Source organism: Thermostichus sp. MS-CIW-15 (genome assembly GCF_054060575.1).
In genome coordinates this window covers 1-54,746 of the sequence record NZ_JBSSDI010000017.1, presented here as the reverse complement: position 1 = coordinate 54,746, position 54,746 = coordinate 1, and the positions used below count along the sequence as shown (strand labels likewise).

54 protein-coding genes and 6 pseudogenes (1 of these 60 running past the window's edge) are annotated in these 54,746 nt (G+C 59.5%); 35 read left to right on the top strand and 25 right to left on the bottom strand.

What is annotated here, in order from left to right; all coding sequences use genetic code 11:
- A protein-coding gene (locus tag ACVW0R_RS08070; RefSeq protein ID WP_240527797.1) for an RpoD/SigA family RNA polymerase sigma factor crosses the window boundary here: on the bottom strand, positions 1–972 show its 5' portion. Its footprint begins 138 nt before the window's first position; only the first 972 of its 1,110 coding nucleotides appear in the window; the start codon lies at positions 970–972; its stop codon lies off the left edge, out of view.
- Between the two features lie 347 nt (positions 973–1,319).
- Between ACVW0R_RS08070 and ACVW0R_RS08065 the strand changes: the two genes are divergently transcribed.
- Both ACVW0R_RS08065 and ACVW0R_RS08060 read left to right on the top strand, forming a co-directional pair.
- Positions 1,320–1,580, top strand: coding sequence for a helix-turn-helix domain-containing protein (locus ACVW0R_RS08065; RefSeq protein ID WP_041438621.1), 261 nt, complete (start codon positions 1,320–1,322; stop codon positions 1,578–1,580).
- Positions 1,581–1,912: 332 nt separating this feature from the next.
- Entirely contained in the window at positions 1,913–2,272 is a 360-nt protein-coding gene (locus ACVW0R_RS08060; RefSeq protein WP_011431418.1) for a hypothetical protein, read from the top strand.
- 43 nt (positions 2,273–2,315) lie between these two features.
- On the opposite strand, the gene ACVW0R_RS08055 is transcribed toward ACVW0R_RS08060, so the two are convergent.
- From ACVW0R_RS08055 to ACVW0R_RS08040, 4 genes are all read right to left on the bottom strand, one after another.
- Positions 2,316–2,993, bottom strand: a complete 678-nt coding sequence (locus ACVW0R_RS08055; protein ID WP_011431417.1) for a diacylglycerol/polyprenol kinase family protein — start codon at positions 2,991–2,993, stop codon at positions 2,316–2,318.
- Between the two features lie 9 nt (positions 2,994–3,002).
- Positions 3,003–3,320, bottom strand: coding sequence for a c-type cytochrome (locus tag ACVW0R_RS08050; RefSeq protein ID WP_011431416.1), 318 nt, complete (start codon positions 3,318–3,320; stop codon positions 3,003–3,005).
- A 264-nt stretch (positions 3,321–3,584) separates the two neighbouring features.
- A complete protein-coding gene (locus ACVW0R_RS08045; protein ID WP_457501906.1) occupies positions 3,585–5,360 on the bottom strand; it encodes a glycoside hydrolase family 3 N-terminal domain-containing protein in 1,776 nt (591 codons plus the stop codon).
- 108 nt (positions 5,361–5,468) lie between these two features.
- The gene (locus ACVW0R_RS08040) at positions 5,469–7,028 is read right to left on the bottom strand and encodes a RecQ family ATP-dependent DNA helicase (protein WP_457501905.1); all 1,560 of its coding nucleotides are present in this window, start codon (positions 7,026–7,028) and stop codon (positions 5,469–5,471) included.
- Positions 7,029–7,114: 86 nt separating this feature from the next.
- Here ACVW0R_RS08040 and hisB point away from each other — a divergent pair, with 86 nt between their 5' ends.
- Positions 7,115–7,735 (top strand): imidazoleglycerol-phosphate dehydratase HisB, encoded by a 621-nt coding sequence (gene hisB / locus ACVW0R_RS08035; RefSeq protein ID WP_457501904.1) that lies wholly within the window; start codon positions 7,115–7,117, stop codon positions 7,733–7,735.
- On the opposite strand, the gene ACVW0R_RS08030 is transcribed toward hisB, so the two are convergent.
- A complete protein-coding gene (locus ACVW0R_RS08030; RefSeq protein ID WP_099812744.1) occupies positions 7,718–8,344 on the bottom strand; it encodes a pseudouridine synthase in 627 nt (208 codons plus the stop codon). The two genes, hisB and ACVW0R_RS08030, sit on opposite strands and share 18 nt — an antisense overlap.
- Before the next feature lie 111 nt (positions 8,345–8,455).
- Here ACVW0R_RS08030 and ACVW0R_RS08025 point away from each other — a divergent pair, with 111 nt between their 5' ends.
- Positions 8,456–8,770 carry a hypothetical protein gene (locus tag ACVW0R_RS08025; protein ID WP_011431411.1) on the top strand — a complete coding sequence of 105 codons (315 nt, stop codon included), beginning with the start codon at positions 8,456–8,458 and terminating at the stop codon, positions 8,768–8,770.
- Positions 8,771–8,842: 72 nt separating this feature from the next.
- The gene (gene recN, locus ACVW0R_RS08020; RefSeq protein WP_099812745.1) at positions 8,843–10,549 is read left to right on the top strand and encodes a DNA repair protein RecN; all 1,707 of its coding nucleotides are present in this window, start codon (positions 8,843–8,845) and stop codon (positions 10,547–10,549) included.
- A 26-nt stretch (positions 10,550–10,575) separates the two neighbouring features.
- Here the strand turns inward: recN and ACVW0R_RS08015 are convergent, their stop codons facing one another.
- Both ACVW0R_RS08015 and ACVW0R_RS08010 read right to left on the bottom strand, forming a co-directional pair.
- Positions 10,576–11,283 (bottom strand): ABC transporter ATP-binding protein, encoded by a 708-nt coding sequence (locus tag ACVW0R_RS08015; RefSeq protein WP_099887316.1) that lies wholly within the window; start codon positions 11,281–11,283, stop codon positions 10,576–10,578.
- Positions 11,280–12,098 carry an ABC transporter ATP-binding protein gene (locus ACVW0R_RS08010; protein ID WP_457501903.1) on the bottom strand — a complete coding sequence of 273 codons (819 nt, stop codon included), beginning with the start codon at positions 12,096–12,098 and terminating at the stop codon, positions 11,280–11,282. The genes ACVW0R_RS08015 and ACVW0R_RS08010 overlap by 4 nt, the downstream gene beginning before the upstream one ends.
- A 241-nt stretch (positions 12,099–12,339) precedes the next feature.
- Between ACVW0R_RS08010 and ACVW0R_RS08005 the strand changes: the two genes are divergently transcribed.
- The 4 genes from ACVW0R_RS08005 to ACVW0R_RS07990 all read left to right on the top strand — a co-directional run bounded on the left by ACVW0R_RS08005 (position 12,340) and on the right by ACVW0R_RS07990 (position 16,932).
- The gene (locus tag ACVW0R_RS08005; protein ID WP_457501902.1) at positions 12,340–13,593 is read left to right on the top strand and encodes an ABC transporter substrate-binding protein; all 1,254 of its coding nucleotides are present in this window, start codon (positions 12,340–12,342) and stop codon (positions 13,591–13,593) included.
- A gap of 147 nt (positions 13,594–13,740) precedes the next feature.
- Positions 13,741–14,871, top strand: a complete 1,131-nt coding sequence (locus ACVW0R_RS08000) for a quinone-dependent dihydroorotate dehydrogenase (RefSeq protein WP_011431406.1) — start codon at positions 13,741–13,743, stop codon at positions 14,869–14,871.
- A 12-nt stretch (positions 14,872–14,883) separates the two neighbouring features.
- Positions 14,884–15,771: a photosystem I biogenesis protein BtpA gene (gene btpA, locus ACVW0R_RS07995; RefSeq protein ID WP_011431405.1), complete on the top strand. Its 888-nt coding sequence runs from the start codon at positions 14,884–14,886 to the stop codon at positions 15,769–15,771.
- Between the two features lie 138 nt (positions 15,772–15,909).
- Positions 15,910–16,932: a diguanylate cyclase gene (locus ACVW0R_RS07990; protein ID WP_457501901.1), complete on the top strand. Its 1,023-nt coding sequence runs from the start codon at positions 15,910–15,912 to the stop codon at positions 16,930–16,932.
- Positions 16,933–17,219: 287 nt separating this feature from the next.
- On the opposite strand, the gene ACVW0R_RS07985 is transcribed toward ACVW0R_RS07990, so the two are convergent.
- Both ACVW0R_RS07985 and mutL read right to left on the bottom strand, forming a co-directional pair.
- The gene (locus ACVW0R_RS07985; protein ID WP_011431403.1) at positions 17,220–18,077 is read right to left on the bottom strand and encodes a vitamin K epoxide reductase family protein; all 858 of its coding nucleotides are present in this window, start codon (positions 18,075–18,077) and stop codon (positions 17,220–17,222) included.
- 28 nt (positions 18,078–18,105) lie between these two features.
- Positions 18,106–19,857 carry a DNA mismatch repair endonuclease MutL gene (gene mutL / locus ACVW0R_RS07980; protein WP_099812750.1) on the bottom strand — a complete coding sequence of 584 codons (1,752 nt, stop codon included), beginning with the start codon at positions 19,855–19,857 and terminating at the stop codon, positions 18,106–18,108.
- A 326-nt stretch (positions 19,858–20,183) separates the two neighbouring features.
- Here mutL and ACVW0R_RS07975 point away from each other — a divergent pair, with 326 nt between their 5' ends.
- A complete protein-coding gene (locus ACVW0R_RS07975) occupies positions 20,184–20,849 on the top strand; it encodes a DUF3386 domain-containing protein (RefSeq protein WP_457501900.1) in 666 nt (221 codons plus the stop codon).
- Between the two features lie 114 nt (positions 20,850–20,963).
- On the opposite strand, the pseudogene ACVW0R_RS07970 reads toward ACVW0R_RS07975, so the two are convergent.
- Positions 20,964–21,080: pseudogene (locus ACVW0R_RS07970) on the bottom strand (IS630 family transposase); the annotation flags it as partial.
- 11 nt (positions 21,081–21,091) lie between these two features.
- On the opposite strand from ACVW0R_RS07970, the gene ACVW0R_RS07965 reads away from it, so the two are divergent.
- Together ACVW0R_RS07965 and ACVW0R_RS07960 are read left to right on the top strand one after the other, a co-directional pair.
- Positions 21,092–21,868 (top strand): SAM-dependent methyltransferase, encoded by a 777-nt coding sequence (locus tag ACVW0R_RS07965; RefSeq protein ID WP_414358094.1) that lies wholly within the window; start codon positions 21,092–21,094, stop codon positions 21,866–21,868.
- Positions 21,868–22,200, top strand: a complete 333-nt coding sequence (locus ACVW0R_RS07960; protein ID WP_011433845.1) for a cupin domain-containing protein — start codon at positions 21,868–21,870, stop codon at positions 22,198–22,200. The genes ACVW0R_RS07965 and ACVW0R_RS07960 overlap by 1 nt, the downstream gene beginning before the upstream one ends.
- On the opposite strand, the gene ACVW0R_RS07955 is transcribed toward ACVW0R_RS07960, so the two are convergent.
- On the bottom strand, positions 22,197–23,084 hold the full coding sequence (locus ACVW0R_RS07955) for a TVP38/TMEM64 family protein (protein WP_228375352.1): 888 nt from the start codon (positions 23,082–23,084) through the stop codon (positions 22,197–22,199). The two genes, ACVW0R_RS07960 and ACVW0R_RS07955, sit on opposite strands and share 4 nt — an antisense overlap.
- 133 nt (positions 23,085–23,217) lie before the next feature.
- Here ACVW0R_RS07955 and ACVW0R_RS07950 point away from each other — a divergent pair, with 133 nt between their 5' ends.
- Positions 23,218–23,892 (top strand): Fe2+-dependent dioxygenase, encoded by a 675-nt coding sequence (locus tag ACVW0R_RS07950; protein WP_011431398.1) that lies wholly within the window; start codon positions 23,218–23,220, stop codon positions 23,890–23,892.
- Here the strand turns inward: ACVW0R_RS07950 and ACVW0R_RS07945 are convergent.
- On the bottom strand, positions 23,889–25,262 hold the full coding sequence (locus ACVW0R_RS07945; RefSeq protein WP_011433844.1) for a di-heme oxidoreductase family protein: 1,374 nt from the start codon (positions 25,260–25,262) through the stop codon (positions 23,889–23,891). The two genes, ACVW0R_RS07950 and ACVW0R_RS07945, sit on opposite strands and share 4 nt — an antisense overlap.
- A 45-nt stretch (positions 25,263–25,307) precedes the next feature.
- Complete coding sequence (locus ACVW0R_RS07940; RefSeq protein ID WP_011433843.1) at positions 25,308–26,540, bottom strand: imelysin family protein; 1,233 nt, start codon at positions 26,538–26,540, stop codon at positions 25,308–25,310.
- A 390-nt stretch (positions 26,541–26,930) separates the two neighbouring features.
- Here ACVW0R_RS07940 and ACVW0R_RS07935 point away from each other — a divergent pair, with 390 nt between their 5' ends.
- From ACVW0R_RS07935 to ACVW0R_RS07905, 7 genes and pseudogenes are all read left to right on the top strand, one after another.
- The gene (locus ACVW0R_RS07935; protein ID WP_011431394.1) at positions 26,931–27,965 is read left to right on the top strand and encodes a chlorophyll a/b binding light-harvesting protein; all 1,035 of its coding nucleotides are present in this window, start codon (positions 26,931–26,933) and stop codon (positions 27,963–27,965) included.
- Positions 27,966–28,021: 56 nt separating this feature from the next.
- On the top strand, positions 28,022–28,531 hold the full coding sequence (gene fldA, locus ACVW0R_RS07930; protein WP_414358087.1) for a flavodoxin FldA: 510 nt from the start codon (positions 28,022–28,024) through the stop codon (positions 28,529–28,531).
- Positions 28,532–28,579: 48 nt separating this feature from the next.
- Positions 28,580–30,160, top strand: coding sequence for a chlorophyll a/b binding light-harvesting protein (locus tag ACVW0R_RS07925; RefSeq protein WP_011431392.1), 1,581 nt, complete (start codon positions 28,580–28,582; stop codon positions 30,158–30,160).
- A 342-nt stretch (positions 30,161–30,502) separates the two neighbouring features.
- Positions 30,503–31,075 (top strand): alpha/beta fold hydrolase, encoded by a 573-nt coding sequence (locus ACVW0R_RS07920; protein ID WP_228375351.1) that lies wholly within the window; start codon positions 30,503–30,505, stop codon positions 31,073–31,075.
- A 181-nt stretch (positions 31,076–31,256) separates the two neighbouring features.
- Positions 31,257–31,703, top strand: a pseudogene (locus tag ACVW0R_RS07915) (universal stress protein).
- A 289-nt stretch (positions 31,704–31,992) separates the two neighbouring features.
- Entirely contained in the window at positions 31,993–32,346 is a 354-nt protein-coding gene (locus ACVW0R_RS07910) for a ferredoxin-thioredoxin reductase catalytic domain-containing protein (RefSeq protein WP_011431390.1), read from the top strand.
- A 96-nt stretch (positions 32,347–32,442) separates the two neighbouring features.
- Positions 32,443–32,559, top strand: coding sequence for a photosystem II reaction center X protein (locus ACVW0R_RS07905; RefSeq protein ID WP_011431389.1), 117 nt, complete (start codon positions 32,443–32,445; stop codon positions 32,557–32,559).
- Between the two features lie 282 nt (positions 32,560–32,841).
- On the opposite strand, the pseudogene ACVW0R_RS07900 reads toward ACVW0R_RS07905, so the two are convergent.
- Positions 32,842–32,973: pseudogene (locus tag ACVW0R_RS07900) on the bottom strand (IS200/IS605 family transposase); the annotation flags it as partial.
- A 286-nt stretch (positions 32,974–33,259) separates the two neighbouring features.
- On the opposite strand from ACVW0R_RS07900, the gene ACVW0R_RS07895 reads away from it, so the two are divergent.
- On the top strand, positions 33,260–33,538 hold the full coding sequence (locus ACVW0R_RS07895) for a transposase (protein ID WP_228375531.1): 279 nt from the start codon (positions 33,260–33,262) through the stop codon (positions 33,536–33,538).
- A gap of 388 nt (positions 33,539–33,926) precedes the next feature.
- Here the strand turns inward: ACVW0R_RS07895 and ACVW0R_RS07890 are convergent, their stop codons facing one another.
- Positions 33,927–34,139, bottom strand: a complete 213-nt coding sequence (locus ACVW0R_RS07890; protein ID WP_011431387.1) for a phenylpyruvate tautomerase MIF-related protein — start codon at positions 34,137–34,139, stop codon at positions 33,927–33,929.
- Between the two features lie 168 nt (positions 34,140–34,307).
- Between ACVW0R_RS07890 and ACVW0R_RS07885 the strand changes: the two genes are divergently transcribed.
- Positions 34,308–34,682, top strand: a complete 375-nt coding sequence (locus ACVW0R_RS07885) for a RidA family protein (RefSeq protein ID WP_011431385.1) — start codon at positions 34,308–34,310, stop codon at positions 34,680–34,682.
- Between the two features lie 23 nt (positions 34,683–34,705).
- Here the strand turns inward: ACVW0R_RS07885 and yidD are convergent, their stop codons facing one another.
- On the bottom strand, positions 34,706–35,008 hold the full coding sequence (gene yidD / locus ACVW0R_RS07880; protein WP_099812756.1) for a membrane protein insertion efficiency factor YidD: 303 nt from the start codon (positions 35,006–35,008) through the stop codon (positions 34,706–34,708).
- A 182-nt stretch (positions 35,009–35,190) separates the two neighbouring features.
- On the opposite strand from yidD, the gene ACVW0R_RS07875 reads away from it, so the two are divergent.
- Both ACVW0R_RS07875 and ACVW0R_RS07870 read left to right on the top strand, forming a co-directional pair.
- Complete coding sequence (locus ACVW0R_RS07875) at positions 35,191–36,480, top strand: MFS transporter (RefSeq protein WP_011431383.1); 1,290 nt, start codon at positions 35,191–35,193, stop codon at positions 36,478–36,480.
- Positions 36,481–36,558: 78 nt separating this feature from the next.
- Positions 36,559–37,395: a SpoIID/LytB domain-containing protein gene (locus ACVW0R_RS07870; protein ID WP_011431382.1), complete on the top strand. Its 837-nt coding sequence runs from the start codon at positions 36,559–36,561 to the stop codon at positions 37,393–37,395.
- A gap of 173 nt (positions 37,396–37,568) precedes the next feature.
- On the opposite strand, the gene tilS is transcribed toward ACVW0R_RS07870, so the two are convergent.
- The gene (tilS, locus tag ACVW0R_RS07865; RefSeq protein ID WP_011431381.1) at positions 37,569–38,579 is read right to left on the bottom strand and encodes a tRNA lysidine(34) synthetase TilS; all 1,011 of its coding nucleotides are present in this window, start codon (positions 38,577–38,579) and stop codon (positions 37,569–37,571) included.
- Between the two features lie 40 nt (positions 38,580–38,619).
- Positions 38,620–39,798 (bottom strand): HrcA family transcriptional regulator, encoded by a 1,179-nt coding sequence (locus tag ACVW0R_RS07860; protein WP_011431380.1) that lies wholly within the window; start codon positions 39,796–39,798, stop codon positions 38,620–38,622.
- A gap of 358 nt (positions 39,799–40,156) precedes the next feature.
- On the opposite strand from ACVW0R_RS07860, the pseudogene ureA reads away from it, so the two are divergent.
- From ureA to ACVW0R_RS07845, 3 genes and pseudogenes are all read left to right on the top strand, one after another.
- Positions 40,157–40,401: pseudogene (gene ureA / locus ACVW0R_RS07855) on the top strand (urease subunit gamma).
- Between the two features lie 51 nt (positions 40,402–40,452).
- Positions 40,453–40,860, top strand: a complete 408-nt coding sequence (gene ureB / locus ACVW0R_RS07850; RefSeq protein ID WP_457501899.1) for an urease subunit beta — start codon at positions 40,453–40,455, stop codon at positions 40,858–40,860.
- A 136-nt stretch (positions 40,861–40,996) separates the two neighbouring features.
- Positions 40,997–41,248: a hypothetical protein gene (locus tag ACVW0R_RS07845; protein ID WP_457501898.1), complete on the top strand. Its 252-nt coding sequence runs from the start codon at positions 40,997–40,999 to the stop codon at positions 41,246–41,248.
- A gap of 135 nt (positions 41,249–41,383) precedes the next feature.
- On the opposite strand, the gene ACVW0R_RS07840 is transcribed toward ACVW0R_RS07845, so the two are convergent.
- Both ACVW0R_RS07840 and ACVW0R_RS07835 read right to left on the bottom strand, forming a co-directional pair.
- Positions 41,384–43,783, bottom strand: coding sequence for an endonuclease MutS2 (locus tag ACVW0R_RS07840; RefSeq protein WP_011431374.1), 2,400 nt, complete (start codon positions 43,781–43,783; stop codon positions 41,384–41,386).
- 11 nt (positions 43,784–43,794) lie between these two features.
- Entirely contained in the window at positions 43,795–43,959 is a 165-nt protein-coding gene (locus ACVW0R_RS07835) for a hypothetical protein (RefSeq protein WP_168173329.1), read from the bottom strand.
- A 198-nt stretch (positions 43,960–44,157) separates the two neighbouring features.
- On the opposite strand from ACVW0R_RS07835, the gene ACVW0R_RS07830 reads away from it, so the two are divergent.
- From ACVW0R_RS07830 to ACVW0R_RS07815, 4 genes are all read left to right on the top strand, one after another.
- Complete coding sequence (locus tag ACVW0R_RS07830; protein WP_011431371.1) at positions 44,158–44,562, top strand: NIL domain-containing protein; 405 nt, start codon at positions 44,158–44,160, stop codon at positions 44,560–44,562.
- Positions 44,563–44,670: 108 nt separating this feature from the next.
- Complete coding sequence (gene ndhL / locus ACVW0R_RS07825; protein ID WP_011431370.1) at positions 44,671–44,892, top strand: NAD(P)H-quinone oxidoreductase subunit L; 222 nt, start codon at positions 44,671–44,673, stop codon at positions 44,890–44,892.
- A 27-nt stretch (positions 44,893–44,919) separates the two neighbouring features.
- Positions 44,920–45,261, top strand: coding sequence for a DUF3007 family protein (locus tag ACVW0R_RS07820; RefSeq protein ID WP_011431369.1), 342 nt, complete (start codon positions 44,920–44,922; stop codon positions 45,259–45,261).
- Between the two features lie 289 nt (positions 45,262–45,550).
- A complete protein-coding gene (locus ACVW0R_RS07815; RefSeq protein ID WP_457501897.1) occupies positions 45,551–46,105 on the top strand; it encodes a response regulator in 555 nt (184 codons plus the stop codon).
- A gap of 77 nt (positions 46,106–46,182) precedes the next feature.
- Here the strand turns inward: ACVW0R_RS07815 and ACVW0R_RS07810 are convergent, their stop codons facing one another.
- Positions 46,183–47,235, bottom strand: coding sequence for a sensor histidine kinase (locus ACVW0R_RS07810; protein WP_228375346.1), 1,053 nt, complete (start codon positions 47,233–47,235; stop codon positions 46,183–46,185).
- Between the two features lie 79 nt (positions 47,236–47,314).
- Complete coding sequence (locus ACVW0R_RS07805; RefSeq protein WP_011431366.1) at positions 47,315–47,821, bottom strand: SAM-dependent methyltransferase; 507 nt, start codon at positions 47,819–47,821, stop codon at positions 47,315–47,317.
- A gap of 285 nt (positions 47,822–48,106) precedes the next feature.
- On the opposite strand from ACVW0R_RS07805, the gene ACVW0R_RS07800 reads away from it, so the two are divergent.
- Both ACVW0R_RS07800 and ACVW0R_RS07795 read left to right on the top strand, forming a co-directional pair.
- Positions 48,107–48,748 carry an ABC transporter permease gene (locus ACVW0R_RS07800; RefSeq protein WP_011431363.1) on the top strand — a complete coding sequence of 214 codons (642 nt, stop codon included), beginning with the start codon at positions 48,107–48,109 and terminating at the stop codon, positions 48,746–48,748.
- 34 nt (positions 48,749–48,782) lie between these two features.
- Positions 48,783–51,674: an ATP-binding protein gene (locus ACVW0R_RS07795; protein ID WP_457501896.1), complete on the top strand. Its 2,892-nt coding sequence runs from the start codon at positions 48,783–48,785 to the stop codon at positions 51,672–51,674.
- Here the strand turns inward: ACVW0R_RS07795 and rlmN are convergent.
- A complete protein-coding gene (gene rlmN / locus ACVW0R_RS07790) occupies positions 51,671–52,753 on the bottom strand; it encodes a 23S rRNA (adenine(2503)-C(2))-methyltransferase RlmN (protein WP_457501895.1) in 1,083 nt (360 codons plus the stop codon). The genes ACVW0R_RS07795 and rlmN overlap by 4 nt on opposite strands.
- A 467-nt stretch (positions 52,754–53,220) precedes the next feature.
- Here rlmN and ACVW0R_RS07785 point away from each other — a divergent pair, with 467 nt between their 5' ends.
- On the top strand, positions 53,221–53,817 hold the full coding sequence (locus ACVW0R_RS07785) for a chromophore lyase CpcT/CpeT (RefSeq protein WP_011431360.1): 597 nt from the start codon (positions 53,221–53,223) through the stop codon (positions 53,815–53,817).
- Between the two features lie 215 nt (positions 53,818–54,032).
- Here the strand turns inward: ACVW0R_RS07785 and ACVW0R_RS07780 are convergent.
- Positions 54,033–54,164: pseudogene (locus ACVW0R_RS07780) on the bottom strand (IS200/IS605 family transposase); the annotation flags it as partial.
- Positions 54,165–54,642: 478 nt separating this feature from the next.
- Between ACVW0R_RS07780 and ACVW0R_RS07775 the strand changes: the two are divergent.
- Positions 54,643–54,746 (top strand): annotated as a pseudogene (locus ACVW0R_RS07775) (IS607 family transposase); the annotation flags it as partial.

The window sequence follows — 54,746 nt, the reverse complement described above, 5'->3', positions numbered from 1 at the left end:
CCCATCCAGCCCATAGCGCAGCTCCAGCACCTGCCTCTCGATGGGCTTCAGGGCCTGCATGGCAGAACGCACATCTTGCCGCAGAGATTGCACGAGGATCTCTTCAAAGGGTTGCTCCTGCCGCTCATCCGGCAGCAAATCCCCCAGGCGGCTTTCCCCTTCCTGGCCAACCGGCACATCCAACGACAGGGGCAAAGCGGCAGCCTGCTGGATCATGCGCAACTTCTTAACCTTGATGCCCAGCGCCTCCGCCAGTTCGGCTTCTGTGGGCCGTCGCCCTCGGGCTTTCATCAGCTCGCGGTTGGTGCGCTTGAGCAGACGCACTTTGTCCACCATATGCACCGGCAGGCGAATCGTCCGGGCTTGGTTGGCAATGCAGCGGGTAATGCCCTGGCGAATCCACCAGTGGGCATAGGTGCTGAAGCGAAAACCTCGTTCGGCATTGAATTTCTCAGTGGCCCGAATAAGACCCATGTTGCCCTCTTGGATCAAGTCCAAAAAGGGCACCCCCCGGTTGAGGTACTTCTTGGCCACACTGACCACCAGGCGCAGGTTGGCGTTGATTAGCTTGCGCTGAGCCTGTTCCCCTTGGCGGATGCGGGAGCGCAGGGTAGACACAGGAATCTGCAGGGCTGCTGCCAGTTCCTCATCGCTGGGATCCTGCCCCCGCTGTTGCCGCCATTCCCTGCGGGCCTGATCGATGAGCAGCTTCTGCTGAATTTTGCGCGACAGCTCGATCTCCTCCGCGTGATCGATGCGGGGCACCCGACCAATTGTATTCAAGTAGTGATCGACGGCGTCTTCATTCAGCCGCAACCCGCTGGCGCCCGGCTCTAGGTCGGCCTCTGCAGCCGGATCCTGAGAGGCAGACTCGGCCTCAAGCCAGAGATCGTCGAGCTCCTGGCGGGACGAGGCAATGTTTTCAGGATGAGGACGAGAGAAAACCACGGCCAAGTGAGGAGAAAACGTCACCTCACTAGTCTAGAAAAGTTTCTCCCCCTGGCGCGAGCGAAAATCGATCATGGCCCTCTTTTTTGCCCGGAAATTTTTCCGGCTGGGTGCGGGAGTGGCAGGGATCCCATCTGCCAAGTTCTCGCCGGCAGCGCATCCTGCGCGAAAACATCCATAAGCGATTTTCGATCTAGACCTTGTGTAAGATATTCAGGAGACAGCTAGCTCGCCTGCTGTCGAGCAGGCTCCCACAGGTTCTATAAAGTGGAAGAGGAGGGGTAGCCTTGCCAGCATAGGCTACCATGGGGCGCCGCGGGAGCCATCGGCTTCCTCAGTCTGGAAAAGAATATTCACAATCTCTTGCTCCTATGGAGTCTAACCTCAACCAGCACCCTCCATCGGCCAACTTGATCGGAGAGCGGGTGCGCTGGGTAAGGGAGAAGCTGCAACTGACCCAAGATCAACTGGCGGGTCGCCTGGCTAAGTACGGCGTGCAGTTGGACTACGTCAAGATCGGCCAGGTGGAAAAGGGCAAACGGCGCGTCATCGACAAAGAGCTGGTGGCTTTTGCCAAGGCGCTGGGTGTCTCGGTTACCTGGCTGCTGAGCGGCGACGAATCTCACCTGTAGCGCCTCCGGGCAAGCACCATGTAACAGTTATTCAAGATTCCTGTCATTGTGCGTGAAAGCCCGCAAATAATTTTGCGCTTTGACCCTATCTTCGTCCAAGCATACGTGTAAATACTGATAACATCCTCTATAAGTCTGCCTGCCCAAGCCAAGCCTTGTCTCTGCCTCAACTCTCCTAAGGGACAGGAGAGATACACTCCTTGCCCTGTGAAAGGTACGGGCTTTCCCAAAAGGGATCCAGATCACTGGCGGCTTCACAGCTTTATCTAAGCTTGATATTGTGAAGTTAGTGTAAGACGACCCTCTTTTCTCTGCCTGTGTGAGGTTGACGGATGCTCTCTTTCTTTTTCAGCCGTTTCAACGGCGCCAACAGTCGGCAAAGCGGAGCCCATCGGGTTCTCGCCAGCAAAGCCACCAGCGCGCAGCGGATCCCGAATCGCATGTCTGCTCCCCACAAGGTGCTCAAGCAGGAAAGGCAAATGCAGCGGGAGCAGGAGTTCGCCGAGATGGAGCAAAACATCAGCCGCATCCACTACTTTTACCGGAAGGCAGACATGCCCCTGGAGATGCGGCAGCTCCTCACCTATCGCAAGCTGATGGAGCTGGACTACTTTACCCCCCAGGCAGCGAAAGAGCTGATCAGGCAGTGGCAGCAACAAGAAGAGCGAGAACAAGAACGCCGCGGGGCCTAGAAGTCGCTTCCGCGCCAAACCCGTCACAGTAGTAGCAACTCCGCTACAGGTACAGTTCGTCCAGAAGCTGCAGCAGGGCAAAGCAGAGCCCGGCGCTGGCCAAAGGCACGGTCAGGTTATCCAGCCCCCACCAAGAGAAGACCTCTAGGCCCATGGCCAGGCCTCCCACCAAGAGGCTGATGGCGAGCAAGGAGGGAGAAAAGCCGAAGTACCCCAGCAGCAGCGCCGCAATCACCAAGCTGCTCACTGCCCACATGGTCAGGGATCCCTCCCAACTTTTTTGAAGGGATCCCAGTTGATAGAGGTGCTTGCCCCAAGTTTTGCCCACCAAGCCCGCCAGCGCATCGGCCCAGGTCATCACCAAAATGCCAATCACCGCGAATACCTGTCGCTGCGGCAGCCAAAACCAATACAGCAACAGGCCAATGCTGACAGCATAGAAGAAAGTGCCGAAGCTACGCCGCCCGACCCCATTCAAGCTAGGCAAAATAGCCACCCGGTAGGAGAGCAGCGCCAGGCCGGCAAACACCAAGGAAAACCCCACCCCAAGCCAGCGGGGCACCTGCAAGGCCCAGGCCAGCAGAATGATATTGCCCACACCGATATGGACGACTTTGCGCACCCATTCCCCATCCACCTGTCGGGAGCGCAGCCATTCCGCAAAGGCAAATACGGAGGCCAGCCAGAGAGCGTAGCAAGCAAGCTGCTGGGTCAGGCCCATGAGCTGGCCTCAGAGGGTTTTCAAGTAGCTGAGCAAATCTGCCATCTCCTGGGGATCCGGCTGAAACTGGGGCATAGGCGGAGTTTTGCCACTGGTTACCTGATGAATGATAAACCGGTCGGAGCGGCGGTTGCTAACTCCCCGCAGGCTGGGGCCAACTCGGCCATCGGCTTCTTCTCCATGACAGGCGGCACAGTTGAGGGCAAACAACGAAGCACCATGGCTGGGCTGACCCTCTAGGCTGAGGACGGCTTTAGTGTAAGGATCCAGCCCAGCTCCTGCAGCCAGCCAAATCCAGGTGAGGATTGCCAGACCCACAACAGCCAAGCCCAGTCCAAGCTTTGTCGCCCAGCGCCCTGACAGCAGCGCTTGCAAAGAGTGGAGGAACGGTTGCGGACGCTGCGGGGAGGTTCGCTCAAGCTCACACTCACCGTCACCAGAGGGGCGAGAACTGCCCGATCCAGCGATGTCTGAGAGGAAGGAAGGCACAGACAACCCTGAGAGAAACCGTTTCAATAGTTTACATTTCCATCAATACGATAGCTCAGGGGCCCCTTTCTGCCAACAATCTGCAATGGTATTTACTTTTTCTTAATTATTTGTCGATGCTGGCTGAGGCTCGGGTTTCTCCGGGATGAGCCGGTGGGGAAACAGACGCTGCATAGCTTCTGCCTGGGCCCAGGGATCAGGATTGAGGCTGTGGATGGCGTTGGCCCACTGAAAGTGCGCCTGCAGGCGTCGGTAGAAGGATAAGTTACCATAAACGACGACGGCTGCCACCCGCTCTCGTTGTTGTTGCAGCCAATCCAGCACATAGTTGGGCAAAGGCTCCTCGACAAAGGCCTGGAAGATCAGTTGGCCGGCGCTGCCCAGGGCCGTCTCCAGCAAGCTCAAAGGGGTGAGAGGATGGCTGAGCAAAGGAGAGAAGCCGAGGCCGGCGGGAATGCTGAGGGCGGGAGAGGCCGCCGATAGCCCTGCTGTCTCAGCGCCAGGGGCGAGATCTTGCCAGATCCAGTTCCAACTGCCGGGGGGAGCGGGCAGGGGCAAAGCCTGGCCGCCTGTCACGCCGCCGCGGGCCATGGCAGCTTGACAGGGAGCAATATCCTGCTCGGCCAAGAGGGATCCCAACCGGGCGACTCTGGGCAGAGGCGGACGTGTGCCGAACAGCTTGGCTAGAGGTGAGTCCTTGGCGAGGGGATCTCCCAACAGCAGGGGTTTCAGTTGCTCGTCGGAAAAGCCGCGGCAGAGGGCGGGGTCGGTGGGGTCTTTAGCCCCCATCCAGCCGGGAACCAGGCTGAAATCCGTTTCCGCCAGGGCCGGCCACACTTGCTTGAGCAGGGCGGAGGCGGAGGGGAAAAGCCGCTGCTTGGCCCGCAGCACCCGCGTCACCGATTGGGCAATGGCCTGGGCGTCCAGGGATCCCTGCCGCACAGCTTCCACAATGGCTGTGACGGCCGCCACTGGGTCGGGAGGGGCCAAAAGGAGGTCGGCGCCGGCCTGGAGGGCCCGCACCGCCAGCAGGTGGGGAGAGGAGCCGACGCCAACGGCCAGCTCGTCCAAGAAGCCCTGATCGAGGCCCTCTGCCACAATTAGTCCACTAAACCCCCACTCTTGGCGCAGCAGTTGGGTCAGCCGCCCCGGCAAAAAAGAGATCGGCCAGCGCTCGTCCCACTCGGGAAGCACCACTGGCGCAACCGAGATGGCTCCTACCTGGTCCACCAGACCGCGGAACGGCAGCCAGAGTCCTGCTTGCAGCTTGTCCAAGCTGAGGCTCAGGCGAGGACACCAGGGGACATCGGTTGGCTTTGGCCGCAGCGCCGCACCTGCCTGGGGCGGTTCTACCCAATCCTGGCCGGGGAAGGATCTGGCTGTGGTCAGGATCCCGCCGGGGACGGCCTGCTCACAGCCGCGCACAAAGGCGCGCGCCAGTTGCAAAACTAGGTGCGGCTCCTCCGCCAGCGCCAGCTCTGCTGGGCCTTGCCCCAGGGGCTCCGCCACCGGGCCCAGCAGCCAGTTAATGCCGATGGCCGCCGCCTCCCGCGCCGTGATCCTTCCCCACTGTTCCGCCCAGCGCTCGGCTTCGGATCCCAGGCGGCTCAGGCCCAGGGGGTGGGGGAAAGAAGTGGCCCCCTGTAGGGCCAGGCCGCGACTGGCCTCGGCTGCCACCAAAAGGGGCAGGGCAGCCCAAGACTGCGCCTCCTCGATCAGCAGCAGGGCCTCTGCTACATGGCCCTCAGTAATCCAGAGGCCCCCGATCCCCACCTCTTGGATCAGTCGCTTGAGGATCTCGCGGGGAGGAGCCTGGGATCCCAAACGCGCCGAGACCGGCACCACCAGCAGTTGCGCCACCTGCTTTGCCAGGGACAAGGGCTGCTCAAGCGCTGCAACCGGGGGTCCAGAACTACCCATGGACACTCCAGGAAAGTCTTCAGCGAGGGGATCCTATCGCTGGCCACAAGGCTGGGCAAGCACCCATCAACGCCTTTGGGCAGCCCGGCAGCGATCGCAGGTGCCGCAGGGCAGGCCGGGCTGGTTCTCAGGGTAGCCAAAATGCCGCAGGATCACCTGCCAGCGACAGCCGCGGCTGTGGATGAGGTCGTCCATCCCCCGCCAGGGATCCTGCCGCGGCGGCGGCTGCCAGTGGCGGTGCAGCACCTGGAAGTGAAAGGGATCTGGCCAGTGCAGACAGCCCATCTCCTGCAGCAGGCCCAGGGCCACCCGCGTCTCCCCGGGGGGCAAGTCGGCATAGGATCCCTGGGGGGGCAGAGTTGTCAGCAAACGCCGCGCCTGGGCCAGCAGGCGCTCCTGCTGGGAATAGAAATAGGCTTGGCGCTGGCGATCGGTGGGATCCAGCAGGCCCGTCGGCTCCGAGACCAACATCAGGGCCCGGCAGGGGCCGCCATCCCGCCCACCCCGCCCCACCTCCTGCAGGTAGTCCATCAAATTGGGGGGCGGGTGAAAGTGCAGCACCCAGCGCACGTCCGGCTTGTTGACGCCCATGCCGAAGGCGTTGGTACAGACCAAAAAGCGCAGCTCGCCCTCCAGCCAGGCCCGTTCCAAGCGCCGGCGGGATCCTGCTTCTAGGCCGCCGTGGTAGGCAGCGGTTTTTTGGTGGTGGCGGCCCAGCCACTCGGCCAGCTCCTCCCCATCCCGCCGCGTGCGCACGTACACCAGGCCCGAGCCGGGGTTTTCGACTAGAAAACGCAGCAGACGCCGACGGCGATCCGCCGGGCTCCAGGCCACCTCCACATTGAGGGAGATATTGGCCCGCAGGGGATCGGCGCGAATGCACTCCGGATCCCGCAGCTTGAGGATGTGGCGCAGGCGGCTGAGGGTTTCGGGATCGGCGGTGGCAGTAAAAGCGGCGATGGGAAAAGCAGGCTGGCCCAGGGCAGGGCGCACCAATCCCAGACGGCGGTAGTCGGGCCGGAAGGATCCCCCCCAGTGCACCAAGGTATGCGCCTCGTCGACGATGAGGCCGTTGAGGGACACCTGCTGCAGCCGCTTCCAGACCGGCGGGCTAAAGAGGGTTTCCGGCCCTAGATACAGGAGGCGCAGCCGGTTCCCTTCCAAAGCCCGCAACACCCGCTTGCGCAAAGCCGGATCCAGCTCGCTGTGCAGACAGGCTGCCGGCAGACGGCGCCTCCAGAGATCCTGCACTTGGTCTTCCATCAAAGCAATCAGGGGCGAGACCACCAGGGTCAGACCTGTCTGCAGCAAGGCCGGCAGTTGAAAACACAGGGACTTGCCGAAGCCCGTTGGCAGCACTACTAGGGCATCCCGCTTCTCCAGCAAGGCGCGGATCACCTGATCCTGAGGGGGGCGCAGCGCCTCGTAGCCCCAGTACTGCTTGAGGGCAGATTGAACCTGCTGCCAATCCTGCAAAGCCACCCCCTTGTTCAACAACCTCTCTGGGCAATCTACAGCATCTATTGGGAGCCCTGCAGCAGAGGCCCGGCCAGGGAGGTCGGGGGTGAGGAGCTGCCGCCAACCTTTTTGCTTCCGGGATCCCCTTGCCAGCAGGGAAGCGGCCATCTCCGCCGCGGCTGGGAAGCTGTCGAGAGCGACAGGCTTGTGCGATTCTAGAGCTGGGACTTCCTGGCTGCCTCGATACCCTTCCCATGACTGCCCTAAACTCCACGTGCTCGCTCCAGCCCAGAACGGCTTTTGTTCAGCGTCGCACAGCAGAGACGGATGTGCAGGTTCGCCTTAGCCTGGACGGCAAAGGGCAGCATGAGATCGACACCGGGATCCCCTTCTTGGACCACATGCTGGCCCAGCTCAGCACCCATGGGCTGATCGACCTCCAGATCAAAGCGGTGGGGGATCTGCACATCGACGACCACCACACCAACGAAGATGTGGGCATCGCGCTGGGACAAGCCCTAGCCCAGGCGCTGCAGGATCGGCGCGGCATTTACCGCTTTGGCCACTTTTGGGCACCTTTGGATGAGGCCTTGGTGCAGGTGGTGCTGGACTTTTCCGGGCGCCCCCACCTCAGCTACGGCCTGGAGCTGACCGTCGAACGCATTGGCCGCTACGAAACCCAGTTGGTGCGCGAGTTCTACCAGGCGGTGGCCAACCACGCCCAGCTTACCCTGCACATCCGCCAGGTTGCTGGTCTCAATGCCCACCACATCGTCGAGGCCAGTTTCAAGGCCTTTGCCCGCGCCCTGCGCATGGCCGTAGAACGGGATCCGCGCCGACAAGATGGGATCCCCAGCTCAAAAGGTGTTCTGTAGACTTAACCTCCGCCCGAGCAAGGGACAGCGCGACTGGCCAAAACAGTAGTGCCGCAAGCGGGCCAACTCCGCCTCGCTGAGATCCTGCCACTGGCCAGGGGCCAGCCCCTGCAGCGAGAGGGGCCCCAGCCCCACTCGCACCAATCTCAAGGTTGGAATGCCGACAGCGGCGGTCATGCGGCGCACCTGGCGGTTGCGACCCTCCCGCAGCGTCAGCTCCAGCCAGGTGGTGGGGATGGAGCGGCGAAAGCGGATGGGCGGATCCCGCGGCGGCAGCTCCGGCTCCTCGGCTAGCACTCTAACCTCAGCCGGCCGGGTCTTTCGCCCCTGAATGACCACTCCCTCTTGCAACTGCTGCAGGGCCTGGGGCGTGGGGATCCCTTCCACCTGCACCCAGTAGGTGCGCTCGTGGCCGAACTTGGGATCGATCAGGCGGGCGTTGAGGCGGCCATCGTCGGTGAGCAGAAGCAGACCTTCGCTATCGCGATCCAACCGCCCCACCGGATAGACCTTGGGCACCGGGATGAAAGACTTGAGGGTTGGCCGCCCCTGCCGGTCGGTAAATTGGGTGAGCACGCCGTAGGGTTTGTAAAACTTGAGGTAGCGCATGGCAAAAGTGTGGATCCCGTCTTTTAAGATTGGGCAGAGCAGCTTCAACGGTAAGATCAAGCCTTGGGCGCGGCGTTTTCCGTTGGCGGCAGAGTTTGACGGATCTCACTCATGACGATAGACAACACTCTACTCTGGGTTTTAATTGGAACGGCGGGGCTCTCCCTTCTCAGTCTGGTGTACGTGTGGGTGGATGAGGGGATCAAACGACGCCGTTACGAGCGGCAACAGCAAAAAGAGGCTGCCCAAGCCGCTGCCGCTGCCCCCGAGCCCACCGCCACAGAGCCAAAAGCCGAGCTCGAACCCTCCGCCTCTCTCCAGGAGGCAGAGGTAGCGCCTAATACACCCAATGCCTCAGCCGCTACCTCCGAGCCGCTTGCCGATACCGCTGCTAGAACAGAGGAGACGCCGGAGGCCACCCCTTGAAGCTGCTCTTCCCCCGTTCCGCCTAAGTCGGCAGGTGGGCTAACCTAAGACAGGAAGGCCAACGGGATCCCTATGTTGCGCCTGTTGCGGATCGAGAACTTCGCCCTGATCGAGTACTTGGAGATTCCCTTTCGGGCGGGGCTGAACGTGCTCACCGGAGAAACAGGGGCGGGCAAATCTATCATTCTCGATGCCCTCGATGCCGCCCTCGGGGGACCGGCTCGCGCTCTGCGCAGCGGCAGCGATCGGGGCTTGGTGGAAGCCATTTTCCAGCCTACGGCCGCGCTGGAGGCCTGGCTAGAGCAAGAGCAAATTGAACCTTTGGAAGAAGGCCTGGTCTGCAGCCGCGAGCTGGTGATGCGCAACGGCAAGCTCAGCAGCCGCCTGCGAGTCAATGGGGTGCTCGTGAACAAGGCTCAGATGCTCAGCCTGCGCTCCCAACTGGTGGAGATCACCGCCCAGGGCCAGACAAGCCAACTCCAGTCTCCCCAAACCCAGCGCCGCTGGCTGGATGCCTTTGGCGGCGAAAAGCTGCTGCGCCTGCGTTCAGAGGTGGCAGCTTGCTACCAAACCTGGAGCCAGCTCAAAGCAGAGATAGCCTCCCGCCAGCAAAACCAACACCTGCGGCTGCAGCGGCTAGATCTCCTAGAGTTGCAAGCCCAAGAACTGGCTGCCCTGCGCCTGGAGGATCCTGACGAGCTGACCAAATTGGAGCGGGAGCGGGAGCGCCTGGCCCACCGCGTGGAACTGCAGCAGCAGAGTTATGCCGCTCACCAACTGCTCTACCAAAATGACAGCGGCTCGCCGGCCATTGCCGATCTCCTGGCCCAAGCCGAGCGTCTGCTGCAGAGCATGGCCCAGCGGGATCCCGACCTAACTCCCCTAGTCGAGATGGTCAGCAGCGCCCTCGTTCAGGTGGAGGAGGCGGGGCGGGAGCTGCTGCGCTACGGCGAGACCCTGGAGGCGGATCCCAGTCGGCTAAGCAAAATTGAACGGCGCCTAGCCCAACTGCGACAGGCCTGCCGCAAATACGGCCCCACCCTGGCCGAGGTGATGGCCCACGCGGAGCGGCTCAAGGCAGAGCTGGCCCAACTGCGGGACGAGAGCACCGACTTGGAGGAACTAGAGGCGCGGCTAGACCAGGCAGCCCAGGAGCTGGAGCGCCACTGCCAGATGCTCTCGCATCTGCGGCAGCAGGCGGCCCACCAACTGGAAAAGGCTCTCGTGGAGGAGCTTGGGCCCCTGGGGATGAGCGGTGTGCAGTTCCAGGTGCAGATCCAAGCCGGATCCCCCACCGCCGAAGGGGTGGATCAGGTGAGCTTTTGGTTTAGCCCCAACCCCGGCGAGCCCCTGCAGCCGCTGGCCGACATTGCCTCCGGCGGCGAGATGAGCCGTTTTCTGCTGGCCTTAAAAGCGGTGTTCAGCCGCGTCGATCCGGTGGCTACTCTGGTCTTCGACGAGATCGACGTTGGCGTATCCGGCAAGGTAGCGCAGGCCATCGCCGCCAAACTGCACCAGATTGCCCGTAGCCACCAAGTTCTCTGCGTTACCCACCAGCCCCTGGTTGCCGCCCTAGCCGATCACCACCTGCGGGTTTACAAAGTGGTGCAAGAAGGGCGAACCTGCGTGCGGGTGGATTCGCTGAGAGAAGGGGAGCGCCGGGAAGAATTGGCCCAACTGGCTGCCGGCCACTCCGCCCAGGAGGCAATGGGCTTTGTGGAAGCCCTTCTCAAGCAGGCAGCCCAACTGCGCCAACTGCAACTGGCCGGCTCTGCTTAGCTCCCCTCTCCCCGAGGGTGAGGGCCTCAGCCGCCCAAAAATAGCTCCAACACCTCGGGGTTGTGCAATAGGTTGGGGCCGGTATCCTCAAAGCGGTTTTCTCCCATGGAGAGGACGTAGCCCCAGTCCGCTATAGCCAAGGCCTGCTTGGCATTTTGCTCGACCATTAGGATGCTGACGCCGCGGCGGTTGATCTCCTGCAGGAGGGCAAAGGTCTGCTCGACATACAGCGGCGACAGGCCGGCTGTCGGCTCGTCCAACACCAACAGCTGCGGCTCCGCCATCAGCGCCCGCCCCATGGCCAGCATCTGCCGCTGCCCGCCGGAGAGGGATCCCGCCGCTTGCTTTCGCTTCTCCTTCAGGGGCGGAAACAGCTCGTAAACCCGCTCCCGTTGGGCAGTGTAGTCGTCGCGCCGGATAAAGGCTCCCATCTCCAGGTTTTCCTCGACGGTGAGGGAGGGAAAGACATTGTTGGTCTGAGGCACAAAGCCGATCCCCCGCCGCACCAGTTGCTCGGCAGCAAGATGCGTGATGTCAGAACCTTGGAACAGCACTCGGCCCGAGCGGACGGTGGCCAATCCAAAAAGAGACTTGAGCACTGTCGATTTGCCCGCCCCGTTGGGGCCGATGATCACTACAATTTGGCCTGGAGTGACCTTGAGGCGGATCCCTTTGAGGATGTCCACGCCGCGGTAGCCGCTATAGAGATCTTGAATCTCGAGCAAGGGGGTCATGGCGGGGATCCCTCCGGCGAGAGGGTGGAGGCCGGTTCCGAGCTGAGGGCATCTGCTAAAGCGATGGATCCCAAATAGGCCTCCCGCACGGCTGGGTTTTGCTTGATCTCCTGCATGGATCCCTGAGTCAGCACCCTCCCCCCCGCCATGACCACCACGTGGTGGCAGAGGCGGGTCACCAGATCCAAATCGTGTTCGATGATGCAGAAGGTGCAGCCGCGCTCGCGGTTAAGGTACTCGATAAAGCGGATTAGGTCTGCCAGCAAAGTGCGGTTGACCCCAGCCCCCGGCTCGTCCAAGAGGATGACCCGCGCGTCCGCCATTAGGGTACGTCCCAGCTCCAGCAGCTTCTTTTGCCCGCCGGAAAGGTTGACCGCCAGTTGATCGCGCAGGTGGATGAGGTTGAGCCGTTCCAAAACTTCTTCAGCCCGAGCCTGAAGCTGGCGCTCCTGCCGCTGTACTCGCTGCCAGCGGAACCAGGCGTTAAATAGGTTTTCTCCAGCCTGATGGGGAGGAACAACCATTAAGTTTTCCAGAACGGTCATGCGGCCAAACTCCCGCGGGATCTGGAAGGTGCGCACCAGCCCACGTTGAAACAACTGGTGGGGAGGCAAGCCCGTGACGTCTTCCCCATCTAGCCAGATGCGTCCGCTATTGGGCCGAATAAAACCGGCAATGATGTTGAAAAGAGTTGTTTTCCCCGCCCCGTTGGGACCAATCAAGCCCGTGATCCGACCAGCTTCGATGCGGAAGGAACAGTGATCTAGGGCATTGACGCCGCCAAACTGTTTGGAGATGTTGTCAATAACGATCACACCGCTACCCTGGGAAAGCTCCATTCCCTAGTAGATTCACTATTTTATGAGCTTTCGTCGTAGGGTAAAGAAGCTTATTTAACCAAACTCGCCGATAGGCTTGCCAAGAAGCCCCCTGGCAGGGGTTGGGTTGGCTCTTGGAGGGAACCCTTTGAGGTGGGCTAACGTCTACTTCTATACCATCGACCTTTGAGAATTGCAGTTTTATTCCCTCATTGGAGCTCATTGGAGGTTCTTGGTTATGTCTCCCATGCACAAACTGACCCGGCGGGCCTTCGCGACGGCGGCAGCCCTGACAGCAGCAGCACTGGCCACCACCCTGCTGCCAAGCACAGCTCAGCAAGCAGCCAAAGCCCCGATCAAGATAGGAGCGCTGCTGTCTTTGACGGGCGACCTGCAGGCCTATGGGGAAAACTGCCTCAAGGGCATCAAGCTGGCTCTGGATCAGATTAACGCCGCTGGCGGCGTCCTCGGATCCCCAATCCAAGTGGTGGAGGCGGATGACCAAACCTCAGCCCAGCCGGCTATTGATGCGGCCAAGCGGCTAGTGAACGTGGAGAAGGTGGCCGCCATTGTTGGCGCTTTGGGCAGTGGCGTTACCATTCCGGTGGCCACGACAGTCACGGTTCCCAGCAAGATTCCGCAAATTTCGCCAGCTTCCACCGCTCCCACCATCACCACCCTGGACGACAATGGTTTCTTGTTCCGCACCGTTCCCTCCGATGCCTTCCAAGGGGTAGCCCTGGCGCAAATTACCCGCGAAGAAAACCTGGAGCGCCTGGCCATCATCTACATCAATAACGACTACGGCAAGGGGCTGGCCGACAGCTTCAAGGCCGCCTTTGAAAAGCGGGGCGGCACCATTACCAAGTCGGTTCCCTACGAACCCGGCCAAGCCTCCTACCGCGGCGAGCTGGATCAGCTCAAGGAAGGGGATCCCCAGGCGCTGGTGCTGATCGGGTATCCCGAAAACGGCGCGATCATCCTGCGGCAGGCTTTGGAAGGGGGGCTATTTGACCGCTTTGTCTTCACAGATGGCATGCGCTCTCCCGATCTGGCCACCCAGGTGGGGGCGGACAAGCTAGAGGGATCCATCGGCACCTCGCCCCAGGCTCTGACCGACAGCAAAGCCTACCAAATCTTTGCTGAAGCCTACAAAGCTGCCTACGGGGAGCTGCCCCCCACCCCCTACATCGACACGGCCTACGATGCCGCTTTTGTCTTGGCTCTGGCCATTCAAAAGGCCGGCAGCGCCGACGGCACCGCCATCCGCGATGCTCTGCGGCAAGTGGCCAATCCCCCCGGCACCGAGATCCTGCCAGGAGAGTGGGCCAAGGCAGTGGAGCTACTCAAGAAAGGGGAGGACATTGACTACACTGGCGCTTCCGGCTCGCTGAACTTCGACGAGAACGGAGACGTGGCCGGAACCTTTGCCCACTGGACCTTCAAGGGCGGGCAGATCGTCGACTTGAAAGTGTTTGAGCCGGAAGGCTAAGAGTCTTTAGGCCGGTGGTGCTCGGCTTGGCCGGGCCAGTTCCCGCCTAAGCTCAAAAGCGGGGGCCTGCAGAGGAGACTTTTGCAGGCCCCTGTTTTTTGGGGAAGATCAACAAGAGGGGTGACAGCTTGGGAGCGAGTCTTTGCTGTGAACCTGTACCGAGATGTGCTGCGGCCCTTGATTTTTTCGGGCCTGAGGGCTGACCCGGAAACGGTTAAGGTGGGGCTCTTGCGCGCCTTGGAGTGGCTGGACGCCACCCAGGCCACCGGGATCCTGGCTCTTTTGGAGCGCCTGTTCTGCTATCGGGATCCGCGGCTGGAAGTACGGCTCTGGGGCCTCACCTTCCCCAATCCCATTGGCCTGGCCGCAGGCTTTGACAAGGATGGCCTAGCTGTGGGCGTCTGGCCCAGTTTGGGCTTTGGCTTTGTGGAGGTGGGCACCGTCACTCCTGGGCCTCAGCCGGGCAACCCCAAGCCGCGCCTGTTCCAGTTGCCCCAGGATCGGGCTGCTCTCAACCACATGGGCTTCAACAACCAGGGGGCGGCAGCTCTGGCCGAACGGCTGCGCCGGCTGCGCCAACGTCCCATTCCCATCGGCATCAACCTGGGCAAAGGGAAGGCCACCCCCCTGGAGGAGGCGGCGGCTGACTACCTGGCCAGCTTTCGTCTGTTGCGGGAGCTAGGAGACTATTTTGTGGTCAACGTCAGCTCCCCCAACACAGCGGGATTGCGATCCCTGCAGGCTGCCGAGCAGTTGGCGCCCATCCTGGCGACGTTGCAGGGGGAAAATCGCGGACAGAAGCCCCTTTTGGTGAAGATTGCCCCTGACCTAGATTGGCCAGAAATTGACGCCATCCTGGAGCTGGCCCAAGCCTACAGACTGGCGGGGCTTGTAGCCACCAACACTACCCTGCGCCGCGACAACCTGAAAACCCGCTTCCTGCCAGGGCTGGGGCCCCTTGCCGCGGCAGCCGGCGGCATCAGCGGCGCCCCCCTGCGGCAGCGCTCCACCCAGGTGATCCGCTACATTCACCAGGCCACTCAGGGGCAATTGCCGATTATTGGAGTGGGGGGCATCTTCACCCTGGCCGATGCCATGGAGAAACTGGAGGCCGGGGCCAGCCTGCTCCAGGTCTATACAGGCTGGGTCTATGAAGGGCCAAGCCTAGTTCCCCGCCTGTTGCGCGGCCTGGCCGCTGCCAGGAATCCCGCCCCTTCCTCCCCGGAGAGAATGCCGACAGGGATCCAATCCGGGCGTAAGATTGTTATGGATCCCTGAGGGAACTTGCCGGTGACTCTGCTGCAACATCTTTTCAAAACCCCCCATCCGGTTATTGGGGTGGTTCATCTGTTGCCGCTGCCCACCTCGCCCCGTTGGGGAGGGGACTTGGAGTGGGTGATCGCGCAGGCAGAACAGGCCGCTACCGCCCTGGCGGCAGGAGGCGTGGACGGGATCCTCGTCGAGAACTTTTACGATGCCCCCTTTGCCAAGGAGCGGGTGGATGCGGCGGTGGTGAGCGCCATGACCGTGGTGGTGCAGCGGATCAAGATGCTGGTTTCCCTGCCCATCGGGATCAACGTCTTGCGCAACGATGGCTACAGCGCCCTAGCCATTGCCGCCTGTGTGGGGGCCCAGTTTATCCGGGTCAATGTCCTCTGCGGGGCGATGGTGACCGACCAGGGCATCATCGAGGGAAATGCCCACCGCCTGCTGCGCTACCGCCGCGAGCTGGGGGCCGACATCAAGATCTTTGCCGATGTGCTGGTGAAGCACGCCCAGCCCCTGAGTCCCATCAGCCTGGAGGCGGCCATCGCCGACACGGTGGAGCGCGGCCTGGCCGATGCCATCGTTCTCTCTGGCTGGGCCACCGGAAAGCCGCCTCTTCTGAAAGATCTGAAGCTGGCCCGCCAAGTCGCCCCTCAGGTACCTCTGTTGATTGGCTCAGGAGCCACCGCCGAAAACATCGGCAACCTCATCCGCCACGCGGATGGCGTGATTGTGGCCAGTTCTTTGAAACGGCCGGCCCGTTCCGCCGGCATGCCAGCGGGCTATGCGGATCCCTTTCCCCTCATCGACCCAATCCGGGTGCGACAGTTTGTGGAAGCGTTGCACCTTGGCCTGGGCGAACGGCCCACCAATCCGGCTTGCCTGGCCACTCCCAGCTCTAGCTGCAGCTAGCCTTTGGGGATAGGATCGGCATTATTCACCGTATCAGAGCTTTCTAGCTTTCTTTTGATGTTGTCAGCTGAACTCGAAGGCTGGGGGTCTTCCTCCAGACTGCCTTCTGCTCGCGTTGGCGGGGCGGAGTCCTTGCCCTTGGAGGAAGTTTCGTGGAGCCAGGTGCCGGCTCAGGTTCCCTGCATTTGGGTCATCGACGATGACCCGGTGAACCGTCGTTACATCGGCGAAGTCCTCAAAAGCTCCAACTACCGGGTGGAAAGCTGGGAAAGCGGCCAGTTGGCCTGGGAGCACCTGCAGACCCTGGATGAAAGCGAATGGCCGGATTTGATCATCTGCGACTGGGTCATGCCGGGTTTGTCTGGAGTGGAGTTGTGTCGCCGTCTAAAAAACTTGCCCGCCGGACAGTTCATCTATTTCATCTTGCTCACCGCCCGCTCCGAAGTTGAGGATCGGGTGCAGGGACTGGATGCAGGGGCAGATGAGTTTATCGCCAAGCCGATCGATCCTGAGGAGCTGCGGGCACGGGTGCGGGCGGGGCTGCGCCTGCAGCGGCTTACCCAAGCTTTGGCTCAGGCCAACCGGCAACTGCGGGCCCGCAACGAGCTGTTGGAGTCTCTGTCTTTGACGGATCCCTTGACCGGTGCCTTGAACCGCCGCGCCCTCGACCAGGCGTTGCCACATTTGCTCAAACAGGTGGGGCCGCGTGAGCAAGCCCGCTATCGCTATCTCTGCCTGCTGATGATGGATGTGGATTACTTCAAGCAGGTTAACGACACCTACGGCCACTATATCGGCGACTGCGTGTTGCAGGCCATCGTTGGGCGGCTGCACAATCAACTGCGCCCCTCCAGCCTGCTCTACCGCTACGGCGGCGAAGAATTTGTCTGCGTCACCCCTGGGCTCAACCCCGCCCGCTGCCACCGCTACGCCGAGTCTCTGCGCCGGGTCATCGCCAGCCGGCCAATTGAGGTTGCGCCCCAGCGCAGCCTGCCTGTCACCATCAGCATTGGCGGGATCGTCCTCAGCGAAGATGGCCCCCTAGCACCTGAGGCCGCTCTCCAGAAGGCAGATGAGGCCCTCTACCAGGCCAAGCAGGCGGGGCGCAACCGCGTACATCTTTTCTTGCCACCGCCGCCGGAGCATGACTCTAGTCAATAATAGGCTCAACTATACTGAAAATAATGTATAATATGTTCAGTACGGATTACTACCAGTTGATCTTTCTGTTTACTTTCGAGTCTGCCAACATGGTAGCCAAAGCAAAGCAGAAAATTGGTAGTAAGACGACACGGAAACTGCGCTTTGGGTATTCTACTCAAAGCTTTGCGGGATACCGCCATTCTGGTTGGACTCCGTCCCGCTAACGCGAATGGAAACAAGCAGAATGCTATCGCTGCATAGTTGAACAGTGATGTTCAGCAGTGTTCAGCGTAAATGTATCAGAACTACTGTCCTTCGCCGGGCTCAAAGGAGTAGCCAGAAGCTGCCGCCAAGGCTTCCAGCGAGCGCAGCCCCACGTAGGTGCGGCCGTTAATAATCCAGGTGGGATAGCTGGTGATCCCCGCTTCTGTGCATTCTTGGGCTTGGGGCGTACCGGGGCCGTTGGGGGAGCATTCCACGTAGGGCACCTGTTCAAAAGCCGACCCAAACAGCTCCTTCTGCTCCTGACAATGGGGGCACCAATAGGCCCCGTACATGGTGCCGCCGATCTGCCGCAGGTGGGCCGCCAACCCTGCCGCCAGGGGGCTGGGTGGGGGAACTTGGTTGGCATACACCCCAATGGTGGCCACCAAGGTGAGAAAGCTTACGAGAATATAGCTGAAGGCCAGCTTGCCCCAATCCAGCCAGCGGTGGCCCAGCAGGGTTACCGCCCACAGCCCCGCCACCAAGACTATGGCGGTGGTGCAATACAGACAAAACTGCCGCAGCACCGCCACCATCAGGTAAAGCATGTACATCTCGAAGGCGGTCATGGCGGAAACCAGGCCAAACAGGGCCGGCCAGCGCCACCGCTTCACCAGCGGGATGCCATCCGGCAAAACCGCCAAGGCCAAAACGGCCAGAAACCCCAGTAGGCCAACTGTTGCCGTCGGGATCCCCAAAAACTCTGCCCAACGGCTGGAGAGCACCAGGTCACACCCCCCATCTCCTGTGCAGAAAGCGGCAGGTTGATCGGTCAGCTTGGTGTAGGTAAGGTAGGCCGTCAACAGGGATCCCAAGCCCGCCAAGGTTGCCAAGATCGGGCGAGCATGGCGCTGTAGCCAGGTCTCTTCTTGGGCTTTGAGTTTGAGATAAGAGGCCATGGGGGGTTCAGCAGTTGGACACCCCCGATTATAGTGGGGCGGAGCGGGTCTCGTCCTTGGGATCCGGCGCAGAAGCGCTGCTCGAGCGCCGCACTTGGGCAGCAAACCTATCCCCCAGCGGCTCCAGCTCCCACCAGGATCCCAGCTTGGGGTCAGAGATGGGCCGGTCGCAGATCCCCCAGCGGCGACGAAAGTAGCGGGCCAGATCTTTTTCGGCCAGAGCCAGATACACTGGCCGGCCATGGGGACAGGTGTGGGGATTGGCGGTGCGCTGCCAGGCTTCCAGCAACTGTTGCATCTGCTCCAGGGTCAGGGGGATCCCGTTGCGCAGGGCGCCACGACAGGCCACCGCCACCTGGGCCGCTTCCAGGTCAGCGCAGCGGCTCAATTCTCGGAGGGATCCCTGCACCTCCTCCGGATCTTCCGACCACAAGGCCAGCGGCAGGCGGCGCATCAGATAGGTGTTGGGGCCAAAAGGCTCCGGCTCCAGGCCCAACTGCTCCAACTGCTCCACCGCTTGGGAGGATAATCCCTCCAGCATGACCGGCGTCTGCAGCTCCACCGGCTGCCAATGCCGTTGGATGTACTCGTAGCGCACCCGCTCGTGGGCCAGGTGCTGTTCCACCAGCCACAGCCCCTGAGGGTGCTCCGCCAGGATGTAGGTGCGGTAGAGCTGGGCTAGGGCCTTTAGAGGAGGTAGGGGGGTAGACGGCTGGCCAGAGGGAGCTGGATCTGGGCTTTTGGGACTTGAGGTAACCCTGTAGACCGACTTGGCCTCGCTAGCCCGGATGAGATGCAGCGAGCGGCGGCTGGCTTGCTCCGATCCCGATTGCAGAAGAGCGTGCAAGTGCTGGCGCAATTGCTCCTGTCGGATCTCCGGATCCTGTAGATAGAGCTCACTCTTAGCAGGATGGCGATTCCAGTCCACCTGCTCAGGTGGCAAGCGCAGATGCACCACCACCAGCGGGTAGCGGTGGCGAGGCAAGGTGTGCTGAAAGACTGACTGGATCAGCCGTTGCCACTCCGGCATCTGCACAAAGCGCCCGTTGACGGCCACGCGGATCCAATCGGGGCGGGGGCGATGCAGGCGATCCGGCAGGCCCAGCACCACTTCCCAATCGCTATCCCCCTCCTGGATCCGCTGATAGCGCAGATCCGAAAGATCCACCTGCGGCAACACTTGTAGCAGCAGATCTTGCAGAGACTGGCCTGGCCACAGGCTGAGCAACAGTTGCCCCTCCTGGCGCACCTGCCAACTGACCCAAGGATGGGCCAAGGCCGCATTCTGCACCAGCGTCAAGAGCGGGCGAGTCTGGGGCAGGGAGCAGCGGCGCAAGGGCCAATCGGCAAACAAATCCGCCACCGTCACCACCGTTCCCAAGGCAGTGGCTGCCGGCTGCTGGTGGGCCAGCTCCCCTTGGCGGTCGTAGGTGGCCAGCCAGCCGTGGGCATCGTCAGCGTGGCGGGTCTGAATGGTCAGGGATCCCAGCCGGGCCAGGCTGTGCAAGGCTTCGCCCCGAAACCCCAGGCTGCAACCGTCCAACTTGCTGGTGGTGTGGCGACGGGCCACCTGCTCCAGCTCCGAAGCGGGGATCCCTTGGCCGTTATCGGCCACCCGCACCTGCCAGCGGCTGGGCCAGATCTCCACCTGAATGCGGGTGGCCTGAGCATCGAGGGCATTTTCCAGCAATTCTCGCAGAGCAGCCCCCAGCGAGTCGATCACCTCTCCCGCGGCCATCTGGGCGATCCGCTCTGGGTTCAGGGGTTGGATTTTGGACATGGAGTGAGTTGAGAAAGCAGACTCTCTTCCTGCCAGCTTGTCGCCAAAAGGCCAACAGCGCCGAGCTTTAGCTTAGCTCTCTCCCTCTGTTGCCAGTGGACAGCGCCTTGCCAATGGTTTTCATTAACTTCAAGGCTCCCCTCAGGCCAAGTGAAGGATTGAGGTTCCGCCTTCCTGCCCATCGGTAACCGCCAAGAACTTCGAGAAACTTCGAGAACAAGAGAGCTGAGCGGGTGGCCAGTCATAAGGAAACCTTAAAATCCCAAGGCCAGCCATCAGCCTCTACTAGGATTTAAATAGTAAAACTTCTCATTAAGGAGGAGATTATGGCAGCACAGCAAGCTCCGGCCCGAGAGCTATTCAAGGAGGCTTTTGAGAATCGCTACACCTGGGACAAAGACTTTCCTGGCTACCGAGCTGAGATAACCTACTTTCCCAAAGAAGGTGACAGCAGCCTCTCCTTCTCAGGAGTTGTGAGTATTGACCGCAACATGAAGATCGATGTTGCCGGCGTCGAGGACGAGGAGATCCGCCAGAAAATACGGGAACAGATGTGGGAAGTCATGGTGCATCGCGTTCGTCATTCCTTCGACGAGGAACACGGTGGCCACACCTTTGCCTATGGAGAGCCACAAAATTCAGACATCACTGAAGTTCTTGTTTCGGGCTTATCTTCTACCGATAGGTACTGGGTTCAGGGCAAGCACATTCAAATGGTACATCGCCATCTTGCCAATCGGACAATTACAGTCTCAGTTCAAGAGTTTTACGATACAGGTGAGGGCTACCTACCCACTCACTACACTGCTGAGTATTGTAGCCCAGGAACTGGAGAAAAAACTCAAGCAAAGATGATCTACGAAGATCGTTATCAAAAAATAGGTCGGTATTGGATTCTGGTTGAGAGAAGAATTTGGGAAGAGCAGGATGGCCAAAAAAGTTCATCCCCTCAACTTTTCCTCTTCTCTAATATTATTCGATTTTTCGAATAGCTGAGAAAAATAAGTTTTTCTTTGCGGCTGTGGGCATCTCTCATTATAGAAGGTGATGAGGTGCTCACAGCCAAGCTCAAAACAGATGGCCACAGGGTACAGCCTGTTAAGGGCTCAAGGGGTACAATAGCAGCACTTAGCAAACCAACTTCGGAAGGAGGATGGATTGATCAGTAGTAAAGAAGTCTTCACTATCTGCTCCATGCTATATTTCCCAATTCTGCAAAGCTTTGGAGTTACCTATGTCTAAGCTGGACTCAAAAAATGCACCTGGACACCAGGTACTGGCTGCGGCAGGTAAAAAGGCACTTCGACCGGGGGGCTTTGGCGCTACCGAACGGCTCTTCAAGTTTGCCGAGTTCCGTCGAGGAGAAACTGTGCTGGAACTTGCCTCAGGCCTTGGCTACACGGCTATTCGATTGGCAAAGCGCTATGGCATACATGTTACCGGCATTGAGAAAAATCCAGATAACATTGCTCGCACTCGCGCTAATGTTTCTGCAGCAGGGCTAGCCGGCCAAGTTGAGATCCTCGAGGGCGATATCTTTCACCTAGATCAAATCGATCAGAAATTTGACTATGTCTTGGCGGAAGCTATTTTAACAATGCAGTCCGATGCAGGAAAATCTAAGATTTTGTCAGGGATTTACAATTGCCTCAAGCCAGGGGGTAAGTTCCTCAGCCATGAGCTGCGAGTTGAGGGATCCAACAGCGACGCTATCCGCAAGGAGTTATCCTCCGTAATCCATGTCAATGCCAATCCTTTATCTACTGACAGCTGGCTTGCAACTGTTCAGCAAGCAAATCTTACGGTTGTCCAGTATGCCACCGGCCCCTTAACTTTGCTCAATCCCGTTGCTATTGCTACAGAGGAAGGATTGCCGACGCTCTTAACTATGGTGTGGAATGTGCTTACACGTCCTGTAATCCGGCAGCGGATCTTATCTATGAAGCAAATCTTTAGCCGATATCGAAATAACCTAGGCTACATCATACTGATTGCCAAGAAGGAGGCTTAATGATGTCTCTTGTCTCCCCTGAGTCACCTTTTTTGCAGCTCAAAGATCACATTGCTTATTCTGTGGAAGGAGTTCTCAGCAAGATCATTTGGAAAAGTGAAGTCTGCCAACATACTCTTTTCTGTATGGCGGGAGGCACAAGTATTTCCGAGCATACCTCCACAAGGGACGCTACTCTCCACGTCATTGAAGGAACTGGAGTCTTAACCCTTGCAGGTGAGAAGATCTCTCTATCTCCGGGCATATTTGTCTTAATTTCGGCAAATGTTCCCCATGAGTTAGAAGCCACTGCTGACCTTGCTTTTGTTCTGACTTTATCAAAGGCAAGTTAAGAACGCCGCCTTTTACTCAGCCAGCCGCTTAACATCGCCAAAGCAAACATTCCCAGCAAAGCAAAGCCCAGCAGCCACCTTCCCTGCTCTAGGATCCCTGCCCCCAGAGCCACTACTGGGGGTGTAGAGACGGCAATGCCCAAAGCTAGGGCGAGAAGAAAGTTCTGCCATTTTATTTGGGTTAGGCCGGCGGCGTAGGCGACAAAGTCGAATAGGCCCGTCATTAAAAAACCAGCTGTAAGAAAAATATTGTTTTCCAGATAGTTAGCTGAAAGGGCATCGACTTTGTACATCCATTGTCGCCCAACTACTCGCTGTACTAGGTCTCTACCAAACTTTCTGGCTAGGTAGAAGTTAAGTGTACAAGAGATAAAATCAGCAATTGCAATGTAAAGGATTCCCGATCCAAATCCAAAGAGGGCTCCTGCCAAGATGGAGTAAAGGGTGCTGGGTATGGCAGGAATAATAATACTCAGGGAGCGTAATCCAATCAGGGCAAGGGGTGCCCAGGGGCCTAGTTTTGCTATAAATTCTCGAGTTGCCTCTGGATCTAAGCGACGGGCCAGCAAGATGGCAGCTAACAGGACAACAAGCAACAACAGCAGTGAGAGGATGTCTTTCCTTTTTCTGGAATTGATTTTGCTGCTAGAGGACAAATCCTCTGAGGGGGTAGGGGACGACCCTACTGACTCGCCATCTGCTGACTTGTCAAAGGTAGTGCCGGGCGGATAATAGAGTTCATCCTTCAGGATCCAACCTGTTTTCTGTTGCAGATAGGCATGTGTGCTCAAGCCCAGACGCTTTGCCTCGGTGGCAACAGCCTTGTAGTCTAAGCCCAATAGCTCGCAGAGCTCTTTTTGTCGAATACCAGAAGGTGGCTGCATAGGGCAAAAGATCTCTACTTTCTCTGCTAGATGCTTAAGGTTTCCGAGGGATGCTCGAAGTAGGCATGATTTTCATAAGGCTTGTTTTGCTAGTGTAGAAGGTGTCATGTATTTTGCTTTTTAGAGGTTGATAATGATCTTGTGTATTGGCGATGTTCTTAGTTTAGCAGAATTGCAACAGATTCTGTCCCTCATAGCCGATGCTGAATTTGTGGATGGTGCTCTGACGGCAGGCTGGAATGCCAGGCTTGTCAAAAACAATAGGCAAATGCCAAAGGGATCCCTTCAGCAACGGAAGATAGAGGAGATTATCTTGGCAGCTCTAGAGCGTAATTTGTTGTTCCAGATGGCTGCCCGGCCCAAGCTCATTCATTCCATTTTAATTAGCTGCTACGAAGCGGGAATGTCCTATGGCACTCATACCGACGATGCGCTGATGCTCGATCGGCATCAGCTGATGCGCACGGATATTTCCTTTACGCTATTTCTAAGTGCCCCTGAAGACTATGATGGCGGTGAGCTGAAGATCGAGAGTAGCGAGGGGGAGCAAGCCTACAAGCTGCCGGCGGGTGCTTTGATTCTCTATCCTGCTTCCACCTTGCACCGAGTTGAGCCTGTAACCCGTGGGATCCGCTATGCTGCCGTCAGTTGGGTTCAAAGCCTAATTAGGGATCCGCAAGAACGCGAGATCCTCTTTGATTTACAGACTGTGCGGCAGCAGATGTTTCAGGAATCGGGCAAGACACGCCACTTTGATTTGATCTCCAAAGTTTACGCGAACCTGCTGCGGAAATGGGCAGAGCTCTAGAGGGATCGAAGAAAATAGAGCAGGGCTTCTCTGTCTTCAGCAGCCATATTTTTAAAGATCTCGCGGGAGCGTTCAGCTTCTCCCCCATGCCAGAGAATGGCCTCCTCGAGGCTGCGGGCGCGGCCATCGTGCAAATAGCCGGAGGAGGGCAGAACTGTCTGCGACAAGCCGATGCCCCACAAAGGGGGGGTGCGCCATTCTCGGCCCGTGGCCTCGAAGTCAGCGCGGCCATCTGCTAGTCCTTCGCCCATGTCATGCAACAGCAAATCGGTGTAGGGGTGGATGACTTGGTTGGCCAGGGCAGGGATCTCATGAATGCCGGTTTGTAGCTCTGGTCGGTGACACTTGGCGCATTGGGCTTGGACGAAGAGCTTTTCCCCTCGCTGAACTTGGGGATCCTGCCAAAGGGCGCGGCCAGGCACGGCCAGGGTTTGCACGTAAACGGTTGTCGCTTGGAGAGTGGCCTCGTCGATATCTTGGCTGCCATCCGCGGCCGGAAAAAGAGGATTCGTGACACCCATGTCGTTGGCGTAGGCGGCCGCAGTTTGTTGCCTGAGGTTGGGGGTATTGGCTTTCCAACCAAACCGTCCCAGCACCAGACGCTGCTGCTCTTGATCCCAAACCAAGTTGGGGCGGCCAGAGATGCCATCCCCATCGGCGTCGTCAGGATCGGCTGCTGCCAGGATCCTAGAAGCGGGAACGGCCTCCAGTAGGCCCGCTCCAAACACCGGCTGGGGGATCCGCAGGGAGATGAGGACAGGATCGATGGGCGATCCCTCCAAAGTTAACAGCTTTACAACAGGAGAACGCAGCCTGTAGGGAGTTCCGTCGGCGTACTCTCTGGTCTGCTCTACCCAGTGCAACTCCACCTTGGCCTCTGGCCGATAGCCCCGAACGGCCTTTTCTTGAACCTGCGTGCCGATGCCGGCCACAGGGGGAGTGTTGCTATGAGGAGCAATGGCCTCCCATCCAAAAGGCTGGGGATCCCCGCTTCTATCCAGGGATCCAACCTGGCTGACTCTGACGACCCGCTGCCCCTTGTCAGGAAAACCTCGGCCGTTTTTAACATGACAACCGGCGCAGGAGTTGTTGTTGAACAGAGGCCCAAGGCCGGGGTTAACAGGCGCCGGAGCGGTGACGAAGCGAGCCTCAAAGGCGATGTCCCCCAGGGCATGCAACCTGGCCCAGCGGGGATCCAAGTTGGGAGCCGGCTGCTCGTAGGCTGTTGAGGTGCGGTTCCAAAGGGTTGTTTCGCCACCCGCTCGAGGGGGCAATGGCTGAGATCCCTCTGGGGCAGCGGGGAAAGCCAGAAAGCTCGCCGCCCAAAGAGAGGCCAATCCCAGCATGAAAATCTGGAGAAGACGACGCATCGGCTATCAAAATATCGGCAACTCAGCTCTTTTGGGACTTTCTTACTACTGCAGGAGCGGCACAACTTCCTGAGCAAAGCTGTCGAAAGCGTCTTCAATTTTTTCCATAGCGGCAGTAATAGATCCACGGGCATTGGCATCGCAAAGGCTTTTTTCGATAGGGGCAGGGATCCCCTGGAGAGCCGCCGCCGCTGCTTGTAACTCCGACTGAATTTGACTATCCAAATTGGGATTGATGTCCCGGACAAATTGGCTCAGGCCACGACCTTTTCTATCTCTAAATCCGCCCAAGTAAGCATACTGAACGCTGCGCACATTGGCCTGGAACTCCGGCAGCGAATGGTGGGCAAAGCGACTTTCCAGCAGAAAAGGATTTTGCTGGGCGAAGGCTTCGCCAATTTTGACCTTGCCCAGCTCGTCCAACATGCCGAGAATACCTTGGGCTATTTCTTCAGCAGCAGCTTGCAGCGTGAGATAACTCTTGCTGCCCTCGCCGGCTTTTACCCATTCTTCGCGAAAAGCAGGCAGCCCTTGCACTCCCTCTGTCCAGCTTTTGAGCAGCTTTGCCGCCGTATCCGCCAAAACTGGGCCAAGGGCAGCCAAGTACTCCCGATCCCGCTCGGTAAAGTCTTGCAAAGACTTGTTGTTATCCACGCCAAAGAGCAAGAAGGCCACGGCATGAAATCCCTTTTGCCCGCTTTCCAACTCGGCCACGGTCTCTGGAGTGAGGGGATCGCCGCTGTTGAGAACTTCCAGCACCTCCACCTCGTTCAGGGGCCATTCGTCCAAATCCGCATCCAGCCCCAAATAAGCCGCCGGCCCAAAGGCAAAAGCCTCGCTCTCCTCCCAAGTGATGCGGGCAACAGACCAAGCCTGGCGAGCCGCTTGCAAAGTCTGGGCATTGGGATCTTGCACGAAGGCCTGGATGGCCTGAGACAGGGCCTGGGTATCGGCGACCAACTGCTCATAGGCAGGGATCACCACCTGATCGGCAAAGTCGAGCAAAATCTGCCGATCCTGAAACCGCTGCTCAGGAGAGAGCACAACGGCTGGCCGGCGAGAGCCTGCCCCTTCTTCCCCACCCTCGCCGCCGCCATCCACCGGGATAGGCCGACACTCCGGGTTCATTTGAGCTGCCTGCTGAGGCGAAGCCTGGCTCAGGGCCGGTGGATCCCCGCCGCCCGCAGCCGAGGGATCCTTTTGGGTTTCCCCGCAAGCGGCCCCGCTGACCAGAACATAAAGCCCTATCCCCGTCCACAGCTTCAGATACCTCGACATCTCCTCCGACTCCTTTGCCCTCGACTTGGCCAACTTTGGCTTGATTGTAATCCAGCTATTGCGACTCAATCTTAAGAAGGGAGAGATTTTTATCACCGGCTGCCACCGGATCGCCCGGCTCGTCCCTCTGCGGGCCAGCTTCCATCTGCAGCTTCCCCAGGTGGGGCTATGGGCGGATACAAGTCCGACTCTTAACAAAACTTAACTCTAAAGACATTGATATTTGTTTGCAAGAAGCCTAGAGTAGGTCACAGCTCGCTGTTGAGATTTACTCTCAACAGTTGGTTACGTGTCTCGAAAGGATGTGTCCGTGCGGCCAGAGGCGGGCCTGGGGCAAGGTCTCTGGCCTTTTCCTAGAAAAGCTTGTTTAGAAACGCAAGAGGAGCGGAGATGACAGCGACGACACTCAAGCAAGAAGGGGGATCTAGCTCGCAACAACAGATCCCGTGGTGGGCGGGCAACGCCCGTTTGACCGATCTTTCTGGCCGGCTGCTGGGGGCGCATGTGGCCCATGCCGGGCTGATCGTTCTCTGGGCAGGGGCGATGACCCTGATCGAGTTGGCCAAGTTTGACCCCAGCCGACCGATGTATGAGCAGGGGCTGATTCTCTTGCCCCACCTGGCCAGCTTGGGGCTGGGGGTGGGATCCGGCGGGGAAGTCCTGGATACGGATATCTACTTTGCGGTGGGAGCGATCCACCTCATCAGCTCTGCCTTTTTGGGGTTTGGCGGCATTTTTCATGCCCTGCGCGGGCCGGCGGTGCTGGATCCCAAAGCCTTTCCCCTGTTTAGCTACGACTGGCAAGACAAAAACAAGATGACCACCATCCTAGGGATCCACCTGGTGCTGCTGGGATTGGGAGCCTGGCTTTTGGTGCTCAAGGCAGTGGTGTTTGGCGGCTTGTTCGACCCGGTGGCAGGAGAGGTGCGCCTGGTGTCTCCCAACTGGAACCCCTTTGGCCACCTGTTGGGCATAGAAGGGCGCCACTGGATCGCCGGGGTGGACACTTTAGAAGACGTGGTGGGCGGCCACCTCTGGCTGGGCTTGCTCCTGGTGGCAGGTGGGGTTTGGCATATCGCGACCAAGCCTTTTGCCTGGGCAGAACGGATTTTTATCTGGTCTGGGGAAGCTTATCTTTCCTACAGCTTGGGAGCTTTGGCCTTGATGGGATTTATTGCCGCCTATTTCGTTGCCGTTAACCCAGTGGTCTATCCCGAAGTTTTCTATGGGCCGCTGCTGCAGGTGGGCTTGGATCGCTATCCCTTCTTTGAGCAAGGGGGAGCTCTCACATCTAGGGTTTGGCTGGCCAATGCCCATTTTTGGCTGGCCTTTTTCTTCCTTCAGGGCCACCTGTTCCATGCCCTGAAAGCGCGAGGGTTCAATTTCCGTACCGGCAGAGTAGAACTTGCAGCGCAGCAGGCCTAACGGCAATCTAGCCATCTGATTTTGAGCTTTGCACTTGCAGTTTCGAGGTAGGAGCAATGGCAAAAGTAGGTCTATTTTTCGGCACTCAAACCGGAAATACCGAGAGAGCCGCTGAGATGATCCAAAAAGAGCTGGGCGAAGACAATGTAGATTTGATCAACATTGCCGAGGCCACGGTTGAGGACTTTGATAGGTACGACTACTTAATCATCGGCTGTCCAACTTGGAATATCGGGGAGCTGCAGGCCGATTGGAATGGGTTTTTCCCCTATTTGGATGAAATCGATTTTTCCGGTAAGACGGTAGCCTATTTTGGAGTTGGGGATCAGTTGGGCTATCCCGACAACTTTCAAGATGCCATGGGGATCCTGGCCCAAAAAATTGCCGAGCGCGGCGGAAAAAACGTCGGCTCCTGGCCTACAGAAGGCTACGAGTTCAATGAGTCCAAGGGAGTGGTTAACGGCGAGTTTGTCGGCCTTGCTCTGGATGAAGACAATCAGCCGGAGCTGACGGAAAAACGAATTAAAGAGTGGACGGCCAAACTCAAAACACTCTTCAATCTGTAATCTCAAACTCGGTTTCTTAGCTTGTTGTGGATACTGTGGGAGTTTGTCATGACTGGCGCAGTTCTATCTTCATCGCCTACCTCTGCTGAGGGATCCCCTCAGGTGAGCTGGCTGGCGGGCAATGCTCGCTTGGTGAATCTGTCCGGAAAGCTGCTGGGGGCCCACGTGGCCCATGCGGGGTTGATCATGCTGTGGGCCGGCGGCATGACTTTGTTTGAGGTGGCCCACTGGGATCCGGCTCAGCCCATGGGCAGCCAGGGGCTGATCTTGCTGCCCCATTTGGCCACGTTGGGCATCGGCGTGAATGCAGAGGGGGTGGCCACGGATCCCTATCCCTTTTTTGTGGTGGGCGTTCTGCACCTGATTGCCTCGGCGGTGCTGGGGGCAGGAGGGATCTTCCACGCCCTTTTGGGGCCGGAGGTGCTGGCCAAGGGAGAAACCTTTGCCGAGTTTTTCGGCTACGACTGGGAAGACGACGACAAGATGACCACCATCCTGGGGATCCACCTGCTGCTGCTGGGGCTGGGGGCCTGGTTGCTGGTGGCCAAAGCGCTCTTCTGGGGAGGGCTGTACGATGCTCAACTGGGCCGCGTGCGCGTAGTTACGGATCCCACCCTCAATCCGCTGCGGATCTTTGCCTACCTGACGCCGCTCATGGGCCAGCAGGGCATGGCCGCCGTGAACAATCTGGAAGATCTGGTGGGAGGGCACATCTATGTCGGCCTGCTCTGTGTGCTGGGGGGATGGTGGCACATAGCCACACGGCCCTTTGCCTGGGCCAAGCAGGTGCTGATCTACTCGGGCGAAGCCTACCTCTCCTACAGCCTGGGGGCCCTGGCCTACATGGGCATCTTGGCGGCCTATTTTGTCAGCGTCAACGAGATCGCCTATCCGGTGGCTTTCTACGGGCCGCTGGGGCTGGCTGCCGACGAGATGGGTGTGGTGAGCAGCCGCACCTGGTTGGCCACAGCCCACTTTGTCTTGGGGATCCTGTTTTTGGCGGGGCACATCTGGCATGCCATCCGGGCGCGGGCGGCAGCCAGCGGCTTTGACTTCCAGCACGGGGGCTGGGTGCGAGCCACAGATCCGCAGGTGGGCAACTTGGACACGCCGGTAAACCGGGGCGATCTCACCCTGCTGCTGCTGCAAAACCTGCCCATCTACCGGGAGGGCCTCTCTCCTTTTTTGCGCGGCTTGGAGATCGGCATGGCTCATGGGTACTTCCTGGTGGGGCCGTTTTACAAGTTGAGTCCGCTGCGGAATTCGGAGCAGGCCCTGACGGCAGGGACGCTGGCGACCATCGGCCTGGTGCTGATCCTGACGGTTTGTCTCTCCATTTACGGACGGGTGTCCTTTCCTCGCTCGCGGCTGGTGGCAGTGGTCAATACCCCCTACGGCGAGGTGGCCTATCCGACGCCGGGCGTGCAACTGATGGCCGAATCGCAGGGATCCCCTCAGCCGGTGCGCGTGCCGGCAGGCTCTGAGGATTTGCCGGAAAACTTGCGCACCCGCGCCGGTTGGAGCCAGTTGGCCGGAGGGTTTCTGGTGGGCGGCGTTGGCGGTGCCCTGTTTGCCTACATGCTCCTGGGCAGCGGCGATGTGGTAGCCCAGATTTTGCCGGGGCTGTAAAGGAGGGTTGAGGCTTCTCAAAGCAGGGAGGGGAGATCCTCATCCCCTCCTCTCTGTCGAGATCTGGCTCTACCTTTTGCCTGCCGGCTTCTGGATCCGATAACCCTTTTTTATGAAGCTTTTGTCAGCCAGCAACTTTAATCTTTCGACCGTCGAAATGGGATGGCTAAAATGAGCTTAGGTTCCGCTTCTGCGCCTTCTTTTGAAGCACTTTATTTGGGCGTTTCTCCCAGTCTAAAGCTTTTCGATCGGCCTCTGTTGGGATCCCTGGGAAAATGTTTCCGTGTAGCCTACTGGGAGTATCACCAAACCCAGGATGAGCCCTGTAGTTTGGAGACAGTCGTGACGCTGCTATACGAATACCTAAAAGCTTGGGATCGACCGGTACATCTCATCGGCCACGGCTTGAGCGGGGTGGTTGCCTATCTTTTTGCCTACTATTACCCCCAGCGGATACGGTCTCTAACCCTGCTGGCTGTAGGCAGTCAGCCTGCCGCCACCTGGCATGCCCATTTCTACGTGCAACGAAAAATGTTTTGCTGTAGCCGAGAACAGCTCCTGGTGCGTATAGCTCAGAGCCTTCTGCCAGCTTCAGAACAGTGGCGAGCGCGCTCACTCTCCCGCGCCCTGGCTAAAGATTTAGACACTTCCCCCATACCTCATTCCCTATTTCAGGTGGTAGCGATTCCAGCCCAGAAAGTGCCGGTGCCGATGTTGGTTTGCGCCAGCGAGGATGATCCCATTGTGGATCCTGCTTCGCTGGAGCAGTGGGGAAACTACTTAAAGCCAGGGGATCAAATGTGGTTTTGTCCTGGGGGGCGACACTTTTTTCACTATTCTTTTCCAAGTTTGGTCAACTTGAAAATCATGGATTTCTGGCAAAAGCTGCAGCAATTGCAGACCAGCCTTGCCTGAAAGACTGGCCTTTGTCCTTAGCTCAACTGCGAGTTTTGTCAGCAACCCCCAACCCCCGCAGATTGCTGGTGGCTCTAACCCTCCAAACAGACAGAAAGAGCTCTCATGCCATAGGGATCTCATCGCCGCCCACAGCGCCCCCAGAGAGACGGCGTCCACCCGGCTCCCCGCTAGAAGTAAAATGGGAGGGGTCGAGCCGGGCTTAAGCGGGGGATCCGCGACTAGGTTCGACAAGCTGCTCTTTCCCATCGACAACTCGCGCGAGACCAGCCACGCCTTGCCCTTGGTGGCAGACCTAGCGCAGCGCTGCAAAAGTCGGGTGTACTTGCTCTCGGTACTGGACAACATGGAGCTTGACGCGGAGCGAGCAGAACAAGCCCGGCAGAACATTCAGAACCTGCCCAAACAGACGGAGCTGGGCCTGCAGTAAATCGGCATCAACAGCGTCAAGAGCGAGTATCGCGAGGGAAAAGTACCCTTCGTCATCTGCGACGTGGCGGACGAGCTGGAGATCAGCCTGATCGTGATGGGATCCCGCAGCCTCAGCCTGTCTGCCGAGGGGCAGAACAACTCCGTCAGCCACCGCCTCATCGACCTTGCTCCCTGCCCGGTGCTGGTCGTGCCCTGAGAAAAGGGATCCCGGTCAGCGTGATCCTGTAGAGTACCCTAGGGCGGGGTCTTGCCAAGTCCAAACAATGTTGCCTTGTGTAACAGCACGGCTGTCACTGTTTGTCTTCTCTAAAAGTCTGCAGTACAACGAAGAGCAAGATACAGCTTTGTCCGACTTCGGGGGAGGTCTGTAGAATCAGCAGGATCCCGGCATACGCACATCTGTATTAACTTCAGAAAGTGTGGCCGGAAGAAGCTGTGAGCCTCATTACCAGCAACAGCCGGTCAGTTCCCTTCCGAGAATCGTCATGGAAAGTCGTGGTTACAACAAGGCCTCCCAGAAGACTTTTGAGGTGATGCGGCATTTCGCAGAAACCTACGCCAAACGTACCGACACTTTTTTCTGCTCTGATCCTACGATTACGACAGCGGTGATCGAGGGCTTGGCTCTGCACAAAGAGCAATTGGGCGCTCCGCTCTGCCCCTGTCGTTTTTATGAAGACAAAGAGGCGGAAGTGAAAGCCGGCTATTGGAACTGCCCCTGTGTACCCATGCGGGAGCGAAAGGAATGCCACTGTATGCTCTTTTTAACTCCAGATAACCCCTTCGCCGGCACCAGCCAAACCCTAGAGGAGGTGCCCCTAGAGTACCAGGCGAAATAGTCGGCAATGCGTCTGTCTCTGGGTTGAGCGACAAAGACCAGTATAATCGGGAAATAGTTGAGTGGTTGATAGTCGCACGAGGAGGAAACTCTTTTTATGACTCCCTCACTGGCTAATTTTCTCTGGAGCTTGGTGTACGGCGCAGTGGTGCTGGGGCTTCTCTTCGGCGCCATCGTCTTCGTCAGCCAAAGAGATAGGGTGCGTCGTCGCTGATCCCTCTGCTCGCACTGATGCTCTACTTCTTTGCTGTTGTTGCTGAGTGGAAAGAGACTCGGGTGCTAAGGTTTGCTCTGGTAGGCAACTGCCAGGGTGCTTTGTCCACCTGTCAGGGATCCAGCCGGGTTGAGTGACAACCGGATCGACGTGCTTGGCGCCGTTGTTGCTAACGCTCACAAAAAAGGATAGCTTGGTAGCCCCGCACTTGAGTGCGGGGCGGAAAAGCCCGCTAGCCACTTTAGTCGCTTACCCATGATGGGGGTCGTTGATATAGTTTCATAGCTCAAACAACCTCTTCCTGACTTCTCCTACCAAGACCTTTTTCCTTCTCTTTGGCCAAAAAATGAGATGAACAACCGCTAGCCCCACACCATGGTTGTAGTGATTGTACCGTTGACTTTCCTCTCGCACTATCGCTTGCCCATGTCAGACTGCGGTTGTCATGCCGCTTGCCAACAATGATGGAGTACGGCTGTCAGCAGGTTCGAGTCACGGACAGGGAGCTAGTCCCCCTATTAGAATACTTGTGTCAACAGTCTAATAAGCAACTGTGCTCTGTACTATGCGAGACAAGTCTATTTCAAAACGAAGCGATGGGCAAGCTATGGTGAGCTTTGCGCTGAGATGGTGAGAACCCAAAACAAGCACTTCATCGCAATGTATGTCTCCGCCGCACAACAGACCTGTAAGTCTGTAGCTGGAGTGGGTCTATGCCAAGCCTGCTCAGCCCAAATCACTGGATCCGAGAAAAGCTCTAGCAATTGACCACGGAGTCAACAACTGGCTTACGTGCGTTAGCAACTTAGGACATAGCTTCATCATTGGTGGCCGCAAAGTCAAGTCCTTTAACCAGGGGTACAACAAGGAGCTGGCTAGGCTCAAGACTCACAAGCTGCGGGGGTTTTGGTTGCAAAAGCTTCGTCGAATTACGGAAACCGGAGAATGCAATCCACAAAGCTGCGGGCAAGGTCATTGACTTCTGTTTGCACCACTCAATTGGGAGAATAGTCTTTGGTTGGAACAAAGAATGCGGTTTAGGGAAGGTCAATAACCAAAACTTTGTTTTCATTCCAACAGGTCGGTTCAAGGAGCGTATTGCGCAATTATGTCAGCATTATGGCATGGAGTTTATTGAGGTAGAGGAGGCGTACAGCTCGCAGGCAAGCTTCCTAGATGGAGATGAGCTACCTAATTATGGTGAAAAACCCGACGGGTGGAGACCCTCTGGGCTGAGGCGAATGCTGCCGCCAACCTGCTTAAGAAAGTCAGCAGAACCTTGGGGCTTTGCCTTCAGGAACTGTCTAGAGGCGCTTTGACAGCGCCGTTACGGGTTCTTTTGTGGACTGCGTAAGAATCCCCCGCCTTTAGGCGGTGGGAGTGTCAATCTTGATCTCCACATAGCAGCAGGGATCCCCACTGCCGGCAAAGGTCATCGGGATCCCTCCTTCAAAGGCGGTCATCACGTAGGCTTCCAGCTTGCCCACCTGTTTGGCCAGAGCAGCAGAGAGCGACTTGAGCAGCGCCTCTACAGCGGCAGGTTCCGGCTTTAGAGGCGTTTGCAACTTGATCAAGGGCATAGGCACTGCTTTTTGTCGACAAGTTGATCTTGCCGTTGCCGGCTTGTTTTTTGCGGGATCCCCCTGTGGTAGCTTAGCTGCAGAGTTCCGCCGATCCCCATGGAGCAGAGGAAGCCGGTCAGTTCTGAGCCTAACCACCCCACTCGAGCTGAGGCAGGGCCGCAGGAGGTGCGAACCGAGGCTGCTCCTGCCCCTGTCGGCCCTTACAGCCAGGGCATTGCCGCTGCGGGGCCATTTCTATTCGCCGCCGGACAGGTGGGCCTGGATCCCAAAACCGGCAAGCTGGCGGGGGAAGATGTTGCCTCGCAAACTCGGCAGGCGCTGCTGAACCTGAAAGCCGTGCTGGAAGCAGGGGGAACAAGCTTGGCCAATGTGGTGAAGACCACCGTTTTTTTGGCGGATATGAAAGACTTTGCCGCCATGAACGCGGTTTATCGAGAGTTTTTTGCCGCCGATCCGGCACCGGCCCGCTCTTGCGTGCAGGTGGCTGGCCTGCCCTTGAATGCCTTGGTGGAAATCGAGGCGGTGGCCTGCTACCGATAGCGGCGGTTAAAAGCTGCAACTCTTCAACCCCCAGATCCAGAATGTTGGCCATCTGGGCTGGGGCGACCGTTTTCCTCGGGTGCGGATCCCGGCAAGTCGGGCACCGGGTCGTAGCCTCCCGGGTGCCAAGGGTGGCAGCGGCAGAGGCGGCGGATCCCCAGCCAACCGCCTCGGATGGCACCGTAGCGCCGCACGGCTTCCAGGGTGTACTGGGAGCAGGTGGGGTAGTAGCGGCAGGCAGGCGGTAGCAGAGGGGAGATGGCCACCTGGTAGCCTCGAATCAGGGCAACTAAACCGCGAGTCAAGGGATCCGACCGTTCCGCCATAGGCCAGCGTACAAAAAGGCCATTTCCAGGCTAACGTCTGCCCTCCTGCGCAGCTCCAGACAAGAGGTTAAGATCCAAAAAGTCACCACCCAAATATACATTTCGTAATACTTCTGTTCGGGGATGCCGTGGAGACGGCTTTGCTCCTCGGCATGGTTGTAAGAGTTTCATCAGGAGTGGGCGTGAGGGCATTTGGGCGGCTACAGCCAGCACAGCGGCGCAACTTGGGCATTTTGTTCGTGGCCGGGCTGCTCTTTTGGGCCAGTCTGTCTGCGCTGTTGCCCACGCTGCCGCTCTACGTCCGGGATGTGGGCGGCACCAGCCAAGAGGTGGGCTTGGTGATGGGGGCCTTCTCGATTGGGCTGCTGGCTTTTCGTCCTTGGCTGGGGCGGCTGGCGGATGGCCACAGTCGGCGCATTGTGTTGCTCATCGGCATGGGCGCGGCGGGGATGGCGCCTTTGGGGTACTGGCTTTGGGATTGGATCCCGTGGATAGCGCTGGTACGGGCCTTTCATGGGATCAGCATCGCCGCTTTTGCCACCGCCTACGTTACTTTGGTGGCGGATTTTGCCCCGGAAGAAAAACGCGGCGAGATCTTGGGCTACATGAGCTTGGTCAATCCCATGGGTGTAGCCATCGGCCCTGCTTTGGGCGGTTTTTTGCAGGAGCTGGCCGGTTATGGCCCTCTGTTTCTCTTCGCCGCTTTGCTGGGGTTGGTGGGCTTTTTCTGTACCCAATTGGTTCGAGAGCAGCGCCGTGGGGATTGGGGATCCCTGCCCTCGGATGGGGCGTTTTGGGGCCTTGTGCTCAGCCCGAAGGTGTGCTCTCTCGCCGGGGTCATGTTGTTGGTTGGCCTGGCCTTTGGCACCCAGACCACGTTTGTGGCTCTGTTGATCCAAGAGGCCGGAGTTCCCCTGAATCCAGGTCTTTTTTATACGGCGGTGGCCCTGTCCAGCTTCGGCGTGCGCCTGCTGGCTGGTCGCGCTTCCGACCGCTACGGGCGGGGGCCGTTCATCTCGCTCAGCCTGGCCACCTATGCTCTGGCGATGGGGATCCTGAGGGTTGCCGACAGCGCTGCGGCTTTTCTCGCCGCCGGGATCGTGGTGGGGTCGGGTTTTGGCACCTTGATCCCGCTGATCTCCGCCCTGGTGGCGGATCGCTCTGAGCCGGCGGAGCGCGGTCGCCTGTTTAGCTTGGTGATGTGTGGCTTTGACTTGGGCATTGGGCTGGCGGGGCCGATCCTGGGCACGCTGGCGGGGGGGTTCGGGTATCGGGCCATGTTTGGCTACGCCGCCCTTCTGGCGTTGGCTTCCTTGGGCTCTTTTCTCTGCTTCTCCAACGGGCGACCGGGATCCTCCCTGCGCTTTGCCTTGGGCCTGGAAACCGATCGGTTTCGACAGCCAGATCCTGTCCCTTCGGAACAGCCCCAGCCGTCCCCTCCCCTGCCAACGGGATCCCGTCCTGCCCTCTAGGCACCCTGATTTTTGTCCCCAAGTCCGATTTGCCCTATCCTAGGCTGGGGTTGCTGTACAAAAAAGAACTCTGGGCAGATGGGAGCACGGGGTTGGCTTGCCCTCCTGGGATCCCTGCTGGTGGGCGCCTTAGGGGGATGGATCGAGAGCGCTTGGGGGGTAACGGTGCGGGTGGCCTTGGCCGATGCCACCGCCCCTTTGGTGGTGGGGGTTTCTCTCCCTGCCCAACTGACCAATAGCCGCCAAGAGGTGCTGGCCGAGTTGCCCCCCATGCAAGGGTTTCTGGCCCAGCCCGGCCCTCAGGGGGTGCGCCTGCAGGGGGTGGTCAGCCCGGTGTTGTTCATCGAGCCGCAAGCGGGTGGCCTGGTGGCGGTGGATGGCCGCTGGTATTCTGGCAAAGTGCTCCTGACCGGCTACAACCGCTTGCTGGCCATCAATTACGTGGATCTGGAAGACTACGTGGCCGGCGTGGTGGAAGCCGAGATGGGATCCCGCTTTCTGCCCGAGGCCCTCAAGGCCCAGGCGGTGGCAGCCCGCACCTATGTTCTTCACCACCGCAATTCCCGCGGCTGGTTTGACGTGTTTAGCGACACCCGCTCCCAGGTGTATCGGGGTCTGTCGCAGCGCTCGGCAGCCGCCCTAGCAGCAACACACGCCACCCGCGGCATCGTCATGGTGTATGGGGGGCAATTCGTGAATGCCATGTATAGCGCCAGCGCCGGCAGCCAAACCGTCGGGGTGAGCGGGATCCCTTACCTAAAAAGCCTGCCGGATTTTAGCCCCTATCCCAAGTACGGGCATGGCATCGGCATGAGCCAGTGGGGCGCCCAAGAATTGGCCCGCCGGGGCTGGACTTACCGCCAAATCTTGGCCTACTACTACCCCGGCGTCAGGTTTGGCCGGTTGCCGGATTGACCTACTCCCCCTTGCTCTGGGTTGCCAGGGGTGCCCATCTCCCCAGGTTGCCCTTCAGCCGCAAACGGGCCGGGTTCACCCTTGGCCGGCTTCTTCTGGTTAAGACTGGAGTGGACCTAAATAGGGCAGCCACAACTTTGCCCAAGAGCTTTTGTGGGCATGCCGATCCCGGCCTAGGGGACAAAACTGGCGGGCTGAGAAGCAGCAACCCAGACCACGCAATCTCCCCTCACCTCCAACCAGCCACCCCCTGGGTAGTCGGGGCTGCGGCTGCGGCGGCCTGCTTTCAGGAGCCGGATCCCGGCTTCCACCTGCTCAAAAGTCGGGTGATGGGGCAGCAGCAGCGACAAGAATTGGAACATCACCTGCCGCTGCAGAGCCAGGGGCGCAGCCCGCAAGGGATCCCGTCGCAGCCCCGGCAAAGCCGGCTCGTACACCTGCAACCATAGTTGGGCGGCTTGCGCCACCACCAGCTCATGCTCTGCCTGCAACAGCGTGGCCGCCCGATTCAAAGCCGCTTCCAGTTGCGGGTTAAAGTGCTGCTTGAGATAGGGCATCACCTCTAGGCGAAGGCGGTTGCGGCCATGAGCCAAATCCTGGTTGCTGCGATCCGGCCAGACCGGCAACTGGTATTGTCGGCAGAACTCTTCCGTTTCCCAGCGGGAAAGGCCCAGCAGGGGACGCACCAACCAAGCGGAGGTGGGATCCCGCTCGTCCAAACGCCGTTGCCAATCTAGGCTGACCAGGCCGGCAGCCCCCGTGCCCCGCAGCAGGTTCCACAAAAACGTCTCCGCCCGGTCGCTGGCCGTGTGCCCCGTGGCCACCGCCTCGCAGCTCCAGGTGCGCGCCCATTTGTCCAGTTGCTGGTAGCGCCAAGCCCTGGCCCCCGCCTCATCCCAGCGGATGGGATCGGCAGTCTCAACGGCGTGGGGCAGGCCCTGCTGTTGCAGCCATCCCTGCAAAAACTGGGCACACGCCGTCTCATCGGCTGACCAACGGTGATCGCAGTGCAAAACAAAGATCTGCCACCGCCAGCGCGGCTGCAAATCCCGCAAGATCTGGAGCAGGGAAAAAGAATCTTGTCCGCCGGAAAAAGCTACCAGCAGCCGCTGGCCGGGGCGAAGCAGTTGCCGCTCGCGAATGGCACACTGAACCCGCAAGTGAAGAGGAGAAAGCCTGGCCACAGTTGGCTATTGCTCGGGGGCAACCCAGACCTGGGATCCCTCAGGCAAGGGCCCGAGTGAGATGCGAGGCCACCGTCTGCACAGCCGCAATGCTCCGCTCGTAGGCCATGCGAGTCGGCCCCAGCAAGGTGACCGTCCCCAGCGGCGCCGAGCGGCGGCGATAAACTGAGGCGATGACCGTGCAGTGGTGCAGCGATTCCAGCGGGTTCTCGCTGCCAATGTAGATGATCACGGGAACGTTGTGGGATGGATCCTGATCTGCGGTGCTGGAGGATGCCTTCTCCCTGGCCGACGGGGCCGAGAGAGCCGCTTCGCTCGTGAACAGGCAACCTGGCGTGGAATAGAGCCCGATCATCCCCTGCAGCTGCTCGGATCCCTCTTCGAGCAACTGGGCCACCGCCTGCATCCGCTGAGCCTGGGAAAACTCCGGCTGCCGCATCAGCTCCGTCATGCCCGCGCTGAACACCTGTCCTAGAGAGGGCCGCAGGTAGCGTTGGACTACCGAGCGCAGCAGTTGCTGCAGCCAATGGCTGTAAGCGCGAAACTCCTCATCCAGCTTCAACCAGCTCAGATCCTGCAGCTCGGCAAAAGTCTTGCCCCGCAATTTCAGGGTGAGGAAGTTGCTCAGTAGCTGCAGTTCATCTTCCAGATCCTCGCGCCGATCGTCAGGCCAATCCGGTGGGCTGACCAAGGCCGAGTGGGTTTGATAGGAATCCGTAACCACCAGCACCATTACCCGCCCCGGCCCCACCGACAACAACTGCACGTGGTGAACGGCTACCACCGGCCCCTGGGGAGGGGTGATGAGGGCGATGCAACCGCTCAAGTGGGCCAAAAGCTGTGCCACCCTCTGTAGGAAGCTATCGAGGTCGTCCCCCAGCTCACGGTTGAGCTGATCCAGCAACTGCTGCAGCGCAGGATGGGGCTCCGGCTGGGGAGCATCGTTCGGGATCCCATCCATGTTGGCGGAGCTCAACAGATCGTTCACATAGACCCGATAGCCAAAGTCAGAAGGGATCCGACCGGCAGAGGTGTGGGGCTGGAACAGCAACCCAACCTGCTCCAGCGTGGCCAAGTCGTTGCGAATGGTAGCCGTGCTGACTCCGAGGTTGTAGGACTGGGCCAAGGTTTTGGAGCCGACAGGTTCTGCCGTGGCAATATACCTGCGCACCGTTGCCCACAGGATCTTCCGTTGTCTAGGAGTCAGTTCGAGTTTCATGGCTGCTCAAAAGAACCCAATCAACACCTGCTAAGGGGAATTAGCCAATGGATCTCAGGTCAACCAAGCTAGGGCTAAATGAGGATCAGATAAACTTTTACTTCTCTCTTTAACTTTATTGTTACCCTTTCATCTTGGGTTGCAGGCGCGGAAAATTGCAACAGCAGAGGTGGAAAGAGGTGGAGGCTCTTGGTTTGGCGAGAAAAGCGGAGCTCCCTGTAGCCTCTGCATCCTTATTTTTGCCCAAAGGGGGTACTAAAGTGTTAAGTCAACTCTAGGCTAAGTGAGCCTGCTGCTGCCTGTTCTGTATCGTTTTGTATCTTTCGAGGTCGCTCCATGTACTTGTCCCCCCAGGAGGTTGCTCTACCTGGCCGTCCAGCTAGCTCGGGATCGGCGGCAGTGGGGCCTCCAACTCAATTACCCCAAGGCGGTGACCTACCTGAGCGCAGCTATCTTGGAGGGGCGCGGGAAGGGAAAACCGTTGCTCAGGTGATGAGCGAAGGTCTGACGTGGCTGAGCCGAGAGGACATGATGCCAGGGATCCCGGAAATTCAAGTAGAGGCCACCTTTCCCGACGAAACCAAGCTGTTAACCATCCGCTAGCTGCTTTCTAAGGATCCCCCAAAGACCCAGAGACTTTAGGAGGTTGTCCATATGGCTCGCAAATCCAAAGCCACGCCTGCTGCCGACCCTGAACCAGCCCCGATCTCGGAAGAGCTGCTGCTGGCAGAGGATCCCATCCAAACCAATGTCGGACGGGCCACTGGGATGCTGGAGGTCACCAACCGGGGGGATCGGCCCATTCAGGTGGGATCCGATTTTCACTTTTTTGAGGTCAACCGAGCCCTGGTGTTGGATCGCGCCGCCAGCTTTGGCAGGCGCCTCAACATCCCTTCCGGCCAAGCGGTGCGTTTTGAGCCGGGGCAAACCCAGCGGGTCACTCTGGTGGCGCTGGGAGGCAAGGGTCTGGTGCATGTCTGCAACCGGCTGACGAAGAGCAGCGTCCGCTCTGCAACGCAAAAGCGGCGGGCCCTGGCCCGATTGCAGGAGTGGATGGGCTAGGTGGTTAAGCGCTATGGACATAACGCCCCTCGAAGTATGCAGCTTTGGGCATCTGGGCTGAGGCTTGGCCACATCCCCATCCCACCTCAGATTCAAGAGAGTAGGGCTATCCAATTCTTCCTCTGGGATCTGGCCAATGTTAGAGCGTGAGACTGTTTGGTGGATGTGGGTACAGGGCTTGGGGCTGAATCTTTCCGGGTTGGCCCTGTTGGCAGCAGCAGGTGCCACTTTCGGCCCCCTCTGCGGGACCGGCGCGACGGTGGCGGTGATGCTCAAGTTAATTGGAGATAGCCAACTGCTGCGCGCCTACTGGCTTTGGCAAAGTCGGCACCGCCAAGCGGGATCCCAGCCCGTCAGCTCGGCAGCGGCGCTCCAAAGTCAAGTTTGAACAGTTACCAAACAGCCTGTTCGTGGAGCTTCAGCTTCCCTCTCCCCCTGAGGAAGAGGGGCGGGTGAAGGCCAGCGGCAAAGTGCCTTAACCTTGTTTGAAACGACTGTCAGGGAGTTTGAAACAGCCTGACCCTCACCGCAGGTGGGCCACAGTCACACCCGTACCGCCGTCCTGGGGATCCGCTGGGGCAAACCTCTGGACACGCGGGTGATTTTGGAGGTAGGCCTGGACGCCGGCCCGCAGGCGTCCCGTGCCGTGGCCGTGGATGATCCAAACCGGGCCAGGAGGGGCTTGGGCAAAGTGCTGTTCCAGAATCGCCTCGGCATCGGCTACAGTTTTCCCCCTTAGGTCAAGGGTGTTGCGGCTGGTGCGCAGGTTCAGGGGAGCAGTGGTGGGCGGTGGGGAAGGAGGAGCTTTGGGGCGCTGGCGCTGTTTGGCCTGATGTTCATCGATGGGATCCAACTGGCCCCGCGGCACCGTGAACTTGAGAATGCCGCTGCGCACCACATACACCTCTCCTTCGACGGCAATGACCTCTCCCGTCTGTCCCAGGCCCCGCAGCCGCACCCGATCCCCCACCTCTGGCACGAACTCAGTCTCAACGGGCGGCGGCGGCGGCGAGTAGCGCCTGCGAATCTGCTCCAGCTCAGCAGCGACCTGCTGGGGATCGTCCCCCTGTTGCAGCTTGCGGACGGCGGCGGCCACCTCCCGGCGGGCGGCGGCCAAGAGGGCTTGCAGCCCCTGTTGCTGCCGGTACTCCAGTTGCGCCTCTCGCTCAGCCATTTGCCGACTGCGCTGCTGCATTTGGCGGTACAGGGTTTCCAGCTCTTGGTGCAGGGATCCCACCTGGGCGGCCCGCTCTTCCAACTGGGCCCGTTGCGCCTCCAGCCCCGCGATCACCTTATCCACCTGGCTTTCCCCCTGCAGATGCTGCTGCGCCCGCCGCAGAATCTCCGGCTCCAGGTGCAGCCGCCGGGCGATGGCCAAGGCATTGGAGCGACCAGGGATCCCCCACAGCAGGCGGTAGGTGGGGGCCAGGGTGGCCTCGTCAAACTCCACCGAGGCATTCTCAAAGCCGGGATGCTGGTATTTCAGAGCCTTCAGCTCGCCGTAGTGGGTGGTGGCCAAGGTCAGCAGGGCCTTTTCGGCGAGATACTCCAATAGCCCGGCAGCCAGGGCCGCGCCCTCGCTGGGATCCGTGCCTGCCCCCACCTCGTCCAGCAGAACAAGGGCCGGCGCCGGCTCCGACTGCAAAGCTTGCACGATGCGGCTGATGCGGCGAATATGCCCGGAAAAAGTGGAGAGGCTTTGCTGCAGCGATTGCTCGTCGCCGATGTCGGCATAGACCCCGTCGAACCAGGGCAGTTGGGGCGGATCCTGGGCGGGCAGGAAGATCCCCGCCTTGGCCATAAGCACCAATAGCCCCAAGGTCTTCAGGGCAACCGTCTTGCCGCCAGTGTTGGGGCCGGTGATGACCACGGCGCGGATGGACTCCGAGAGGGTGAAATCGATCGGGATCACCTCCGGGCCCTTGCCTTCCTCGCGAGACTGCCACAGAAGCAAGGGGTGCCTAGCTTGGCGCAGGCGCAATCCTGCCGGGACAAACTGGGGGCGATTGCCCCCCAACCAAAGGCTGTAGCGAGCGCGAGCCAACGCCACCTCCAGCCCCACCATCACCGCCTGCAGATGCTCCAAATCCTCGGCAACAGATCCCACCTGGGCCGAGAGGGCGGCCAAGATCCGCTCTTCCTCCGCCTGGATCTGGGCCTGGGTTTCCCGCAGCCGGTTGCCTAGCTCCACCACAGCGTAGGGCTCTACATAGAGGGTGGCCCCGCTGGCAGAGCTGTCGTGCACAATGCCGCGGATGAGATCCCGATGGGTGGCCTTTACCATCAGCACAAAGCGCCCCTGCCGCTGGCCAATCAACGTGTCCTGCAGCGCCTGGGGGTGCTGGCTCATCACCTGTTGTAGGCGTTCTTGGATCTGGCTGCGGTACTGGCGGTGCTGACGGCGCAGGTCTGCCAGGGCGGCGCTGGCGCTATCTCTCACCTCGCCGTGTTCGTCCAGGCAGCGGAAGATCTCCTGCTCTAGCTCAGGATAGGTGCGCAGATTGCTCACCCACTCCTGCAGGCGGGGCAGGCGCTCGTCAGCATCGATGAGTCGGCGAAGGCGGCGAGCAGCCCCCAAGGTGGTGGCAATCTGCACCAGCTCTTCCCCGCTCAGAATGCCCCCCCGTTCGGCCCGTTCCAGGGCCGGCAGCAAGTTGTGGATCCCGTCCAGAGAAATCCCCCCTGGCTGGCTGCAATCCAGCCGGATGGCCTCCTCCGTTTGATCAAGACAGACCTCGCTCTCGGCGCGGCTCCGCCAGGGATCCAGCTCTAGGCAGGCGCGGCGGCCTAGGGGTGTGGCGGCAAAGCTGGCCAAGTGTTGGCAGAGGCGGGGCCACTCCAACAATTCCAAAGTTTCTTGGCGGAGGGAAGGATCGGGCTCAGAACAGATCGGCAGCAGGTTGAAAGTAGTGGGCGTAGGCATTCCTGAAGAAATTAGCCATTCGAGGAAGAACGGAGCTGCAGCCGCTTCATCTCTTGCAAAAACTGCCGCTGGTAGTTGAGAAAGGCAGTGTGCCACTCGCGGAAGCGACGCTCACCATCGCGCACCAACATCTGTCGGTAGTGCTCGGAGTTGAGACGGGGCCGGGCCGAGTTCATGGGGATCGAAGACGCTCTGCCCCTATTGTGGCAGGCCGCGGGGCGCCTTTCATAGCTTCCAACCTGCGGGCAGGCGAGAAAGCACCCCATCTGTTCTGCCGGTGAGGGGAGATTTTTTGCTTGCAGTATGGCCGAACTTGGCAGTCGGCCTTGGCATACTGGAAGAGTCGTCGTACCTCAGCTACGCAAGTCAAATCCGTGCGCAAACGAGTGACCCTGATTTTTCCTCGCCACTTGGTGAATGTGCCCCTCACCTATCGTCTGGCGAAAGACTTCGATGTAGCCGCCAACATCGTCCGTGCCAGAGTAACCCCTAACGAAGTGGGCACCCTGGTGGTGGAGCTCTCGGGAGATATCGACCAGGTGGAGGCGGGGCTGGAGTGGGTGCAGTCTTTGGGCATTGAGGTGGCCGAGCGGGCTAAAGAAATTCAGATCGACCCAGATTTGTGCGTGGATTGCGGCTTGTGTACGGGCGTTTGCCCCACCGAGGCACTGAAGATTTCCGCTCCCGACTGGAAACTGGAGTTTCTGCGTAATCGCTGTGTTATGTGCGAACAATGCATCCCCACCTGCCCTGTCGGGGCCATCAGCACGAGTTTATAGCGATGAGGCGAAGAGCCGGCTAAGCCGACAAGTTCATTCACTATTACAATGCTGTAATATGACCCCGATTGGACTGGATTTGCCCAGGTTAATTCGAGGCAACTGGATATGCTCTCTACCTCGACGCTCATTGGCTTGACCTATGCTGCGCTAGCAGTTCTCTACCTGCTGGTGCTGCCGTTCTTGTTTTTGGTGTACGTGGACAAGCGCTGGAACTACAGCGGTGCCTGGGAAAAGGTGTTGATGTTTTTCCTAGTTTTGTTTTTCTTCCCCGGTATGGTGCTCGTGGCTCCCTTCATGACGTTTCGGCCCAAGCCGCGTTCGCTCTAGAGCTCGCCCTTCTGCAACCTACCAGCCATGCGCAGACGGGATGTTCTCGGCATTGGCCTAGCCCTGCTCTTGGGGGGAGGACTTCTCTACGGGCTGCTGCTTTGGGCCGGCTTAGATACGGGCGCGGCGCAGCAGGTGTCGAGTGTGGTGTTTCTGCTGGGATGCCTGGGCTGGACGGTGGGCTACCTGAAGCGGGTGTTGAGCAGGGAAATGACTCTGAAGGCCCAGTGGGCCACTTTCGAGAGGCAGCAAATCCAAGAAAAACTTCACTCCCTCTCCCCGGAGGAGTGGCAGGCCTTGCAGGCCGAGCTGGCCTCCGAAACCGAAGAGGAAGCTGAGGGTGGTTTGACCGAGCAAGGCAAGTGCTGAGGCCGCCGGGCAAGCTGTACCCAAAAACTTGTCGCAGATCGGTGGAGTTTCAGCTAGAAACTGCAGGAGCCCCGCACTGTACCCCCTCAATCCCCCCGCCCCCCTGCCCCCATATACGGGGGGTTGGGGGGGAAGGGGGGGCGGTCGGAGTCGGGTAGTTTACGTATCCAAGCGGCTGGGTCAGCCCAGCACTACCGGTATAGCTAGTTACTGTTTCTTCTCTATTGGAAATGCTACCTTGCGCCGTAGGCAAAGTTGTGAACTAAGGCAAGTCGTTTCTCTGCTCACCGTGACCAAGACCGTTCTGGTGGCTCAGGGTCAGCTTTTGCAAGCCCAGCTCTGGAAGCTGGTGCTGGAGTCTCAGCGCCATACAGTGGTGCTGGTTTCTCCTCAGGCAGATCTGGTGGAGGTGGCGGCAACTCATTCTCCGGATCTGATGGTGGTGGATATGACGACGGGGCTGTTTAACCCCTATGCCTTTTGTCGAGAGTGTCGGAGCCGGCTTCCGGATATCCCTGTGATTCTCACTCATTACCCTCGTCGCCCCATCGAGCCGGCAGAGCGGCGCTGGGCCATTTACCAGGGGGCAGCCGAGGTGATCCCCGGTTTGGCCGAAGCCGACGACATTCTCCACTCCCTCGAGCAAATTTACAAGGCAGCCAGGTGGTCTTTTCCCATCGACACGGAAGCTCTTCACGCGGTTCTCGAGCAGCTGGGTTTGTGGTCTGAAAAAGACAGCCCCCCTCCTTCCCCGTCCGTTGCAACAGAAGAACGCCAAGAGCAAACGGCTGCGCCCCCGCCGGCAAAGTATCAATTGATGTATCGGGGCCGCCCTGTCGAGTGAGCTGCAAGCGCTCCACACCACTAACGCGAAGCAGAGGGGATCCCTTGGGCGCTTTTCTCCCCTGGCGGGGTTGGGGATCAGGGCAGCACCAGCGCTAGGGTCGTGCCCTGGGATCCCGTCTCCACCAAACACAAGTCTCCTCCGTGGGCTTGCAGGATACGTTTGGCGATGTACAGCCCCAGACCTCCTGAGCCGGTCGGGTAGTGCTGGCCGGCGATGTGAATGGGTTGGGCGATGTAGGGCTGGGCCAGCTCTTCCAGGGGAGCCGGCAGGCCGGGCCCGTCATCCCGCACCTGGATCTGGCGAGGGCTGATGGTCAGCACCACCACCTGGCGGGCGTAGCGCAAGGCATTGTCCACCAGGTTCACCAGCGCCCGTTCCAGCTCGGCCTCATCGGCATTGGCCCACCCTTCTCCCTCCACTCGCAGGTCGATCCCCCGTTCTCGGGCCAGGGATCCCATGCGTTCGGCCACCCGTCGGGCCAGGGATCCCAGATCGCAAAGACGAGGATGTAGCTCGATCTCGCCCCGCTCTAGGCGGTGGGCCTCCACCATCCGCTGCACCAGGGACAGATTGCGTTGGTTCTCCTGCAAGATGCGATCCAGCAGGGCAAGCCGCTCTTCCGGCTGCAACTGCTGCTCCTGCTTGAGGGCACTTAGCAAATGCCCAAAGGCAATGAGAGGGGTTTTCAGGTCATGCACCAAGGTGGCGGTAAAGGCTTCCCGCCGCAATTGGTCAATCTGGATCTGGCGCAGCAGATGGGCAAAGGCCTGGCGCAGGATCAAAGCCTCTTGGGGATCCCCGGGGCGGAGCAGCAAATTCCAACGGGCCGGCTGGCTAATTAAGGTTTCCAGATGGCCCAGCTCGCGGGCCAGCAAGGTGAGGGGCCGCAAGATTAGGGAAGACAGGACATAGCCCACCACTGCCGATAGCCCTGCTAGCAAAGGGATCCACAGCAGCAGCAGGACAGATCCCTCGGGGCTGAGCTCTGTGCCGGGGAGGATCCACTGCACCGACAGGATGAAAACCAAGTTGGGGACAAAGGAAAGGCTGGCAATCACCAGCGCCACCTGAGTGCGCAGGCTGTGGGGGAAGCGGCGGCGCCAGAACTCAAGTAGACGGCGTCTCAAGGGGGAACGGGAGAGAGGGCTGAGTTGAATTAGGCCAGGAGCGAACAGGCAAGTCAAGAGGGCTGGCAAAAAGTGGGGGCTAAATCCGCCAGAGATAGATGGTGTAGGTGTTGATAACATCTGACACGGTGGTGGTGGCGGTGGGCGGCCAATCCCCCATATCGAAAGTGTGGGTGACCAGGCGGGCGCCAGGCCGGAGCTCGCTGCGCAGCTTGTCTCGAATCAGCAGGTGGGAGCGGGGCAGCAAATAACAGGTCACCACCGTCGCTGGCGAGAGATCCAGGGTGAGCAAGTCCTGCTGCCGAAAACTGACCCGATCCTGAACCTGAGCGGCTTGGGCCGCCTGCTGTGCCTCTAGGATGCGCTCTGGGTCGATATCCACCCCCAGGCCCCGCGTGCCGCAGCGCTGGGCTGCCCGGATAGGAATGCGGCCATCCCCACAGCCCAAGTCGTAGAGGAGATCGTCGCCCCGCACCTGCGCCAGATCCAGCATGGCGTCGATCACCAGGGGCAAGGTGCGCACGTAGGGAGCCAGGCTCTCCCTACCGGAGCGGTTCTGAATGGGTTTGAAACCACGAGGTGCCACGGTGGAGCCGGGAGAGAGCTTTCCCCCTATTTTAGGATCCCTTGGCTGCCGCCTCTTTTGCGGAGAGAGCAGAAAGCACGGTGGCAGGGATTGGGGTTCTCAATCTTAGATTTTGCGGTTCTGTTGTTATCGCGCAGTTGGCACCTTGAGGTGCTGGGGAGGCTCTTCCAGACCGCTATGGCTGGGAGCGCAGTTTTCCGTCCGTGCCGGAGTCTTGCAGAGGATTTTTGGGGTTTCCTAGCTGCAAACTCTACACTGGGGTTGGTCTGAGATCTGTACCTCTCGATGAGCCTCCTGGCCCGCTCCTTGGACTATGCTCAAAGCAACAGCGACCTGCTACTTCAAGCTTTCCTCCAACACCTGCAACTGGTGGCGGTGCCGCTGGGGATCGCGTTGCTGGTGGGTCTGCCGCTGGGTTTTGGCAGCTCCCGCTCGCAGGTGGTTTCTCTGGTGGTGATCAATGCTTTTAGCAGCTTGCGGGTGATCCCCAGCTTGGCGATTTTGTTTTTGGCCATTCCCTACTTTGGCCTTGGCTTCCGCTCGGCGGCCATTGCCCTGACGATCTTGGCCTTGCCCCCCATTTTAATCAGCACCGACGTGGCCTTCCGCAGCCTGGATCCGGCCCTACGCGAAGCCGCCTTGGGCATGGGCATGACCCCTGCCCAGGTGCTGCGCTATGTGGAGATCCCTTTGGCGTTGCCGGTAATCTTGGCCGGCGTTAAAACCGCTACTATCGAGGTGGTTGCCAGCGCCACGTTGGCGGCCTTTATCGGGGCGGGCGGGCTGGGCAGCTTTATCACGCTGGGGTTTGCCCTCTACGACACCGCCATCCTGCTGGTGGGGGCGATCCCGGTGGCGCTGTTGGCCATGGGTGCCGAAGTTGTCCTCGGCGCTGTGCAGCGAGCGCTAGAACCTCCTCAAGCCTAGGGATCCCATGCTATTTTCCTCGATTGCTTCCCGGATGCGCTTGCCCTCCCTGGCTTCTCGGTCGATCCCTTTGCAGGTGGCGCTGCTGTTGCCGCTGCTGTTGGCGGTGGCCGGGGTGAGCTACCTCTCCTGGCGAGCCGGGCGGCAGATGGCGCTGCAGTTGGCCGAGCACCTGAAGCGTGAGGTTAACCACCGAGCCGAGGAGAACCTACACCGGTATCTGCAGGCCCCCCTGCAGGTCAATGCCCTCACTGAGGGAGCGGTGCGCTGGGGGCTGTTGCCCAATCTGGCCGCTCCTCAGCCTCCCGATCTGGAAGTCTTGGAAGCGTATTTTGCCCGCCAGTTGCAGCAGTTTCCCGAGCTGAGCTATGTCGGCTTTGTCTCTGAGCAGGGGGGGTTTATCACGGCCCGCCGCCACGCCGATGGCTCGATCTGGACTTACCACACGCCGGGCCTGAAGCCGGGATCCGTCCAAGGCCGCCAACGGGATCCGGAAAGCGGGGATCCCACCGGCTTGACGCGGCAATTGGGCTTTGTGGATCTGCGGCGGCTGTCTTGGTTTCCCGCAGTCCTGCAACAGGAAGGGGCCCGCCGTACCTGGGTGGTGAGCAACTTTTTTGTCGAGTCTCCCCATCAAAGGCCGGAGCGGCTGGTCCTGACGGCGCTGCCCTTGGCGGATGGGGAGGGCGGGGTTTACGGCAGCCTGGTGGCTGCTCTCTCGGCTCAGCAACTGCAGGCTTTTCTGGAAGATCTGCAGGTCAGCTTGGGGTATCCGGGGGTGAGCTGGTTGCTGGATGGGGAGGGCCAGGTGGTGGCCAGCACGGAGGAGCTCTCCCCCCACCCGCTGCTGCTGGCTGTGCAAGAGCAGGTGGGATCCTGGGAGATGGCGGCCTCACAAGGGCTGCTGCGTCTTGAGGTGGACGGGATCCTCCACTGGGTGCAGGTAAAGGCCATTCAGGAGGAAGGGGGGCTAAATTTCTATTTCCTACACGGGATCCCGGAGAGCACCCTGTTGGCCCCCGTCTATAGCAGCACGCAGCAGGCGGCTCTGTGGGGAGGGGGGCTGCTGCTGGGCTTTCTGGGAGCTGGGATCCTCCTCAGTGAAGCCCTCTCTCGCCCGCTGCGCCGCCTGACCCAAATAGCGGAGCAATTTGTGCAAACTGGGATCCCAGCCTTGGCCTCTATGGATCCCGGCCCCATCCAAGAGGTGCAGACCCTGGCCAAGGCTTGGCAACAGGCGGCGGCCAGCCAACAGGCGCTGTTGGATCGCCTCTGGCAACAGCAGCAGCAGTACCGCGCTGTGGTGGAGCAGCAGACGGAGCTGATCTGTCGCTCTTTGCCCGATAGCCGCATTACCTATGTCAACCCTGCCTACCTGCGCTTTTTTGGTTGTTCGGCAGAAGAAACAATAGGCAGGCGCTGGGTGGACTCTCTGCCGCCGCAAGAACGGGAGGCGGTGCTGCAGTCTCTTGCGGCTCTTACGCCTGAACGTCCTTTCTACCGCAGCGAGCGGGAGTACCCCGGCGAAAGTGGCCAGTCCCGCTGGGTGAGCTGGGTGGATCAGGGCATTTTCGACAGCCAAGGCCAATTGGTGGAGATCCTGGCGGTGGGGCGGGAGATCACCGAGCAAAAGCGGGCCCAACAGCAGCTAGAAGCCCTCAACCGCGAGCTGGAAGCGCAAGTGGCGCTGCGCACCGCTAAGCTGCAGCAGGCTTTGCGCTTTGAGGCAGTGCTGCGCTCCCTCAGCGGCCAGATGGTGGCCAGCCTCAAGGAGGGAGAGATCTTGGAAGAGGTGGTCAAGAGCCTAGCCGAGGCTCTCAACCTGACTGGCTGTCATATTCTCTTGACCAGCGCCGATGGATCCTCTTGGATCCGGGCTTGCTCTTTTCCAGAGAAGGCGGATCCCGTCTATCTCAACGACCCTGAGCTGGTGCACCTGCTGCACTCCCATGCTTTTCTCGAGCAGCCCTGGGAAGTCCACCGCTGTTGTCAAAAGGAAAAAGGCGGGCACTGGGTGCAGCTTTTGGCCTGCTCCCTTTGGGACAAGCAAGAGCGGCTGGGGGTGTTGCTGGTGGAGCGACAGCAGGAGTTTTCGGAAGCCGAAAGGCAACTGGCCTACCAGGTGGCCAACTTGTGTGCTCTGGCCCTGCGGCAGGCCCGTCTGTATGAGGCGGCCCAGGCCCAGGTGAAGGAATTGGAGCGGCTCAACCTGCTCAAGGACGATTTTTTGAGCACCGTCTCCCACGAGCTGCGCACCCCCATGGCCAATGTGCGCATGGCCCTGCAAATGTTGCAAATAGCCCACAATAACTCCGAGAAACAGCAGCACTATTTCGCCATTGCCCTCAAGGAGTGTAACCGACAAATTGAGCTGATCAACGACCTGCTGGACATGCAGCGGCTGGCAGCCGAGAAGTATCTGCTCCAGCCGGAAGAGATCTTCCTGCCGCGCTATTTGCGGGATCTGGTGGCGGCAGCTCAGCCCCTGGCACAGAGCAAACAGCAAAACCTGCAACTGCACCTGGAAGAGGGGATCCCACCCCTTGAGGCGGATCCCACGGCTCTGGGCCGCATTTTGCGCGAGCTGCTGCACAATGCCATCAAGTACACCGCCCCCGAGGGATCCATCCACCTGCGGGTGGCCCAGGAAGGAGAAGGGATCCTCTTCGTCTGCAGCAACAGCAGCGAGATCCCAGAGGCGGAGCTGCCCCGCATCTTTGAGAAGTTCTACCGCATCCCGCAGTCGGATCGCTGGAAGCACGGCGGCACCGGCCTGGGGCTGTCCCTGGTCAAGCAACTGGTGGAGCACATGGGGGGCCGGATCTCCGTCAGCAGCGCAGAGGGATGGACCCATTTTCGCGTCTGGCTACCTTCTGCCCCGCCGGCAGCAACTGCAAAAAGCCTTGAACCTGCGGGCGCCGCCTAGGAACGGCCAAAGGCCGGCTCAGGGGAAGGCAAGCTGGAGGGGTGTAAGAAGGATCCCCGCAGCTGACCGCAAGCAGCGTTGCCATCTAGGCCACGGGTCTGGCGCACGCTGGCCTGGACGTGGTGTTCCTCTAGCAGGCGGACGAACTCCGCCACCCGCGCTGGGTGAGGGCGCTGATAGTTGGCCTCGGCGATGGGGTTGTACGGGATCAGGTTGACGTGTAGGCGTGCCCCCGCCTGGCTGGCCTGGCGCAGCAGGTGGGCCAATTGACGGGCATGGATGGGCAGGTCGTTGACCCCGGCCAGCAGCGTATACTCAAAGCTAATCCGCCGTCCCGTGCTCAGCATGTAGTCGCGGCAGTCCTGGATCAAAGCCTCCAGGGGATAGTGGGCTGCGGAAGGGATCAGCTGTTGCCGCAGCTCCTGGTTGGGGGCATGCAGGCTGACGGCCAAGGTAATCTGCAGCTTTTGCTGGGCCAGCCAGGGGATCTGCCGGGGCACGCCCACTGTCGAGAGGGTGATGTGCCGCTGGCCGATGCCAATATCCTGATTGAGGCTGCGAATGGCCTGCACCACGGTGTCGCGGTTGAGCAGGGGCTCCCCCATGCCCATGAAAACCACGTGGCTGATGCGGCGGCCAAAGTCTTCCTGCACCGTTAACACCTGATCCAGGATTTCGTGCAGCTTGAGGTTGCGCCGGTAGCCCATCTTGCCGGTGGCGCAGAAGTCGCAGGCCATGGGGCAGCCCACCTGGGAGGAGACGCAGACGGTCAGCCGTTTGGCGGTCGGGATCCCCACCGTCTCGATCAACTCCCCATCCGCCAACTGCAGCAAAAACTTGACCGTGCCATCGCGGGATTCTATCCGCTGCACCACCTGGGAGCGCCCCACGGGATACTCTTGCAGCGCCTCGCGCCAGGCCTTGGGAAAGACCGTCACCTCCTGCAGGGAGCGGATCCCTTTGTGGTAGAGCCAGGTGTGCAGTTGTTGGCCGCGGTAGGCCGGCTGCCCTTGCTCAACCGCCCAGTCTTTCAAGGCAGCTAGGGATTGCCCAAGCAGGGGAAGGGGTGGGGCAGACATAGCGCCGTTCGCAAATCCATTGAAAGGCAAATCGGATCCCAAGCGGAGGGGATCGAGCTTCTCTACTCTAGCCTGTCGGCCAAACTGGATCCCTAGAGCTGGTTTTGGCAAGCGGGCCTGCCGTCCCGGATAATAGGCTTGCACGCTTACGCTTCTGGGGGTGCGGGGGTGGATAAGCCCCGCCCTGTACCCCCCTATATCCGACTGGGGGGCAGTCAGGGTCGGGATACAGCCACCCCCGCAAAAAATATCGTAAAATCAGATTGGCTGTACAAAACGGCGTTGCCGGAATCTGGTACAGCCCTGCGATAGGGCATTCCGTGGCTGCTTGCAGAGGGTTCTTGCAATAGCTCCCCGTTCGCGCTAGCGGAACGGAGTCCTTCGAAGCGAGAAGCCTGCTCTCTACCCGTTCGCGTCAGCGGCGCAGAGCGCTTTAGGGTGAGAGACGGGAGTATGTCACTTGCGCTATGTCGGTTTCGCCGCAACTGGCCCAACTGGCCACCTGGATGGCCGGACATTTCAACAATCTGCACCAGGCTATAGCCGAGCCGGTCTGGTTCGCCAACATTCACGTCTACCAATGCCCTCTGCCGTGGTCGGTGTTTCAGGGGATAGGGTTTTACGTGGAGCAACTGTACGATATCTACCCCGACCAGCCCTACCGGCAGCGGGTCATCCACCTTTTCGAGACGCCAGACGGGATCCGCATTCAAAACTACGCCCTGGGATCCCCGGAGGCCTACAAATGTGCTGGCCGAGATCTGGGAAAACTGGCCAGCCTGGCGGCGGCAGAGCTGGAGCTTTTGCCCGGCTGCGCGGTTCAGGTGGAATGGACGGGATCCTGCTACCGGGGCCGCAGCGTACCCGGCAAGGGCTGTATCGTCGAGCGCAAGGGCAGAACCACCTACCTCTATAGCGAGTTTGAAATCGGGGCCGACTACTTCCACAGCCTGGATCAGGGGCGCGATCCCGAAACAGATCAGGTGGTCTGGGGATCCCTTTCCGGGCCCTTTCGGTTTGTTAAAAAACAGGATTTTTCCTGCTACTTGCCCCGCTGGAGCTAGCTCCCCATCCAAACCCAGAAGGCCAGGATCCCATCCAGAGCAAGAGCAACAGGGCAAACCCCCAGCAGCCTGTCCATCCAAGGCTGGACATAGGGCCGCTGACCAGGTAGTACACAAAAGGATAGCTTGGTAGCCCCGCACTTGAGTGCGGGGCGGAAAAGCCCGCTAGCCACTTTAGTCGCTTACCCATGATGGGGGTCGTTGATATAGTTTCATAGCTCAAACAACCTCTTCCTGACTTCTCCCACCAAGACCTCTTTCTTTCTCTTTGGCCAAAAAATAAGATAAACAACCGCTAGCCCCACACCATGGTTGTAGTGATTGTACCGTTGACTTTCCTCTCGCACTATCGCTTATTTAGGTTGGAACAAAGAACAAAAACAAGAATGCGGTTTTAACCAAAACTTTGTTTTCGTCCCAACAGGTCGGTTCAAGGAGCGTATCGTGCAATTATGTCAGCATTATGGCATGGAGTTTATTGAGGTAGAGGAGGCGTACAGCTCGCAGGCAAGCTTCCTAGATGGAGATGAGCTACCTAGTTATGGTGAAAAACCCGACGGGTGGAGACCCTCTGGGCTGAGGCAAATGCTGCCGCCAACCTGCTTAAGAAAGTCAGCAGAACCTTGGGGCTTTGCGTTAAGGAACTGTCTAGAGGCGCTTTGACAACGCCGTTGCGGGTTCTTTTGTGGACTGCGTAAGAATCCCCCGCCTTTAGACGGTGGGAGTGTCAACAGGCCCCCCTGGCTGGTGGAGCGTGACTCTAGTCAATGATACGCTGGACTATACTGAAAATAATGTACAGTATGTTCAGTATGGCTGCTTGGTATGGCTAGGTATGTAAAACCGAGAGAAGCGGCGGATTATTTTGGGGTGTGTCTCCACACCTTGAGGCGATGGGAACAGAAGGGCTGGATCCATGCAGTACGTAC

What these genes read in the sequence shown, in the direction of transcription:
- rlmN (WP_457501895.1), bottom strand. Translation starts at nt 52,753, where the DNA reads ATGTCTGCCCCACCCCTTCCCCTGCTTGGGCAATCCCTAGCTGCCTTG.
- ACVW0R_RS07845 (WP_457501898.1), top strand. Translation starts at nt 40,997, where the DNA reads ATGTTAGAGCGTGAGACTGTTTGGTGGATGTGGGTACAGGGCTTGGGG.
- ACVW0R_RS08025 (WP_011431411.1), top strand. Translation starts at nt 8,456, where the DNA reads ATGACGATAGACAACACTCTACTCTGGGTTTTAATTGGAACGGCGGGG.
- ACVW0R_RS07795 (WP_457501896.1), top strand. Translation starts at nt 48,783, where the DNA reads ATGCGCTTGCCCTCCCTGGCTTCTCGGTCGATCCCTTTGCAGGTGGCG.
- fldA (WP_414358087.1), top strand. Translation starts at nt 28,022, where the DNA reads ATGGCAAAAGTAGGTCTATTTTTCGGCACTCAAACCGGAAATACCGAG.
- ACVW0R_RS07800 (WP_011431363.1), top strand. Translation starts at nt 48,107, where the DNA reads ATGAGCCTCCTGGCCCGCTCCTTGGACTATGCTCAAAGCAACAGCGAC.
- ACVW0R_RS07985 (WP_011431403.1), bottom strand. Translation starts at nt 18,077, where the DNA reads ATGGCCTCTTATCTCAAACTCAAAGCCCAAGAAGAGACCTGGCTACAG.
- ACVW0R_RS07860 (WP_011431380.1), bottom strand. Translation starts at nt 39,798, where the DNA reads ATGAAACTCGAACTGACTCCTAGACAACGGAAGATCCTGTGGGCAACG.
- ACVW0R_RS07965 (WP_414358094.1), top strand. Translation starts at nt 21,092, where the DNA reads ATGTCTAAGCTGGACTCAAAAAATGCACCTGGACACCAGGTACTGGCT.
- mutL (WP_099812750.1), bottom strand. Translation starts at nt 19,857, where the DNA reads ATGTCCAAAATCCAACCCCTGAACCCAGAGCGGATCGCCCAGATGGCC.
- ACVW0R_RS07935 (WP_011431394.1), top strand. Translation starts at nt 26,931, where the DNA reads ATGACAGCGACGACACTCAAGCAAGAAGGGGGATCTAGCTCGCAACAA.
- ACVW0R_RS07890 (WP_011431387.1), bottom strand. Translation starts at nt 34,139, where the DNA reads ATGCCCTTGATCAAGTTGCAAACGCCTCTAAAGCCGGAACCTGCCGCT.
- ACVW0R_RS08015 (WP_099887316.1), bottom strand. Translation starts at nt 11,283, where the DNA reads ATGACCCCCTTGCTCGAGATTCAAGATCTCTATAGCGGCTACCGCGGC.
- ACVW0R_RS07870 (WP_011431382.1), top strand. Translation starts at nt 36,559, where the DNA reads ATGGGAGCACGGGGTTGGCTTGCCCTCCTGGGATCCCTGCTGGTGGGC.
- yidD (WP_099812756.1), bottom strand. Translation starts at nt 35,008, where the DNA reads ATGGCGGAACGGTCGGATCCCTTGACTCGCGGTTTAGTTGCCCTGATT.
- ACVW0R_RS08060 (WP_011431418.1), top strand. Translation starts at nt 1,913, where the DNA reads ATGCTCTCTTTCTTTTTCAGCCGTTTCAACGGCGCCAACAGTCGGCAA.
- ACVW0R_RS07955 (WP_228375352.1), bottom strand. Translation starts at nt 23,084, where the DNA reads ATGCAGCCACCTTCTGGTATTCGACAAAAAGAGCTCTGCGAGCTATTG.
- recN (WP_099812745.1), top strand. Translation starts at nt 8,843, where the DNA reads ATGTTGCGCCTGTTGCGGATCGAGAACTTCGCCCTGATCGAGTACTTG.
- ACVW0R_RS08005 (WP_457501902.1), top strand. Translation starts at nt 12,340, where the DNA reads ATGTCTCCCATGCACAAACTGACCCGGCGGGCCTTCGCGACGGCGGCA.
- ACVW0R_RS07910 (WP_011431390.1), top strand. Translation starts at nt 31,993, where the DNA reads ATGGAAAGTCGTGGTTACAACAAGGCCTCCCAGAAGACTTTTGAGGTG.
- ACVW0R_RS08030 (WP_099812744.1), bottom strand. Translation starts at nt 8,344, where the DNA reads ATGCGCTACCTCAAGTTTTACAAACCCTACGGCGTGCTCACCCAATTT.
- ACVW0R_RS07840 (WP_011431374.1), bottom strand. Translation starts at nt 43,783, where the DNA reads ATGCCTACGCCCACTACTTTCAACCTGCTGCCGATCTGTTCTGAGCCC.
- ACVW0R_RS07975 (WP_457501900.1), top strand. Translation starts at nt 20,184, where the DNA reads ATGGCAGCACAGCAAGCTCCGGCCCGAGAGCTATTCAAGGAGGCTTTT.
- ACVW0R_RS07835 (WP_168173329.1), bottom strand. Translation starts at nt 43,959, where the DNA reads ATGAACTCGGCCCGGCCCCGTCTCAACTCCGAGCACTACCGACAGATG.
- ACVW0R_RS07925 (WP_011431392.1), top strand. Translation starts at nt 28,580, where the DNA reads ATGACTGGCGCAGTTCTATCTTCATCGCCTACCTCTGCTGAGGGATCC.
- ACVW0R_RS07940 (WP_011433843.1), bottom strand. Translation starts at nt 26,540, where the DNA reads ATGTCGAGGTATCTGAAGCTGTGGACGGGGATAGGGCTTTATGTTCTG.
- ACVW0R_RS08040 (WP_457501905.1), bottom strand. Translation starts at nt 7,028, where the DNA reads ATGGCCGCTTCCCTGCTGGCAAGGGGATCCCGGAAGCAAAAAGGTTGG.
- ACVW0R_RS07785 (WP_011431360.1), top strand. Translation starts at nt 53,221, where the DNA reads ATGTCGGTTTCGCCGCAACTGGCCCAACTGGCCACCTGGATGGCCGGA.
- ACVW0R_RS07960 (WP_011433845.1), top strand. Translation starts at nt 21,868, where the DNA reads ATGATGTCTCTTGTCTCCCCTGAGTCACCTTTTTTGCAGCTCAAAGAT.
- ACVW0R_RS07945 (WP_011433844.1), bottom strand. Translation starts at nt 25,262, where the DNA reads ATGCGTCGTCTTCTCCAGATTTTCATGCTGGGATTGGCCTCTCTTTGG.
- ACVW0R_RS07950 (WP_011431398.1), top strand. Translation starts at nt 23,218, where the DNA reads ATGATCTTGTGTATTGGCGATGTTCTTAGTTTAGCAGAATTGCAACAG.
- hisB (WP_457501904.1), top strand. Translation starts at nt 7,115, where the DNA reads ATGACTGCCCTAAACTCCACGTGCTCGCTCCAGCCCAGAACGGCTTTT.
- ureB (WP_457501899.1), top strand. Translation starts at nt 40,453, where the DNA reads ATGGCTCGCAAATCCAAAGCCACGCCTGCTGCCGACCCTGAACCAGCC.
- ACVW0R_RS08055 (WP_011431417.1), bottom strand. Translation starts at nt 2,993, where the DNA reads ATGGGCCTGACCCAGCAGCTTGCTTGCTACGCTCTCTGGCTGGCCTCC.
- ndhL (WP_011431370.1), top strand. Translation starts at nt 44,671, where the DNA reads ATGCTCTCTACCTCGACGCTCATTGGCTTGACCTATGCTGCGCTAGCA.
- ACVW0R_RS08065 (WP_041438621.1), top strand. Translation starts at nt 1,320, where the DNA reads ATGGAGTCTAACCTCAACCAGCACCCTCCATCGGCCAACTTGATCGGA.
- ACVW0R_RS07905 (WP_011431389.1), top strand. Translation starts at nt 32,443, where the DNA reads ATGACTCCCTCACTGGCTAATTTTCTCTGGAGCTTGGTGTACGGCGCA.
- ACVW0R_RS07820 (WP_011431369.1), top strand. Translation starts at nt 44,920, where the DNA reads ATGCGCAGACGGGATGTTCTCGGCATTGGCCTAGCCCTGCTCTTGGGG.